This window comes from Nocardia sp. CA-135953, from assembly GCF_050955735.1.
GTDB lineage: Bacteria > Actinomycetota > Actinomycetes > Mycobacteriales > Mycobacteriaceae > Nocardia.
The window spans coordinates 4,809,452-4,867,122 of sequence record NZ_CP192082.1; the positions used below are offsets into that span (position 1 = coordinate 4,809,452).

The following is a 57,671-nucleotide window of genomic DNA, read 5'->3' on the forward strand; positions in this document are numbered from 1 at the left end:
GCACCTGAGCGCACTGAATTCCGCTACCGGACAGACGATTCACCTCGCCACCTACGAATCCGGTGACGCCATCTACATCGACAAGTTCGATGCGATCCAGAGCGTGCGCATGTATTCCCGCATCGGTCGACCCGCCCCGCTGCACTGCACGGCGGTCGGGAAGGTGCTCGTCGCCGCACAGCCGCGCACGGAATGGCGCGCGATCGCCGAGCGCCTCGACTACCGCGAGTTCACCGACCGCACCATCCGTACCCCGGAGCGCTATCTGGAAGAGCTGGAACTCGTTGCGACACAGGGCTATGCGGAAGACCACGAGGAACACGAGAGCTTCGTCAACTGCATCGGCGTCCCGGTGCGCAATGGCACCGGGACCGTGGTCGCCGCGGTCTCGATGTCGGTGCCGGACATGCTGCTCGACCACGACCAGGTGTTGGCCGAACTGCCGCGGGTTGGCGCAGCGGCCGATGCCATTTCCGCCGAACTCGGCTGGACTCCCGCCGCACCCCACTGAAAGGCCACTCATGAGTGAGAAGATCGCCGTCCGCACCACCGACGCCCCCGCTCCCGCGCACACCTTCTCCCAGGGCGTGCGCAAGGGCCCGTTCGTGCAGGTCTCGGGCCAGGGTCCGGTCGACCCGGCGACAAATGAATACCTCTTCCCCGGCGACGTTGCCGCCCAGACGATTCGGACGCTGCAGAATGTCAAGGCGATCGTCGAAGCGAGCGGCGCCACCTTCGACGATGTGGTGATGCTGCGCGTCTACCTGACCAAACGCGAAGACTTCGCCGTCATGAACAAGGCCTACGGCGAATTCGTCACCACCCACACCGCCGGCGACGTATTGCCGAGCCGCACAACGGTATTCACCGGCCTGCCGCGGGAGGAAATGCTGGTCGAGATCGATGCGGTCGCCATCGTGTCGGCGTAACTAGCCGGAGTTGCGCAGCGCGGTGGCGAGTCCGTTCATGGTCAGCAGGATGCCGCGTTTGACGAGTTCGGAATCGTCACCCGCCCGCAGCCGGCGCAGCAACTCGACCTGCATCTGGTTCAGCGGCTCCAGGTACGGGAAGCGGTTGTGGATCGATTCCGCCAGCGACGGGTTGTCGGCGAGTAGGTGATCGTTGCCGGTGATCGCGGCGTGCATGCGGATGGTGCGGGCGTGCTCGTCGCGGATCATCCCGAAGATGTACTCGCGCAAGGCCACATCATCGACGAGATCGGCGTACCTGGCCGCGATATCCAGGTCGCTCTTGGCCATGACCTGGGCCAGATTCGACAGCACCGTCCGGAAGAACGGCCAGCGGCGATAGAGATCCGACAGAATCGCCAAGCGGTCGGGGTCGCCGCCGACCCACTCCTCCAGCGCCGCACCTGTCCCGTACCAGCCCGGCAGCATGACGCGGGCCTGACTCCACGACATCACCCACGGAATGGCCCGCAGATCGTTCACCGAATTCGTCGGCTTGCGGGAGGCAGGACGACTGCCGATATTCAGATCGCCGACCTCGGCGACCGGCGTGGACTGCCGGAAATACTCGACGAATCCCGGTGTTTCGTGCACGAGCCGCGCATAGGCCGCACGGGCGCGCGCCGCCAGATCGTCCATGAGGTCATAGGACGGCTCGGCATCGGGGCCGAGCCCCTCCACATCGAGCAACGTCGACTCCAGGGTGCCCGCGATCAACGACTCCAGATTGCGATGCGCCGCACCGGATTCCGCGTATTTTGCCGCGATCACCTCACCCTGCTCGGTCAACCGCAGCGAACCCCGCACGGCGCCGACGGGCTGGGCGAGAATGGCGTCATAGCTGCGCCCGCCACCACGACCGACCGTACCGCCGCGACCGTGGAAGAGCCGCAGGCGAATTCCGGTCTTGCGCGCGACCTCGACCAGATCCAGCTCCGCCCGGTAGAGCGCCCAATTGGCGGCCAGGTACCCACCGTCCTTGTTGGAATCGGAGTATCCGAGCATGACCTCCTGCCGCATTCCCTTGGCAGCCACCAACTCTCGATACACCGGGACATCCAGTACCGCGGACAGGGTCGCCGCGCCGGCGCCCAGATCCTCGATGGTCTCGAACAGCGGCACGATATTCACCGGGCAGCTCGGCGGCCCATCGGGCTCACCGGGATCGAGCAGCCCGCCCTCCTTCAACAGCAGCGCCGCCTCCAGCATGTCGCTGACCGACGTGCACATGCTGATGATGTAGTTCGGCACCGCCTCGACGCCGAAGGTGACGACGACATCCCGTGCGGCACGGACGATATCGAGCTCCTTGGCAGCGAGTTCACTGAGCCGCGCATGCGGGCCGAGCAGCGGGCGACGGGTACGCAACTCGGCGGCGAGCAGTTCCACCCGCTCCGGCTCGGCGAGACTCGCGTAGTCCTGATGTACACCCGCCCAGGCCAGCAGCTCGGTGACGACCTGTTCGTGCACCTCCGAGTTCTGGCGCATATCCAAGCCCTGCAGGTGAAATCCGAAGGTCTCGACGGCATATCGCAGTGCGGCCAGCCGGTCGTCGGCGAGCAGACCGTCACCGCTTGCCCGCATCGAGGCGTCCACGGCGTCCAGATCGTCGAGTACCGCTTGCGGGGTCGGGTAGGCCGGTGCACCCATATCCAGTCCGTCCGCGGGTAATTCGCCCAGCGCGGCAAGCGCCGTTGCCGACAGGCGCGCCCGAATCCGATGCAGCGCACGGCGATACGGCTCATCGGAATGTGATGAGAGATCGGGATAACCGGCCTCGGCCAGTGCGGCGACCTCCGGTGTCACCAGCACCAGCCGCGCCGATTGCGACAGTGACTTCTCCAGCTCCACCAGCTCGTGCAGGTACCGTCCGAACGCCACCGCCGACGCTTGCGACGCTGCCTGACGCACGACATCCGCTGTCACGTAAGGATTTCCGTCACGATCGCCGCCGATCCACGATCCGGGGCGCAGGATCGGCCGCGGCAGCAATTCCGCGCCCGGCCACCGGGACCGCAGCGCCGCCCGAACTTCGGCGTTGATCGCCGGAATAAGGTCGAACAGCGTGATGTCGTAGTAGCGCAGTCCGACCGCGATCTCGTCCTGAATCCGCAAGCGCTGCAATCGAATCAGCGCGGTGCGCCAGAGCGAGAGCACCTGGCGGCGGATCCGCAGCTCCAGATCAGCACGTGCCCGCTCGGTTTCGGTATAGCGCTGCCGCAATCGCATCAACTCGGTAATGCGGGTCTGCACATCGAAGACGGTGCGGCGCCGGGTCTCGGTCGGATGTGCGGTGATCACCGGCGATACCAGGGCGTCGGCGAGCAGATCGGCGACCTCGGCACCGTCCAGGGCCGCAGCGTCGAGCTTGCGGTAGGTCGCCGCGAGCGAGGAATCCTGCGGCGGCTCCCCCGCCGCCTCATGCGCCGCGCGCCGCCTATCGCGCTGGATATCCTCGGCCAGATTGGCCAGCAGCACGAAATAGGTGAACGCGCGGATCAGCGGCAGCGCGACCGCGATCTCGACGCCGTCCAGCATTTCCGCCACCGCGCTGCGCTCTACCTCCTCGCGCCGCACCCGGAACGCCTCGATCCGCACCCGCTCGATCAGGTCGAAGACCTCGGGGCCCTCGTGATCGCGGATGGTGTCGCCGAGGATGCCGCCGAGGAAGCGGATGTCATCGCGCAGTGGCCGGGTCGCATCCTGTTCCGTCTCGATCCGCGCTTGGGTCATTATTCGACCCTAGCGCCAGGTGCGACCCGGTTGGCGGTGACATTCGCCTCGACGGTTCGCGGCGAATCAGCCGAGCAGCTGGGAGAACCGCAGGTGGTTTCCCCACGGATCGCGGAAGCCGCAATCGCGCACGCCGTACGGCTGGGTGATCGGCTCCTGATCGACATCGACGCCGGCGTCGCGCAGCCGGGCGTAGGTGTCGTCGACGGCTTCGGTGGTGAAGATCAGGGTGCCTTGCGCACCGCTGGCCAGCCTGGCCTCGGCGGCCGAACGAGCGGCCTCGTTCGGGTTCATCCCCGGGTTCTCCAGGATGAATTCGATACCCGGCTGCGACGCCGGCCCGACGGTCAGCCAGCGACCGCCCGGAAACGGCATATCCTGGCGGACCTCGAAGCCGATGACATCGCGGTAGAACTCCAGCGCCTTGTCCTGGTCGCCGACCAGCACCGCGACGTGGGTGAGAGCGAAATCCTTGCCATTGCTCATTTGATATCTCCTGGTGTCGAGCGGGATCACCAGCAAAGACGGCGAGTGCGTCCGGAATTCATCGGTGATCGCGCAAAAATGTTCGATCTCGGTGAATCGCTCACGGCTCCCGCGCGGCACCGCATCGCGCCGCTCGGCTTCCTCCGGACCGGTGCGATTGAACTCGCCGCACAACCGCTGTGCCCGGATGCGCTCGGTCACCAGCTCCGGATCGCTGTCCCGGTACAACTCGCCGCTCCTTTACTCGCCCACGGCGCCAGGCTACGGGGTCAGCCGACCTCGCTGGGTTGCTTACGCGGTGCGGACAGGCGATGCACGAGCACCTGTTCGAGGAGCGCGACGAGCACCTCCTTTACCGATCCCCGGTCTCGCGCATCACATTCCAGGATGGGGATCCACTCGTCGAGCTCTAGTGCCTCACGGACCTCGTCGAGTTCGAAGTGCTCGCCCCGTTCGAATCGGTTGACCACCACCACGAATGGCGTGTTGTGCTCTTCGAAGTAGTCGAGCACCGGATAGCAGTCCTCGACCCGGCCCGTGTCCACCACGATCACCGCGCCGAGCGCGCCGTCGACCAGGTCGTCCCACAGGAAGACGAAACGGTCCTGGCCGGGGGTGCCGAACAGGTACAGGATCAGCGAGCTGTCGAGGGTGATGCGGCCGAAGTCGAGGGCGACGGTGGTCTCGGTCTTATCCGCACGCCGCCCCGGATCGTCCACGCCGATGGCGACCTCGGTCATCGCCGCCTCGGTCACCAGCGGTTCGATTTCGGAGATCGCGCTTATGAATGTTGTTTTGCCGACACCGAATCCGCCGCTGATCACGATCTTGACCGACGAGGGCGTCGACCGCTCGGCCGGTGGCGTCCGATATTCAGAGTGCCCGTACAAGGTCCCTGATCCTCTCGATGGCTGCGGTGGAAAGTTCCGGGGCGTCCTGGACCGAAACATGCCCGGCGGCCGCGAGATCGCTGACGATCACCTTCGCGACGCCGACCGGAACGTGCAACGCCGTCCCGATTTCGGCGATGGAATGCGGCTGCTGGCACAGCCGAACGATGGTGCGCTGTTCGAAGTGCAGCGGCGCGGACAGCGCGGCGGGCAGCGCCCGCACCAGTGTTTCGATGCGCAGCCCGTCGATCAATGGCGTGGTGCGTCCCGCCGTGACGACGAATGGGCGCACGAATCGGTCATCGAGGCCCCGCTCGTCCGGACTGTCTTTCGGCGACCGGCCGGCCCCCAGCCAGTCGAAAGTTTGGTTGACCGGGATCATCCGCGGGTCCGGTAACCGCGGCCGGTATGGATCTCTCATCGGCGCAACGACTCTCGCAATTCCGAAATGAGCGCCGGGGCCAGCAGCGCACCGGCCCGTTCGGCCAGCACCGCCATCTCGTAGCCCACGAGACCGACATCGCAACCGCCGTCGGCGATGACCCCGAGGCAGCTGCCGTCACCGAGGGCGGAGACCAGCAGGAAGCCGCGCTTCATCTCGATCATGATCAGCTTCAGGCCGTCGAACGCGTAACTGCGCGAGGCACTTCGAGCCAGGCTGGACAGACCCGACACCATCGCCGCCAGTCGATCCGCACCGGTACGGTCCAAGCCCTCCGACATGGCGATGAGCAGGCCGTCGGAGGAAACGGCGACCGTATCGCGGACGCCATCGGTATTGCGGACGAAGTTGGCCAGCATCCAGTTGAAGGTGTGCGGGTCCGCAGCCTGTATGTGGGTGGTCATCGAAACTCCTCTGCGGTGGTGGGTGAAGCCGAGGTCTGCGCCAAATCCGTGGCGCGCGGAATGTTTTCGGGCTTCCCCGTTCGTGGCGGGGTGAGAGCGCCGCGCTCATGTCCGGCACGGAAGGACGAGAGCATGCCGCGAATTTCGGCCGGCGAGCGATCCGCGACCGGAGCACTCGGCGGCGCGGGAGTGAGAACCTTCGGTGCGCTGTCACTTCCGATGTCCGCTGGACGCGCTCGCTTGTTGCGCTTGACCAATCCGTTCCTGGTGCGCTGCACCACGTTCGGCGCACCAGCGGATTCGGCTGCCGCTGTTGCGGTTTCGGGAACCTGCCATACCGAAGACTGCGAAGCGTGCTGTGCACCTTGGGATGCGGTTACGCCGTCGCTGGGGCGATCGGCTCCGTTGTCTGCGGGCATCCAGCCCAGGGATCGGCTGGCACCATCAGTTCCGGTAGCGCCGGGCAGACCGGTCAGCGCTCCATTGCTCCCGTCGCGTGTGGATACAAATCCACCGATCCCGGTACCGATGGATTCGGCACTGTCATCGGAATCGACCGGCGTGGAAAGGAATTGGGCGAACGGCGCGGATGCGGCGAATCCCGATCGGGAATGCGCGGGTCCACCGGACCGTGGTGGCAGCGACGCGGTGCCGTCGAGGTCTGATGCGCCGGTCGTCCGCGCATCACTGGTCGGCGCACCCGATAGCGGAGCGCCAGGCACCGAAGCGTCGGGCACCGGAGCACTGGCCAGCGGGGCGCCAGGCGCCGAAACGCCGGGCACCGGAGCACCGGCCAGCGGGGCACCAGGCATGGAGCTGCCACCCACCACCGCGTCATCGATAGGGGCACCGTTGACCTGAGCTCCCAGCACCGGGGCACCGTTGACCTGAGCTCCCAGCACCGGGGCACCGTTGACCAGAGCACCCAGCACCGGGGCACCGTTGACCAGAGCACCCAGCACCGGGGCACCATTGACCAGAGCACCCAGCACCGGGGCACCATTGACCAGAGCACCCAGCACCGGGGCACCATTGACCAGAGCACCCAGCACCGGGGCACCATTGACCAGGGCACCCAGCACCGGGGCACCATTGACCTGAGCACCTGGCATCGGGGCACCGTTGACCGAGGCATCAGCTAGCCGAGCACCGTCAACCGGAGCGCCCGGCACCCGAGCCCGATCAGCCGGAGCACTGTGCCGCGGCCCCCCGAGCATCGGTCTCGGCGAAACAGCTTCGCTCGCGGGAGATCCACCCAAGGCCGGGAGGACACCGGTCGCCGCCGACTCGACCTGCCCTTGCGCACCGGCCACCGCAGCCGAATCGCCTCGCTCTCGCGCCGCAGGTTCGCGCCGATCTTTCTCTCCCGCGACGATTCCCGCGGGCAACAGCAGCCGCGCGACGATCCCGCTCACCGGCGACACATTCAACTCGACATCGATCCCGAGCCGCCGCGCCAACCGGCCGACCACGTAATGCCCCAGATACCGCGACGGCGCGACAACGAAATCGGTCTCGCCGCGCAGCCGGGCATTCGCCTCGTCCAACTGCTCCACCGGCATCCCGACACCGTGATCCACCACCGCGAGCAGATATCCGGCAGGCAGCATGCGTCCGTAGATCTCCACCTCCATATCCGGTGGAGAGAAGGCCAATCCGTTCTCGATGAGCTCGGCGAGTATATGCGCGAGATCAGTGACCACCGCGCCGGTGATCGCGATATCGTCCACCCGCCGCAGCAACACCCGGCGATAGTCGTCGACCTCCGACAACCCGGCGCGAATCACATCGGTGAGCGAAATCGGCTCGGCCCAGCGTCGCGGGCTTCCCGCACCCACCAGCACCAGCAGACTTTCGGCATTGCGCCGCATGCGGGTAGCGAGGTGATCGAGCTCGAACAGATTGGACAGCGCCTTGGGATCGAGTTCCTCGCGTTCGAATTCGCTGATCAGCCCGAGCTGACGGCGAACCAGATTCTGGTTGCGCCGCGCCAGATTCGCCATCGATTCGGTGGTATTGCGGCGGACCAGCGCCTGCTCCGACGCCAATTCGAAGGCCGTGGTCTGCACACCGTCCAATGCCGCTGCCACCGCGGCGATTTCGACACTCGCGCCGCGCGGCGTGCGCACCGGCGCGGGCGGATCCGGTTGGGTGTCATCGGATTCCCGCCAGGCCGCGATCACCCCGGGCAGCCGGTGATTGGCGACATCGTCCGCCTCCGCCGCCAACTCGGCGAGTGGACGCACGATGGCGCGCACACTGGTGAGGACCAGCGCTACCTCGGCGGCAACGGCGATCAGCGCAGCGAGCAGGATGCCGCCGAGGGCCAACAACGCGTCCCGGCGCAGCGCCGCCGCCCGCCGCTGCACATCGACACCGACCGCCTGCTGGACCGTGCGCTGCTCATCGATGACCGCCGTCATCTGCGCCCACCAGGTGCTCGGATCCACCGAACGCACCAGCGGACCGGCGCTCGACGCGATCGCGATCCGCTCCGATTCACCTGCCTTGACGGCATTCTCGCTGCGCAGCGCCGCATCGAGCTCAGCCTGCTGTGCCGCGGTCGCGTCGCGCGCGAAGGCGGTCAGACCGGCCATCTTGGCGGCGCGAATATCGAGGAATTCGACATACTCGCTGTTGCGGAATTCATCGGCGGCGAAGACGCCATTGAGGAATCCGCGTTCCTTGGCGGTCTGCTCCTTGGCCTCGCCGAGGGCATACAGCGCCTCGAGGCCGTGACGAACCTCGGCGTCGCGCGCCTGATCGAGCCCGAGCGTCAGACGATTCAGTGCGGAAATGCCGTCGGTATAGAACTGAAAGGCGGCCTGCCTGCTGGTGCGGCGGGCATCGATCTGAGTACGGGTCGCATCCAGCGCGTCGAATTGGCCGATCGCCGAACGCACTTGGGCGGCGCCCGCCGCGTTCCCGGCCGCGGCCTCTTCGAGTGCGGCCAGCGCGCGATTCGTTTCGACCCGCTGGTCGGCCACGGCCTGCACCAGTCGGACATCGCCGCCCAGCAGACCATTGCTGAGCCCGCGTTCGCGCTGTGCCTCCTGCACCAGATCCTGGACGGCCAGCGCGAGCGAGACCGCGCGCACGGTGTCACCACTGTCTCGGAAGGCCTTGACCTCCCGGGCGACCGTCACGCCGAGCAGCGCCAATACCAAAACCAATGAGACGACGAGGATACGGGCCAATTGCCCCCGAATCGTGCGCGGTCGCACTATTCCGCTTCCGGCAACCTGGCGTTCACTTCTGGAGTCGGCGGTCATATCCGTTGTGCCACCGGGTTTTTCCGACCGTTGACGTAAACGCACCACCCTGCTCCTCCGATTGCCAAGCCGCGACAGCTCCACGGAAAGTCACGCAGCAGCCTGCTGCAGAGGTAGGTCGCTGTCAACGCGAAAACCGGACAAAACGGTCACAGAGCGCATTTGTATACATGCTGGTAATGCACCGTTTCCGCGGTGTCGATCCGCTCACACCGCATCGCCGGACGGTGTGACGTGACGTCCGTCGCAGACAGCGGCGCCGAGGATTCACTGTGCACGATTCCGTCCGAATTCTTCGGTACCACTTCCCGTCGCGACCAGCAATACCTCGCACGTCGTGGAAAGCCTCACCGACTGGATCGCCGGCGACGAACGCAAACCCGGCGTCGACCCCGCCGCAGTGCAGACCGAATTCGATCAGCAGCGCGCGACGGCGTCCGCAGCACCGCCAATGGCATCGACTTCCAGGGCGAGTTCCGACCGCGTTCGGTCAAATCTCGCGACGACTTCGACACCCCGTCTCGCCAACTGCGCGAAAAGGTCGACACGATCGCGACGCTGCGCGAAACGCTCGACCGCACAGTCGAAGAGGTCCGCAACGGCGATCATCGCGCACGCCGAGGACTCAGCTCTTGACCTCGCCGAGGATTCCGAGCACTACATCCGAGGTGTAGAACGGCTCCAGTCGCTCGCGAATCAGCTTGCCCAGCACGCCATTGCGCTTCGCACCGTCGATGACGGCGGGGCCATACCGCAGGATCTCCTTGGCGATATCGTCGCCGGACAGACCGAGTTCCGGCAGCATCGCGGCCAGCGTGTAATCCCCGTACTTGGTGAAGAAGACATCCACGCACTCGTCCACGAGCAGCCCGAAATACTCCTTCTCCCTGGTGGTCACCGCGATCTCGTAGCAGAGCAGCACCAGTTCGTTGAGATCCTTCTGGGTCAGATAGTCCCGCAGACCGCTCACCGGCTCGTCGGCGTGCAGATCCCAGAACTCCATCGCGGCATCGTGCACCGGAGCGTCGCGCAACATCTCCCGGATGGCATTGTTGGTGCGCTTGAGCGCGAATACCGCACCCTTGCCCGCCATATCGCCGATGAAGGTGCTCTCGGTGGCCTTCTTGGCGGTCTTGGCCGCCGACTGTCCCATGGAGATCAGCGAAGAGACACCGGGAATCTTGCCCGCGAACTGCTTATTCGCCTCCATGAAATCGGAGATGAGCTTATCCACGAACTTGGAGGCGACTGTGGCGACCAGCGGGCTCTCGGTCAGCCGCTCCAGGATGCGCTCCTGCGCCTGGTGCATGCCGAAGATCTTCTCCAGCAGCGCCTCGACCGGTTCGCGGTCGACCACCTGGCCCAATGTGTATTCGTTGTTCGCGGCGATATGGTCGTAGATCGAGTCGGCGAAGACCCCGACCATATCCGCGATCACCGGACTACCGCCGATCAGGTCGATGACAGTGCGGACCGTCTCCTTGGCATCAGCGATGCCGACGACGTCGCGGAAGATCAGGGTGTCGGCCACCCCGAGCACCGATTCCACGTCACGTACGACGACCTCGGTGAAGCGTTCGCCGCTCACCTCGGCCAGCAGGAACTCCACTTGGGCATCGAGTAGCCGTTCGGCGATCTCACGCGGCTCGCTCATCGAATACCACCATCACATTCGTAGTCCGTCGCGCTCGGTCAGCTTACGGATCGTTCGCGTCGACGTCGTTGCCGTGCAACGATTTCCGTATCTGTGCCAGACGCTCGCGCGCCGCCTTCTCGCGCGCCTCCCATTGTTCGTCGGCGCTGCGGCCCGCAGGAGTCTGCCGGTCGAGTTCGCCCATCCCCTGCGCGGTGCCGAAGCGCTGCTCGACCTTATCGCGAACTGACTCAAAGGTAGGTACGCCGCCGGACGAATATCCGCCCACCTCGGAGCCGGACGGGATACCGGTCGGTGGTACCGGTACCGCGGGTACCGGAGAAATGCCTCCGACCTGCCCGGATGCTCCGGCGCCCGACTGTTCGTCAGGCGGTTGCGGCGTCACAGTGGCGGGACTCACAGTGGCTGCGGAGCCGGTATTACCGAGTCCGGCTGCCTCCACGACCGCGGTGTGCGCCCACGAGAGCCGAGGTCGCCCCGCGGTGGCAGTGCCGAGTACCGCCAATAGTTCGTCATCGGACAGTGCTGCGAGGCGCGCGGTGATCTCACCCAAATCGCTCATATCGCCAGGCTACGCATCACCGCAATCACGGGGTCAGCAGTCCACCCGCCCAGGAACGGATCAAATCCTGCCAGTCGACGCCGGTCGACATGATCAGATCGTTGTGATGCCCGCCGGGAAAGACCACAAAGCGCTTCGGCTCGGGTGCCGCCGCATACAACCGCTCGGCATGCCGCAGTGGCAGGAGTTCGTCCTGGTCGCCGTGCATGATCAACACGGGTGCGCGCAGCTTGCTGATGCGGCGCAGGCTCGGATAGGCGTCCGGGACGAACGGGCTGGGCAGGAAGGGATACACCGAGCGGGCCGCGTCACGCAGCCCGGTAAAGGTGGACATCAGAATGAGCCCCGTGGGTGGATGCTCGATCGCGAGTTCGAGCAGCACGCCGCCGCCGAGCGATTTTCCCAGGTAGACCACACGATCCGGGTCGACGCCCGGCTGTTCCAATAGGACCCCGCGGGCCGCGTGGGCGTCGAGATAGGTGCCGTACTCGGTGGGTCGCCCGGTGCTGCGGCCGTAGCCGCGGTAGTCGAAAGTCAGTACGTCCAAACCGATTTGGGTGAGCAGCGAGTAGATAGGCACCCGGTCGCCGATATTGCCCGCATTGCCGTGTGCGAACAGGACGTGCCCGATCGAGCGTGTGGCGGGTAGCCACCAACCCTGCAGCGTCTCGCCATCGGTGGTGCGGATGGACAACTCGGTGTAGTCCATCTCGAGGATCGACGGCGTCTGCACGACCTGGCGATCGGGCATGAAGGTCAGCGCATTGAGGATCGGACTGGCCGGATGTCGCATGCCATCGTTCTTACCCGGAACCCGCCGCCGCCGCGCGCGGACTCCCCGAATGCACTACACCTCGACGACGTCGACGCCCTTCCAGAACGCGACCCGGTCACGCACCTGCTCGGCCTGCGGCTTCGGATCCGGGTAGTACCAGGCGGCATCCGGATTCTTCGCGCCCTCGACGTCGACCGTGTAATACGACGCGAGCCCCTTCCACCCGCACACGGTATGGGTATCGCTGTCCCGGAAGTACTCCGTCTTCAACGCTCCCGCCGGAAAGTAGTGATTACCCTCGACCACCACGGTGTCGTCGCTCTCGGCCAACACCGTGCCATTCCAAATGGCTCGCATACTCATCGAATCTCCCGCCGTCGCACTGGATTCCGCCGCGCACAAAACACGGCTGACGTGTGTAACCCAACCCACACCCGCCCTATTCCCGCTCATGCTCAGCAACACCGCGCTCCGCCGGTCCGGCTCGCTCGCCGAGCGCAGTCGAAACGCGGCACGACACGCCCTGCGGCACCGCCATATGACTGCGCTCGACGGATCTCGATTACCTCAGAAGCTAGCTGGACGCGGCACTTGTGTGGCGATTATCGAACGGGGCATTGTCGGGGCCGGGCACACCGGTGCCGACGTACAGGTGGACCGGTTTGCCGCGCGGCGCGTCGAGGTGTTTGCTCGGATCGTGCGCTGCCCACTCCGGGTTGCCCACCGTGGCCCCACATGCTGTCCGGGTCCCCCGACCTTGGATTCGACCACAGGGCGCACCGAGAATCGCCCGACACCGTCGGTGGAGTAGCAACCGCTGAAGGCCGCCAGCGCACGGAACATGTCGGGGGTGCCGAACGGCCACAATGACTGGCCGCTCCCGCTCCCATCGAAAGTCCGTCCACGGCGTAGACCCCGTTGCCCTTCAGCTCACGGTCGATCAACGGCGGCAGCTCCGAGGTCAGGAAGGTCTCCCACTTCTGGTGCAGCCCATCAGCCGCGCAGTACCGCCCCGACCGCGCCGGCGGCGGCCGCGACCGCCGAATCACGCGCGGCACTCGCTTCGTCCTCGGTCAGTGTCCGGTCACCGGCACGGAAACGTAGTGCGTAGGTCAGCGACTTGCGACCTTCACCCGCCTGCGCGCCCTCGTACACGTCGAACAGGGCGATATCCTCCAGCAACGCACCGCCGCCGGTGCGCAGCGCCGATTCGACCGAGGCCGCGGGCACGGACTTCGCGACACTCACCGAAACGTCCTGCAGTACCGCCGGGAACGGGGAAACCACTGGGACAGGCCGGGATTCGCGCAGCGGCAGGGCGTCGAGATCGAGTTCGACGGCGCAGGTGCGCGGCGGCAGGCCCGCCCGCTCCAGAACTGCCGGATGCAATTCACCCGCATGCCCGATGACCTGACCATCGACCACCAACTCGGCGCACCGCCCCGGATGCCACGGCAGGTGGACCGCCGGCCGACGCTCGATGCTCACGCCCGCCGCATCGCCGACGACATCGGCGAGCGCGAAGGCATCAGCGGCCTCCGCTGGACGCCCGGCACCCCACGGCCCACGCGGTTCCCGCCGACCCGTCAGTACCGCGCCGATGTGCACCGGCTGGGCGGGCAGCGAATCGAGCAGTTCCTCGATCTGCGCATCGGTCGGACGTCGATCCACCGGCAGCGCCGCCACCGCGCGCACATTCGGACCGGGCAGCACCACCTGCGCGATCCCGAAGATCGCGAGATCGCGCGCACCACGAGAGATATTGCGCGCGGCCACTTCCAACAGCCCCGGCAGCAGCGTGGTCGCCAATTCCGCGCGCTCCATATCGAGCGGGTTCAGCACCCGCGTGGTGTTGCGGCGCGGATCGTCGGCGTCCAGACCCCAGATGTCGAAAACCCCGGCGGCAAGGAACAGCGGCGGCGGCACCTCGACGCAGCCGGAAAAGGCCAGCGCCCGGCTCACCGCGCGACGGCGGCGCTGCGCGGTGGTCAGCCCACGCCCGGCCGGCGCGGTCGGAATGATGGACGGAATCTGCTCCAGCCCCTCCAGCCGCAGCACCTCTTCGACGAGGTCGGCGGGCTGGGCCAGGTCGGGCCGCCAGCTCGGCGGCGTGACGACGAGCTGTCCGTGGCCGGTGGCCTCGTCGACGCCCACCTCGACCGTGCAGCCGATCTGCGCGAGCCGACGCGCCGAAGTGCCGGTCGGATACACCACGCCGGCCACCCGGTCGGCGAGATCGATATCGATCCGGATCGGCGGCGTGGCAGGCACCGGCACCCGTACATCGGTGAGCGCGGATTGCACAGTGCCACCGGCGATTTCGGCCAGCAGCCGGGCGGCGCGATCGAGCGCGACGACATTGATCTCCGGATCCACGACCCGCTCGTAGCGCTTACCGGCCTCGGAGACCAGCTTGTGCCTGCGCGCGGTCCGGTAGACCAGCAGCGGATTCCAGGTGGCGGCCTCGAGCACGATATCGGTCGACTCCGCGCCGACTTCCGTTGTCGCACCGCCCATTACGCCCGCGAGGGAGACCACGCCGGAATCGTCGGCGATCACCACATCCTCGGTATCGAGCACCCGCTCGACCTCGTCCAGGGTGCGCAGCGTCTCGCCCCTGTTGGCCGTGCGCACGACGAGCCCGCCGTTGAGCTTGGCCGCATCGAAGGCGTGCAGCGGCTGGCCGAGCTCGAGCATCACGTAGTTGGTGACATCGACCGCGGGGGAGATCGGGCGTACGCCGGAAAGCAGCAGCCGACGCTGTAACCACCAGGGGCTCACCGCATTCGGGTCGATGCCGATGACCCGGCGCACCGCGAAGCGGGTGCACTTGGACTCCGGCTCCAGCCGGACCGGCCACGCGTCCTGCTCGTCATCGGCCAGCGTCCGCACCGCCGGATCCGCGTATTCGAGATCGAACCCGCACGCCAGCTCGCGCGCCAGCCCGCGGGTCGAGAAACAGTACCCGCGATCGGGCGTGATATTCAGCTCGATGACCGTATCGTCGAGTCCGAGTAGCTCATTGGCGTCGGTGCCCGGTTCGGCGGTACCCGGCTCGAGCACCAGAATCCCCGAATGATCCTTGCCGATACCGAGTTCGGCGACCGAGCAGATCATGCCGTTGGACACATGCCCGTAGGTCTTGCGCGAGGAGATCTGGAATCCGCCGGGCAGCACCCCGCCCGGCAGCACCACTACCACCAGGTCGCCGACGGCGAAGTTCGTTGCGCCGCAGACGATCTCCTGCAGCTCCGGGTTGCCCACGTCCACCTTGCAGAACCGGATCGGCTTCTTGAACTCGGTCAGCTCGGTGATCTCGGCGACGCGACCGACCACCAGCGGCTTATCGATATCACCGCTCACCCGCTGGAGCTTGTCGACCTCTTCGACCTCCAGCCCGACGCGGACGAATCCGGCATCGAGCTCCTCCGGCGTCACCGACCAGTGGGGGGTGGTCCGCTGCAGGATTTCGGTCAGCCAGGACTGCGCTACTCGCACTTGACGTTTCGCTCTCTCGATCGAAGGGACGTTGAAATCGACAAGGTCAGGACCGGATACCGAAGGGCAGCGTGAAACGCACGTCGCCCTCGACGATGTCCCGCATGTCCGGGATGCCGTTGCGGAACTGCAGTGTCCGCTCCAGCCCCATGCCGAACGCGAACCCGCTGTACACCTCGGGATCGATCCCGCTGGCGATCAGCACCTTCGGGTTCACCATGCCGCAGCCGCCCCATTCGACCCAGCCCGCGCCACCCTTCTTGTCCGGGAACCACACGTCGACCTCGGCCGATGGCTCGGTGAACGGAAAGTAGTTGGGACGCATGCGCGTCCGGGTTTCCGGGCCGAACAGGGCGCGCGCGAACGCGTCCAGGGTGCCGCGCAGATGCGCCATGGTCAGGCCCTTGTCCACCGCCAGTCCCTCCACCTGGGAGAAGACCGGGGTGTGGGTGGCGTCGAGCTCATCGGTGCGGAAGGTCCGACCTGGGCACACCACATAGATCGGCAGTTCGCGCTCGAGCAGCGAACGCACCTGCACCGGCGAGGTGTGCGTGCGCAATACCTGTCGCGAGCCCTCGGGCGCGATATGGAAGGTGTCCTGCATCGTGCGTGCCGGATGGTCGGGCAGGAAATTCAGCGCGTCGAAGTTGAAGTGCTCGGTCTCGACCTCGGGACCCTCGGCGACCTCCCACCCCATCGCGACGAAGACATCGGCGATCTGCTCGGAGATAACCGTGATCGGATGCAGTGCACCGATGGCGTCCCGGCGCGCGGGCAGCGTCACATCGATCGTCTCGGCAACCAGCACGGCGGCGTCGCGCTCCGCGAGCAGCACCGTGCGGCGCGATTCGAAAGCCTCCGATACCCGCGCCCGCGCGACGTTCACGCGCTTGCCCGCATCCGCCTTCTCCGACTTCGGCAGGCTGCCGAGCGCGCGCTGCGCCAACGCCAGCGGCCCCTTACCGCCGAGATGCTCGGTCTTGGCGACCGCGAGCGCATCCAGATCGGCGGCCGCCGCAAACGCCTTCTCGGCCTCTGCCGCGGCGGCGGCCAATGCCTCCTCGCTCAGCGCTGCGTTCTCGACTCCATCGTTGTCGTCGGCCACGATCGTTCGTCTCTCCCCTGGGGATCGGTTCGCGGGTCCACGGTATTGCCGACCCACATTGCTCCTGGTCGAATCGTATTAGATGCGCGCGGGCCGATTCATCCGGATTACCGCTGACACGCTTGCCGAGTGTGTGCCGGTCTCGAACTTGCGCAGTTCACCCAGGCCAGCGCGACTCGGCGCACAACGCGGTCGATAACGAGCGTCCCAGCTATCTGCACGCGGACGGGACACACAGCGGACCGAGGCCGTACATCGGCACGCATATCCGCCCACCACGTCGACCCGGCCCAGCAGCAACGCACACCCTGCCACAGCGGCCCTCCCACAACACAGCCGTGCGCCCGGCCCACGCGAGTGAACGTGGGAGCGGGCGCATGCCTACCCGATCAGTGCCGGGCGATCACTCCACAGCGGTGACGCGGCTGGGCAGGAGCCTGGAAGCCACTGCGCCCACCGCGACGATCGCGGCGCCGACCCACACGGCGGGAATCAGACCGTCGACGAAACTCTGCGGGTCCGCATAGGAACCGTATGAGCTGAAGACCGAGGCCAGTACCGCGACACCCATCGCGACACCCACCTCACGGATGGTGCTGTTGGTGCCCGAGGCCATAGCCCGATCCTCCGGACTCGCACTGGCCATCACCACCGTCGCACCGGGTGCGAAGGTCAGGCCCATCCCGATGCCACCGAGCAGGAACGGCCCGACGAATGCGAGGTAGCTCGCGTCGACCGAGGTCACCGCAGCCATCCAGGCCAAGGCCACCGCCAGCAACGTCTGTCCGGCCGTCAGCAGATTCCGCGCACCGACCCGATCCACGATCATCCCGGCGAGTGGCGCGACCACCATCGGCGCCATCGTCCACGGCATGGTCCGGATGCCGGATTGCAGCGGCCCGAAGCCCTGTACCACTTGGAAGTACTGCGCCAGCAGAAAGATCGAGCCGAAGACGCCGACCGAGAAGGTGAAGACGGTCGTATTGCTCACCCCGAATGCTCGCGAGCGGAACAATCGCAGCGGCAGCATCGGATCCGGCGTCCGCAACTCCCAGACGATCAGCAGGCCGAGCAGCACCGCACCGCCGATCAGCGCGGTCAGCACGCCGGTCGAGGTCCAACCGTCATCGGCGCCGTGGATCACGCCCCACACCACCGCGAGTACGCCGCCCGCGGACAGCACCAGCCCGAGCGGATCCAGCCGCTTGGCCCGGCCGTGCGATTCGGTCAGCACCCGCGCTGCGAAGGGCAGCACCAGTACGCCGATCGGCACATTCACCCAGAAGATCCACTGCCAGCTCAGTCCTTCGACCACCGCGCCGCCGATCAGCGGGCCGAGTGCGACGCCGAGTCCGGAGATGCCGCCCCAGATGCCGATGGCTGCACTGCGCATCTTCTCCGGGACCGCCGATGACAGCAGGGTCAGCGAAAGCGGCATCACCGCCGCCGCACCGAAACCCTGAATCGCCCTGGCCGCGATCAGCATCCAGGGCTCTGTGGCCAGCGCGCAGACCGCCGATGCCGCTGTGAAGATCGCGATACCGGCCAGGAAGACCCGGCGGCGGCCGAGCCGGTCACCGATGGATGTCGCGGTGAGCAGTAGCGATGCGAAGGCCAGCGTGTAGGCGTTGACGAACCATTGCAGATCGGCGAGGGAGGCCCCGAGTTCGGTGCGGATCACCGGTAGCGCATTGGTCACCACCAGGTTGTCCAGCGTGACCATGAACATCGGGATGCCGACCGCGGCCAGCACGGCGGCCAGCGCCCGCCCGCCCGTGTGCGGTTCGACGGCCGCCTGCGAGGCGGCGGTTACGAGTGTCTCGGACATATCCAGCCTTTGTTGTAATCGACTGATAACTAACTTTTCGAAGAGTATGCATCGGCTGATAACATGTCAATGGCGAGCGGCCGACGACGAAGTGGAGCACGATGGCGAATTCAGCCCGAACCCGGATGACCGCGACCGAGCGCAGCGAGGAAGTACTGCGCGCGGCCGTCATCGCCTTCGCCGAATCCGGTTATGCCGCAACGAAAACCGATGAGATCGCGCGACTGGCCGGGGTTTCGCAGCCGTATGTGATCCGCCTGTTCGGCACCAAACAGCAACTGTTCCTGGCCGCGACGCATCAGGTGTACGACCGTATCGAGGAAGTCTTCCGCGCGGCCGCTGCCGAGGGCATCACGCCGGACTCCACCGGGGAGGAGAAGATGCGCGCGCTCGGCGTGGGCTACCAAACCTTTCTCAATGAACGCGAACTACTCCGAGTCCTGTTGCAGTCCTTCGCCGCCGCCTCCGATCCGGCCATCGGTCCGGATGTCCGCGCCCGCTTCGGCGGCATCTACGACGTGGTCAAGGAACTCACCGGCGCATCCGTCCCGGAGATGTGCGACTTCCTCGGCACCGGCATGCTGCTGACCGTGATGGCCACGATGGGCGTCGCCGGGCCAGATTCGGTCGACGTCTGCTGGGCCGCCGACATGCTCGAAAGCCTCCGCGAAGAGAGCGATTAGCGCCTCTGTCCAGGCGATCGTCGGACAGCTGACCGCGCGTCTGCTGCCCTGCGCGGATGTGACCCACAGGCGTGGTCGAGAGCACGGACCGGGTGGTGGCTCATCAGATGCATTCCCGTCCACAGGCGCGATTACGGCGGCACCCCACACCGCTTCGACCAGTCGGGTGCGCCACGCCGCACCGATGATGGGGTGGGCGGGTTTTGCTCATGGTGATCGAGACCGATGGCAACGGCGTCGTGGTGCCGGACAATCGCGAGACCGCTTAGTCGCGGTTTGGCAGCAGTCGATTGTCCCCACGATCTTGTCAGGAGTATCTCGCTTGACCACATCACTGCCGGTGAATCTCGAGCACACCAACGATATTCATCCCGCTGTTGATCTACCGCTGATGCGCGATGCGGTGTGTCCGGAGCGGACGCTGTGGTCACCCACCGAATTGCGGGAGTTGACCCGGTCGGTCGCCGATGCCATGGCCACACCACTATTGGACATCGTGCGGTTCGATACACAGCAACGTTGGTGGACCCGGCTGGCGCTGACCATGGGCGTCGAGGTGTGGCTGCTGTCGTGGGCACCAGGGCAGGGCACCGAACCGCATGATCACGGCGGTGCCTCCGGCTCGTTCACGGTGTCCATCGGCGAACTCGGCGAGGAATACCGTCATCCGAACGGCCCGGTCCGCACGACGCAATGGCGGGCGGGCGAAACGGTCGCATTCGGACCGGATCGCGCGCATCGACTGCGCAATCACAGCACCCGCCCGGCCGCCTCGGTGCACGCGTATTCACCACCGCTGCGACCGGTCCGCGAATACCGCGCACTCACAGATTTCGTCGGCGTATGAGACGCCGTCTCATTTCAGTCCTCGAAGGACAAGCACCGAAAGCATTCCCCGAAGGTTCCAGCTATGAAAGAAGGTAGTGGTATCAGCGCCGAGGACAGGCTCGACCGTGCGCGGGCCAAACTGAATCGCGTCGCCCCAGAGCAAGCGGCGGCATTATTGGCCGACGGCGCGTTGGTGGTCGATATCCGCCCGCACGCCAACCGACTCGCCGAGGGCGAAATCCCCGGCTCGGTCGTGGTGGAACGAATAGTGCTGGAATGGCGGCTCGACCCGACCGGCACGCACCGGCTGCCCGGTCTCACCGAGAACACTCCGGTCGTGCTGGTCTGCAATGAGGGCTACGCGTCCAGCCTCGCCGCCGCCGACGTCCTCGAACTCGGCCTGCACCGAGCCACCGACCTCATCGGCGGCTTCCGGGCCTGGCAAGCGGCCGGCCTACCCGTCGTCCCCGGCGGCACACCCGCCGTCCCCTAGCCCTCCGACTCAACCTTGCGGCGCCCAAGCGCGCCAGCCCAAGCTGTCGCATATCCGGTGCGCGCGGCACAGAAGGTGGAACCTATGTGCGAGCTTCACTGGATATGTGCCAAAACCGTTCCGTACCCGGCCATCGCATGGCCCATGCGCATCTGACACTGTTGGGGTCGTCTCCGAGTCTGCGTCGATGCGCCGGAAAGTGATCACGATGGAGCAGAAGTTCGCTCCGACCTGCACCGAACCCTGTGGCAGGCCAGGTACTTTCACTCATACCGATGCGACAGGTCCTCCAGTGTCACAGGTTTTCGGATCCGGTGCGCCGACCGCCGTGGTCTCTGCGGAGAGCAGAGCCGGGCGTTTCGATAACGATGTCGTCACCCCAGCGGGAATCCGCAGCCCTCAACCGGTCTCGACACTGCTGATCTGTGCCGCCAGTTCGATGACGCGCCGATCCCGTTCACCTTCCTCGACGCCGCTATCCAGGCGTAGTGCCCGCAATACCTGCTCTGACAATCCACGCAGAGCCGACGGCGATCATGACCCGGCGGATCGCCATCAGTGCTTCGGGCAAGCATTCCGGCGGCTACTGTTGTCTTCGCGGCGGCGGGGCCGGCAGGGACGACGAGAACAGGACGCGCGAGTATGGACGAGGGTCGGTGGACAACGGTCACCGAGTCGAGTTTCGAGCACGAGCGCCGGGGGCTGGAAGCTATCCGGACACAGTTGCCGAATGTCGATCCGTGGTTTGCCTGGTCGAACTTCACCTTCACGGCCGACACCGGGCACGTGCGTGAGGTCGATCTGCTGGTGATCGCCCCCAACGGGGTGCACATGATCGAGCTCAAGGATTGGAGTGGCCGCCTGTCCTCGGAGGGCGGCGACTGGGTTCAGACGAACAAGCGTGGCGGCCGCAGATTGTTCCGCAGTCCGCTGCACCTGGTGAACCAGAAAAGCAAGGAACTAGCGAGCCTGCTGGGTAACAACGGGACCCGCGTGTTCGTGAGTTCGGCGGTCTGCCTTACCAATCAGGGGCTGCGGTTCGAGTTGCCCGCGGGTGACCGCGCCAACACGCACACGGTCAAGGAACTGCTGGATCGGCTCGATGCGCCGGTCACCGAGGCCAGGCGCCGGATCGATGCCGGCCTGGCCAGGAAGATCAAGAAGGCGTTCGAAGATGCGGGCGTCCGCCGCAGCGACGCAGAATTCACCGTCGGCCCGTACCTGTTGCAGCGCAAGCCGATCGATGCGGGTCCGACATGGCAGGACTATCTCGCCGTCCACGCCGAACTGCGCGAGCAGGTTCGCGTGCGCGTCTACTTGCGTGAACGCGGCGCCGATGAAGACACCCGCAAATCGGTGGATGCCGCGGCACGTCGTGAGGCAGCGGTGCTGCGCCGGTTCCGGCACCCGGGTGCGGTGCAGCTGGAGCATTTCGATTCCTCCGGCCACTCCGCAGGCCCCGCGCTCATCTTCCGGTACCACCCCGACACCGTGCACTTGGACGAATACCTCGCCCGCTACGGAGACTCGCTGGACATCGGCGATCGCATCAGCTTGGTGCGTCAACTGGCGGAGACACTGTGCTCGGCGCATTCCTCACGCTTGTACCACCGCGCACTCGCCGCGCGCTCGATTCACGTTGTTCCCCACCGTGGTTCGACTGAAACCCAACGGTGGCGCGCGCCACTGCTGCAAATTTCCGACTGGCAGGTGGCGACGCAACGCTCGGCAGGCACAGCGCTGTCCATGACGCGCCACGCCCCGACGCTGTTGTCGGCGCAGCACCTGTCGACCGGTTCGGACGCCTACCTCGCCCCAGAGGTTGCCGCGACCTCGCCCGATCCCATCGCCATGGACGTCTACGGCCTGGGCATGCTCACCTACCTGCTGGTGACCGGCAAGGCGCCTGCCAGTACCCAGGCCGAGCTCTTGGCCCGTTTCGAAGCGGGCGAGGAGCTGCGTCCCAGTGCTCTGGTCGACGATCTGCCGCAGGATGTCGACCTCCTGGTCGCGGCGGCGACGGACTACCGTCCCGCACGCCGGCTCACCTCGATCGCCGAGTTCATCGAGGTGCTCGAGGATGTCGAAGACGCACTGACCACACCCGCCGAGGAGGAAGTCGACGAACCCGACCTCGACCCACTCGAGGCAGTCCGCGACGATGTGTTGGCAGGCCGCTGGGAAGTGCGGCGCCGCCTGGGCACCGGGTCCACGAGCCGCGCCCTGCTCGTGCGTGATCTGCAGGCCGATCCCGAGAAGCGCAAGCCGTATGCCGTGCTCAAGGTTGCACTCTCGGACGACCGCGGCGAGGTACTGATCCGCGAAGCAGGCGTGTTGCGTGGCCTGCGCCGTCACTCGGGCATCATCGATCTGGTCGATCCGGGCGTACTGACGCTCGCCGACCGCACCGCATTGGTCCTCGAATACGTCGGCGACGAACAGGGACTGGGACAGGAATCCAAGCACCGCACCGAGGAAACAGTCGCCCGCGAACTGCGCGACAACGGCCGCCTGCAGGTCGGCCGTCTGGAAACGTACAGCGACTACTTGTTCGGCGCCCTCGATTTCCTCGAGGGCGAGGGCGTCTGGCATCGCGACCTCAAACCTGACAATATCGCGATTCGCGTGCGCCCCAACCGAACTCGCGAGCTCGTCCTCATCGACTTCTCGCTGGCCGGCTACCCGGTGCAGAACACCGAAGCCGGCACCGAGGGCTACCTCGACCCGTTCATCACCACGGTGACCCGCGGCGTCTACGACGCCCACGCCGAGCGCTATGCGCTGGCGGTAACCCTGCACGAGATGGCCTCGGGCGAGCTGCCCCGCTGGGGCGACGGCAGTGTACTGCCGCGCCAGCTGGACGCCGCCGAATTCCCGTATCCCCGGATCGCCGTGGATGCATTCGACCCGTCGGTGCGCGACGGCCTGGTGGAGTTCTTCCGCAAGGCCCTGCATCGTGATGTGGCCCAACGCTTTTCGGATCTGAAGCCGATGCGTGACGCGTGGCGCAAGATCTTCCTGGACATGAGCCGATCGGTGCCGTCGCGGCCGTTGAGCGCACATCCGGCACCGCCGGTCGACGTGGACGAGGTGTCGCCGGAGGATCAGCGGCGCCAGATCGCGGAGCAGGCGACCGTCGACACCCACCTATCGCAGGCGGGGATGACCGCGGCGACCGAGCAGTTCCTCTACGGCCTCGGTGTCAATACCGTCGGCGAATTGCTCGACTACGGCCGCGGCAAGCTGATCAACGCACCGGGTCTGGGCGTTCGCGCGCGCCGCGAGATCCAGGACCGGCTCAAGGAGTGGGGTCGGCGCCTGGGCAAGGAGGAGCCCGCACCGCTCACACCGGAAGCCAGGAAGGAAGCGAAGGCCGAACTCACCGCCGCCGGAACCGACCTCAGCACAGGTCTGCTGCGCGCCCTCAGCCTGGATACCCTCGCCGCCGGTTTCGTTCCCGAACGCAACAACAACGGCGCCAATGCCAGCAAGGTGGATGCGGTAGCCCGACTGCTGCGCATCCCCGGCGCGGGCGACCTGCCCGACCTCGATGCATGGCCGACCCAATCAGCTGTGGCCGACACTCTCGGCCTGACCTCCGGACGCGTCGCTCAGCTGCTGAAAACCCAACGCCAGCAATGGAAGAAAGATCCGGCGGTGCAGGCCCTGCGCGAGCAGGTGCTGGAACTGCTGGAGAGCTTCGGCCGCGTCGCGGCGGCGACCGAACTCGCCGACGCGCTGATCGCCCGGCGCGGCACCCGGCTGCACGAGCGCGCGCAACGGCGCGCCTTGGGGCTTGCCGCGGTTCGGGTTGTCGTGGAAGTCGAACAGCTCGCCCCGGACGAGGCCGCGATCTACGTTGCCCAGAAACGCGATTCGGGCGCGAACCCGGTGGTCGTGCTGGCGCTCGAGGCCGACGAGGATGCCGCGTTCGACACACCGGCGGCGCCCGCGCTGGCTCAGTACGCGCTGCGACTGGGCAAAACCGCCGACGCGTTGGCCGACCAGGAAACCCTGCCGACCGCCGCGACGGTGCTCGATCGACTTGGCGCGATCGAGCCGCCCGAGGGTGCGTTCACCTTGGACGAGCGTCGTCTGGTTCAAGTGGCTGTCAGCGCGTCCCGCAATGCCGCGGTCACCCCGCGGCTGGAAATCTATCCGCGCGACCTGCCATTGGTGCGAGCTGTCCGGTTGACTCAGGCGGGCCTGGTCACCCTCACGCCCGGTGTGCCGCTACCACAGCAGGCCGGCCTGTTGGCACGGACGGTGTTCGACCGCATCCTGGCACGGTTCCCGGAGCTGTTCATCGCGGGCAGCGACAATGAACTGCCAACTCCTGAGCTCACAAAAGCACTGCGGGAGGCGGGTTTCGGCCTGGTAGTCAAGACGCACCCGGTGTCGCGGGTCCAGCGTTATCTTCCCGAGCACGCCGAGGAGAACTCCAGCTTCACCGAGCATGCTCCCCGCTGGACGACCGCCGTCAATTCGCACGCGCTGGGCCGCTACTCCGACGACCCGAACTTGGCCAGGGCCGCCCGCGCCGAGGATCTGCTCGCCGGCGCGACGCTGCGCGACGGATTTCGGGTGCTCACCGCGCCGATCATGCGCAATGACGACAGGAAACGCCCCAACGCCGCGGCGGAATTGCGGGACCGTTTCTCCGCCCGCCCGATGTCGGCGACGGCGCTGTTCCTGGCCACTATGCACGACCTCGTGCCGCCTGATACGAAGCCGACCTGGGAGACCATCCTGCGCGCCGACGTCGCGCCGCCCGGTTCCCGCGCCGCCATGAAGTTCTCCGAATACGCGCGCACCGCCTGGAGCCGCATCGAAGCCGAGATCGCCGACAACATCGCCGGTAACGGCCCACTGCTCCTCACCGACACTCTGGTGTTCGCCCGCTATGACGCGATGGGTGTGCTCGGCCGCCTGGCCGAGCAGGCCCGGCGTGGTAAGGGCGGTCTGTGGTTGTTGTGCCCGCAGTCCGACCCGATGCGTTCCCCGCACCTCGGTGCCGTTGCCGTGCCCTACCAATCGGCTCTCAACGAGTGGATTCCCTTGCCCGCCTCGTGGATCAACAACATCCACCGTGCCAGCCCATCGACCGACACAGGAGCCACCGCATGATCGACCGCGCCGCATTGCTCTCCGACCTGAAAAAACAGGTCACCGCGGCAGAGGCCGACCTGAACAAACAGCTGCGCGCCCTGCCCGAGGTGAAAGCACGCCTGCACGACGAGTGGGCCCACGCCCGCAAACTCAACCGCACCGCAGCGACCGAAACCTCGTGGCTCGACGAACGCATCACCCAAGTCGCCGTAGCCTGGGTCCTCGGCACCGTCTTCGTCCGCTTCTGCGAAGACAACCGCCTCATCGCCGAGCCCTACCTCACCGGCCCCACCGACGACCGCCGCGAACTGGCCCACGCCCGCTACGACGCCTACGTCGAATCCGACCCCGACCCCACCTACCGAGGCTGGCTCACCCGCGCCTTCGCCGAACTCGGCGCGGGCCAAGCAGGCAAACTCCTCTTCGACCCCAACCACAACGCCCTCTACCAAATCCCCCTCTCTCACGACGGCGCCCGCGACCTCATCGAATTCTGGCGCACCCGTGACGAACACGGCGTACTCGTCCACAACTTCACCGACCCCCTCGACGAAGACGGCATCAACGGCTGGGACACCCGTTTCCTCGGCGACCTCTACCAAGACCTCTCCGAAGACATCCGCAAGAATTACGCCCTCCTCCAAACCCCTGAATTCGTAGAGGAATTCATCCTCGACCGCACCCTCGAACCCGCCATTCGTGAATTCGGTTATGCCGATATCAAACTCATCGACCCGACGTGTGGGTCGGGGCACTTCGTGCTCGGTGCGTTCAAACGGTTGAACGAGCGGTGGGCTGATGAGCAGCCGACCAAGGACCGACATGAGCGAGTGCAAGCCGCGCTGAACTCCGTTCATGGCGTGGACCTCAACCCGTTCGCGATCGCCATCGCCCGCTTCCGACTCTTGGTAGCTGCGATGGCCGCCGCCAACGTGCGTACCCTCGCCGAAGCGGCACGCTACGAGTGGCCGATCAAGCTCGCTGTTGGCGATTCGCTGATCAAGGCACGGCAGTTGGAACTCAGCCTCGACGGGGACAGCGGCGACCCGCTTGCCGAGTTCTCCTACGCAACTGAGGACGTGCACGACTACCCGGGGATTCTTGATTCAGGGCGGTATCACGTGGTTGTGGGCAACCCGCCTTACATCACCGTCAAGGACAAGGACCTAAACGAGCTCTACCGTGGGCTCTACAAGGCCTGTTCAGGCAAGTACGCACTGTCTGTTCCCTTCGCCCAGAGGTTCTTTGAACTCGCAAAGCTCGGCGACACTGGCGGGAACGGCTATGGTCGAGTCGGGCAGATCACCGCGAACTCCTTCATGAAACGCGAGTTCGGGACGAAGCTCATCGAGGAGTTCTTTGGTCACGCGGTCGAGCTCACCGAGGTTATCGACACGTCGGGCGCCTACATTCCTGGACACGGCACACCGACCGTTATCCTCGTCGGAACACGACGCTCCGGCAGAAGCCGCAACAACAGAATTCGTGCTGTCCGAAGCGTTCAGGGCGAGCCAAAAGCGCCAACAAACCCCGAGGATGGATTCGTATGGCAATCAATTGTCGACCAGATCGACAAGGTACCTAGCATCAGCCAATGGGTCTCTGTTGATGATCTCGACCGGCAACGATACTTCAGCAAGCAGCCTTGGATACTTCTCGACGGGGGCCTTGAACTTACCGAAGTACTGAACGAATCGTGTGCGTCGACCTTGTCTACGATAACCAGCCGCCTCGGCGTTTTCGGAATGACCAATGCAGACGACATCATGCTTTCCAGTCAGCGCGCCTGGCACCGCCGGGGTTGTAGCGACGCTTTTGGAAAAGATCTCGTGCTCGGCGATGAAGTCCGCGACTGGCTACGCGAAGGCGATACCTACAGCTTCTTCCCTTATTCCGACGACCTGAAACTCCTTCCATTGCAGCAGGACTCGGCCGAGTTCAAATGGTTCTGGCCAGGTCGCACGACTATGGGGAATCGCGCCACATTCTCGAAAGGAACATACTTTTCCGACGGCCGTTCATGGTATGGATGGCATCAAACAACACCCAGTCCAGGCGCTCACCCATGGACGATCACCTTTGCGTTCGTGGCAACGCACAACCATTTCGTGCTGGACCGGGGCGGGAAGGTGTTCAAGCAGTCCGCGCCGGTGATCAAGTTGCCGGAGGGGGCGAGCGAGGAGGAGCATCTGCGGCTGCTCGGGCTGCTCAACAGCTCCACCGCCTGCTTCTGGCTCAAGATGGTCAGCCAGAGCAAGGGCGGCGGCGGTATTGGACGCGGGATCTCAGATGAGCCATGGGAGAACCGATTCGAGTTCACCGGCACCAAGCTGGAGGAATTCCCGCTGCCCGCTAGGTTTCCTACCGCCCTCACTACAAGGCTCGACGAACTAGCGCGCGATCTGGCAACGGTTAGCCCGAACGCCTTGTGCGACAACAAAGTCCCGACTGCCACCACCTTGCGCGACGGGATGACCCGTTGGCGATCAATCCGTTCAGAAATGCTCGCACTGCAGGAAGAACTTGATTGGCAGGTCTATTCGATCTACGGCCTGCAGGCAGCAGACCTGACAGCCCAGGACAGCGAAGTTCCCGAACTCAACTTCGGCGAACGCGCGTTCGAGATCGTGGTCGCCCGCCGACTGTCCGACGGGGAAGCATCAGACCAGTGGTTCGTCCGGCACGGAGGCACACCGACCACCGAGATTCCCACCAGCTGGCCTTCGTCATACCGGGAACTCGTGCAACGCCGAATCGACGCGATCGAAACCAACCGCGCGATCGGCATGATCGAACGACCCGAGTACAAGCGCAGGTGGCGAACCGACGGGTGGAAGGCATTGCAGGAGACGGCACTTCGCCTGTGGTTACTGGACCGCATCGAGTCTCGTGACCTGTGGTTTGACGCCAGCGACCAACCACAGCTTCTCACTCCGACCAAACTCACCGACCGCCTGACCAACGACCACGACTTCGTCTCAGTTGCCGCCCTCTACGCACCCCGCACCGACCTGGCAAAAGTGGTCGCCGATCTGATCACCGACCAGCACGTCCCGTTCATATCCGCCTTGCGCTACAAGCCGTCCGGCCTGAAGAAGCGCAAGGATTGGGAACACGTTTGGGACATGCAGCGTCAAGAAGACGCCATGCCCGACGGCGCCGACAAGAACGATTTCCGCAAGACGATCCCGGTCCCACCCAAGTACACCTCTGCTGACTTCCTGCGCACTCCCTTCTGGCAGGCGCGCGGCAAGCTCGACGTGCCCAAGGAACGGTTCATCTCCTACGGATCGACCAACGCGGCAACCCCGGACCTCTATGGCTGGGCAGGCTGGGACCACCGCGAACAAGCCATGGCCATCGCCATCTACCTCGCCGAGCACAACCTCTCCACCGAGGAGATCACCCCGTTCCTAGCGGGCCTGCTGGAACTGCAGCCCTGGCTTGACCAGTGGCACAACGAGATCGACCCGAACTTCGGCATCGCCCCGTCGACATTCCTCGCGGGCGACCGGCACGACAGGCAGGGCGAACACGGCCTGACCGACGACGACCTGCGCAACTGGCGCCCGCAGCCCACCACCCGCGGGCGCCGCACACCAGCCGAACGCACAACGAAGAAAACCGAAGCACCACAGGGGGATAACTGATGGACCAGCGCCCACTTCTGCGCGACCTCATCGAAATCAAAGAGCACATCGCGGGGTCGGACTATGTGCTCACCCTTGCCGACGCGGTCACCGAAGCAGGATCGACCAAGGCCGTCGAGGACTATGTGCTCACCGAACGCCTGCTCGGCAACTTCGATGAAGCCCTCGCACTGATCAAGTCGGCGCTCGACGGGAACACCTCCAAGCCGGCCTTCCTGCACGGTTCGTTCGGTGCCGGCAAGTCGCACTTCATGGCCGTGCTCTACGCCCTGCTCTCCGGCAATCCGGTCGCTCGCTCTCGCAGCGAATTCGATCCGCTGCTCACCAAGCACGAATGGCTGCTGTCGGATGGCAAGAAGTTCCTGATGGTGCCGTATCACATGATCGATGCCAAGGCGATGGAGCAGCGGGTGCTCGGCGGCTACGTCGACTTCGTCCGCAAGCGGCACCCGGAGGCGATAATCCCGCCGGTGTATCGCACCGATGCGCTGTTCATCAACCTGCGCTCGCTGCGGACAACGATGGGTGAGCAGCCCTTCCTCGCCGCGCTCAATGGCGACAACGCTGGGGACGGCGACGACGAATGGGGCGAGTCGACAGCATTCTGGACTACCGAAAAACTCGGTACCGCGCTGGCAGCGGCCGAGGCCCACGACGGTAGCCCCCTCAACCTGGTGAATCCGACCACCGGCCCGGAGCTCCGCGCCAAGCTGGTCCACGATGCGGGCACTACTCTGCTGCCCGGTTTCACGCAGCAGGCCGCCGAGGACGAGACGGGCTTCATCTCCCTCGACGCCGGCCTCAGTGTCATTGCCTCGCACGCGAAGTCGCTCGGCTACGACGGAATCATCCTGTTCCTGGACGAGTTGATCCTGTGGCTGGCCAGCCTCATCCACGACGAGAAGCGGGTGGCACGGGAAGCCAGCAAGATCACCAACTTTCGCGAGGGCGGCGACGCCCGTCGCGATATCCCGATCATCTCGTTCATCGCCCGCCAGCGCGACCTGCGTGAGCTGGTCGGTGAAAAGCTCGCGGGCGCAGCGGAATCCGCGATTCAGGATGCGCTCAACCATGCGTCGGGCCGCTTCGATCTGATCAGTCTCGAAGACCGCAACCTGCCGCAAATCGCGCACGCGCGCCTGCTCAAACCGCGCGACGACGCCGCGGCAGCCCAATTCGACGCGGCATTCGACCGGACCAGGAAGCTCGGTCCGAAGGTGTGGGATGTTCTGCTCGGCTCCGACGAGTCCACCACCGGTGCCGACGAAGCGTCGTTCCGGTTGAGCTACCCGTTCTCCCCCGCCTTCCTCGACACCCTCGTCCACATCTCGGCCGCGCTACAGCGCTCCCGCACCGGCCTGAAGCTGATGGGCCAGCTCCTCGCCGATCACCGCAACGAGCTGCGACTCGGTGACCTGGTCCCGCTGGGTGACCTCTACGAGCAGCTCACCCGCGGTGGCGACCGCCCGTTCGTCGCCGACAAGAAGGTGCTCTTCGACGCCGCCGACAAGCTGTACAAGACGCGCCTGCGTCCGTATCTGCTCAGCACGTGCGAGGTCACCGAGGACGATATCGACGCCTACGTCAACCGGCGCGACACCATCACCGACGCCAAACTCCTCGGCAACTGCAAGAAGTTCGTCGGCCAGAACCGGCTCGCCTGCACAGTGCTGCTGGCGGCGCTCGCGCCCAGTGTTCCCGCTTTGCGGGACTTGACGATTCGCCGTCTCGGCGCGCTCAATTACGGCTCGATCACCACCATGATCCCCGGCCGGGAAGAGGGCGTGATCAAGGACATGATCGGCGAATGGGCCGGTCGGTTCCCCGAGATCAAGCCCACGGGCACCGACGCCAATCCCGGTGTGCGCCTGGAACTCTCCGGTGTCGATGTCGAGTCGGTGATCGCCAACGCACAGGTCAACGACAATCCGGCCAACCGGCTCGCCCTCGCTCGCGACCTGCTCGCCGAGGAGTTCGGGCTCGATCGTGCCAACGGCCGCTTCGATGCCGACGAACTGCGTTTCGTCTGGCGTGGGTCCAATCGCATCGCGGAAGTGGTGTTCGGCAACGTCAGCGACGACGACGCGCTACCGAATCACGACCTGCAGCCCGCCTACGAGGGACGCTGGCGCATCGTCATCGACCTGCCCTACGACGAAGGCGCCCACACGCCGATCGAAGACGCCGACCGGATTCGACGGCTCAAGGAAGAGCAGGGCAATAACCACCCCAACACGGTCGCGTGGTTGCCCACCCACCTGACCAAACCCCGCTGGGAAGACTTCCGGCGACTGCTGGTCGTCACCAAGGCGCTCGCCGACCCGTACCGCTTCGACACCCAGTACGCCCAGCACCTCAACCCCGACAACCGGGCCAGCGCCAAACAGCTGCTCGAATCGCAGCGCGAAGTGCTGCGTCAACGTGTGCTCGCCACCTTCAAACAGGCCTACGGCCTGGCCGAACGCAAACCCGAGGATGTCACCGACGACCTGGGCGAGCTGTTCCACCCGCTACCCGATATCGACAGCCTGACCGTGTCGATCGGTCAGTCGCTGCACGACGCCATCCGCAACCTCGCGGGCAAGCTCCTCGCCCACCAGTTCCCCGAGCACCCGAATCTAGATCCGGAAGGCACCGGAGTAGCCGTCAAGCCGGTCGAAGCGAAAACCGTTCTCGCGCAGGTGAAGGGCGCTGCCGAAGCCCGCGACGGACGTTTCGAAGTGCCCGCCAAGGAACGCGCGCTGATGCGCCGGATTGCCGAACCGCTCGGCTTGGGCCAGCAGAAAGAGGCCTACTTCGAGTTGTCCAGACGATGGGCCGACCACTTCCGCCGCGCCGCCCAGAACAATGGCAGCACCGGCGATTTGTCGGTCATCTCCCTCGGCGACTGGATCGACCTGCCGCAGCCGCGTGGCCTGGAACCCCACATCGCCAACCTGGTGATCGCCTCGTTCGCCGAGATGGACGACCGGATCTGGGTGCGTGGCGGAGTCCACATCGACACTCCCGAACTTACCAAGATCCAAGCCGGTTATGCGTTGCGCACCCAGCCGCTGCCGACCGAATCGGACTTCGATGCCGCGCGCAACCGGTTCGAGGTCATCTTCGGCGACAAGGCTCCGACGCTGCTGCGCGGTGGTCCGGTGCAGCAGTTCGCCCGTCAGATCAACAGTGCCGCAACCAAATACCAGGATTCGGCGGCTCGCCTCGTCGAACAACTGCAGAAGCGCGCCGACTTCCTCGAACTCGACGGCAGCGACGCCGGAGAGCGGCTCGCGTTGGCTCGACGCTCGCTCGAGCTGCTATCCACGCTTGCTACGGTCGGCACCGGCGGGTCGGCCGGCGCGAAGAAGGCCGTCGAGGCGCTCGCTCGGTTCGATCTGGCCGAGGTCAACGCCGACCGGTATGGAACCTCCATCAAGTCGGCCGATCAGGTGACCACTGCGCTGGCGAATGCCGCCTGGCACAGCCTCGAAGATGCCACCCTGCTCGGCGCTGAGGGCGCAGCCCTGCTCGACTCCCTGCGCACTGCCGCTCAGGCCGACCAGCGTTCCGCCGATTTGATCGAGGCGTTGCGCAGCGCGGGCGCGAAGGTCACCGTGCTGAACCGGCGAATCCTCGAACAGCGGCGGAAGGAACAGGCCGCGGCCGCAACACCGGCGGCCGAGCCCGCGCCGCCCCCACCGAGCGCCGGCGACGTCAACCTGAACACGGACACCAGCACTCCCCCGCTGCCCGACATCCCCGTCAGCGTGCGCACTGGGCGTCGGGCCAACAAATACACAACAACCGCCGGTGCCGCCGTCGCGGAGTTCTCCGCCGACCTGGCCGAATTGGCGGCGCTGGAACCCGACGCTTCCATCGAGATCCTGTGGCGGGTTGTCGAATGACCAGCGCTACCGACACCACCGCTCTGCGGCTGTCGAGAGCGACAGTCGCTCAGTATCTTTCGGCGCACAAGCGGCTCCAGACCGAACTCGCGGCACCGGGCGGACCGGTTATCGTGCTCCTGCGCGGCGAACCGGAGTGGGACAGTGCCCCCGTCCTTCCCCTCAGCGAGGGTAATGCCGCCCAGGTGTCGGTCGCCGCATCCCCACTGGCGGTGCACGAAATCGTGCTGGCGCACGCCCGTGAACTCGCACCGGATCCGCGAGTCCTGGTGGTACTCACCGATATCGAGGAACACGATCTGGACCCGGCCATTCTCGCGCGCGCACACCGAGGCCGCGTACACACCGTCGACCGGTGGGACATCGTCCGGGAGTCGTTCGGCGCCATAGCCATCGACCCTCGGCTCAAACGCGATGGCTGGGCCTGCGAAGCCCTGCTCGACGCCGCAGGCGCCCAAGGGTGGCCCACCGCGATGGCCGGCCGAGTCCTCTCCCGTGTCGCGGCGCTCACCGCCCTGACCGGTCGTCGATTGCGTATCCCGTCGGATACCGACCGCATCGACCCCGTCACCCTGCTCGAGTGGACGCAACGTCCGGGCGCGTCCCAACAGCTGCTCGACCTGCGAGCCCCCGAGCGCGACGGCATCATCGAATTCCTCAGTGAGCCGGAACAATCCGGTGCGACCGGCACCGCGCTCACCGCGCTGACCCTGGCCGGACACGGGGCCGAAGCACTTGCCTACGGGCTGGTGTGCGCGGCCCTGTGGCAGCACGCGACCCCCGGCAATGCCGTCTACCAGGCACGCGGCCGCGTCGAACGCTGGCTCGGTGACCGGCCTCCGGTGCAGGGCGACGCCCTCGACCGCCTGCTCGCGACATTCGGCCGCACCTGCGAGGACTATGTGCGCGATGTGCTGGTCAAAGCGCGCGTCGCCGCCGACCTTCACGACGACGCCGACGACGACGCCCTGACCGCACACAAAGCGGCGAAAACCGTCCTCGCGCAAGCCGATCTCTTGGTTCGCCAGTTCGGCGCGGGCGAAGCAGCAGCACAGAGTCCGCTGCTCGCGGCCGGACTCGAAGCCAGGTTCACTGCTGCCGGGCAGGCACTCGGTCGCGGCAATCCCGCGGAGATCGACCGGGCCGTCGCCGCACTGCGCGACCATGACCTCGCAGCGGATCACCGTGTGCGCATCACCCGAGTGCGGATGGCCCAGCGCCTCACCCGGTGGCTGCACACCGACCCCGACCCCACCGTCGACGGCAGTGTCGCCGCGGCACTGAACCGTCAGATGCACAGCACCGCCTGGGCCGACCGCGCCCTCGACTACCTCGACGCGGGCGGTGACGACGACCCGGCCCTGCGCGTCGCCTACGACACCATTGCCACCCGAGCCCGTGCCCTGCGCCGGGAATTCGACCGCGAGTTCGCGAAGAACCTTGCGATATGGACCGAGTCGGGTACTTCACCGGGGGCAATGCTGACCGTCGAGACCTTCCTGCATCGCGTGGTCCGTCCCGTGGCATCTGCGCACCGCGTTCTGTTGATCGTCATCGACGGTATGAGCGCGTCCATCGCCACCGAGCTGGCCGGTGAACTGCGCACTACCTTCGCCGAACACGATCCGCTGCCCGTCGGTGCAGAGTGCCGCCGTTGCATGGCCGCGGCATTGCCGAGCCTGACCGCGGTCTCCCGCACGTCGCTGTTCGCCGGACAGCTCATGAAGGGCGACCAGAAAACCGAGCAGCGCCTCTTCCCCGCGCACTCGTTCTGGGGTGCGAAACGCGCGGCCGTCTTTTTCAAGAAAGACCTGCGCAGCAAGCCCGGCGAACGCTTCGGCGCCGACCTCAACGCCGCGCTCGACGATCCGGAGTGTCACGTCGCGGTCGTCCTCAACACCATCGACGACCGCCTCGCCAAAGAAGCCAAACTCGACGACTCCGGGTGGGAAGCCCGCGAGATCGGCGACCTACGGGCACTCGCTTCGGCAGCGACGGCTCAGGGCATGGTCGTGCTGATCACCAGCGACCACGGCCACGTCATCGACCGCCACGGCAAGCCCGTCGACGCCACCGATATCGAGTCGGCGCGACACCGTCTGCCCGCCACCGAATTCGACCGCCGCGCCGAAACCGAAATCCTGCTGCACGGCCCGCGAGTCGTCTGGCCCGAGCCTGGAGCATCAATCGTTGCCTTGTGGGACAACGACTCCCGATACACCGCTCAAAAAGCCGGCTACCACGGCGGCGCTGCATTAGCAGAGGTCACCATCCCGGTCCTGGCCTTCCTCCCCTACGGCGCCGAGCGACCGCCCGGCTGGCGCGAACTGGGCGACCAGCGCCCGTCCTGGTGGCGCGATGATGCTGACGCGCTGTCCGAGCCCCGGACTCCGGCGGCCGTCAAGAAGGCAACCAAACGCCTGACCAACCAGATCGCGGAACAGGTCGACGCTCAGATAACCCTGGACATCCCGTTGCCCGCCCCCGAACCGGTATCGCGGCCGTCGAATCCGACAGAGGACCTGGTAGCCGGTCTGCTCGCATCGGATATGTTCGCGGCACAGTTGGAACAACTGGCACGCAAACCAGGTAACTCGAAGCTGGAGAAGGCCATTCGAGCGCTACTCGACGGTCCACAATCCACCACGGCTCTCGCCCAACGGGTCGGCGACCCACCGACCCGCGCCAATGGCTTTGCCGCCGTCCTCGGTCAGCTGCTCAATGTGGACGGCGCGCAGGTGCTCGAAACTCTGCCGGACGGGCGAACACTGCGACTGAACGTGGGGCTGTTGCGAACCCAGTTCGGTCTGCGGTAACGGATCGGGGCGCGCAGCAGGGCTCCGGCAAAGTCGTGATGTGGGGTTTGACCTGCGGGTTCGATCGTGGCGTCGACGCTGCGACGACTGAAGAATGAGGGGATGCCTTCGCACCGCCGACCAAGAGATTCAGAATATCTGAGTAGATCTGATATTCATGAACTCATGAAGCTTGTGTCCGCGTCGGAGGCTTCCCGCAACTTCGCCGAACTCCTCAGTCGTGCCGAGCGAGGCGAAACTGTGGTGATTACTCGGGGCGGGCGACGACTCGCGGTAATAGGCCCGGCGCCGGTGGCGAACGGGGCGAGATCCGTGAGGCGCTGAGCAGCTGGCGTGAGCGGTACCCGGACGATGATGCCTCGTTCGAGACAGATGTCTTGGGTGTCCGTGATCTGCTGCGGGCGGACGATCCGTGGCACGAGTAATTCTCGACACCCGCCTCTTGATCGCGGTCGAACGTGGGCAAGCCGCGCTCGACGAGCTGATCCGGCCCGATGACGACGCGGTGATCGCGGCAGTCACTGCGGCGGAGTTGTTGACCGGGTCGAGCGGGCCGGCACCGAGCCGATACGACAGCGCCGGCAGGACTTCGTCGACGCGATACTCGCGACCGTCCCGGTCGAGGATTACACGCTGGAGGCGGCTAGAGCGCATGCGCGCCTGCTGGCCTACGTCCAGCGTGAGGGTAGGCCACGGGGCGCGCACGATCTACTCATAGCGGCCACCTCGGTGGTCACGGCGCGCATGCTCCGATCCACCGACGGAAAGGCCAAGTTCGGCGATCTCCCCGGCGTCCACATCGCATAGGTTCCAGTGTCGACGTCGCAGGCAGGCGGGTGAGGTGCCGAGGGCCCGCGCGCACAGTATTTCGACCGGCAGAGCGGCTGTGGCCCGGCGCAGCCCGGATGCCTCGGAGCGTTCGGCCGCCGGAAGATCTCTACGAGGGCGGCCGGAATGCTCGCTCGAAGCATCGACGGCGATCTGTCGGGTCGCGATCGTCGGCGGCTCCGAATGGATTGTCAGAGAATGTGTTGCGGACAGTACGCCTCGATTGCGGCGCGCGGCCAACAGATCGAGTTCGCCGAGAGCGCCCGCGACAGACTCGAGTACCGGACCGCAGTCGACCACCGCGCCGGCCCAACGATTCGGCGATCCACCGACCCGCAAACTCCTTGGATCGGCATGGTCTCCGCCCGTGCGAAACTGTCGGGGTGAGTAGCCAGCCAACCCAGGTCAGCGCGGCACGACGCCGCGCGGTCATCGATGCGCTGCGACGCGGCGCCGTGCCGGAGAGCGGACTGGACCTGCTCGCTACTGGGCTCGACCGATTCGAGGCCGCCCTCGACGCGGAGCTGGACGCGGTCGAGTCCGGCGGGTCGGTGTTCAAAGCGGTTCGCGGCGAATACGGATCCGGTAAGACGTTCTTCGCGCGATGGCTGGGCGAGCGGGCGAAGCGGCGCAACTTCGCGGTGTCCGAAGTGCAGATCTCCGAAACCGAGACACCGCTGCACAAGCTGGAGACTGTGTATCGGCGGCTCACCGAACGACTGACGACGTCGAGCTTCCCGCCGAGTGCCCTTCGCTCGGTTGTCGATGCCTGGTTCTACGCGCTCGAGGAAGACGCTCTGGTGGCCGGCGCCGACGATGACTCGCTGATCGGGGCTGTCGATGAACTCATGACAGCTCGGTTGACCGAGGTTTCGCGGCACGCCCCCTCCTTCGCCACTGCGCTGCGGGGGTACCGCACGGCACTGGTCGACGGTGACGAAGCGACTGCCGCCGCCATCCTCGCCTGGCTGGGCGGACAGCCGAACGTGGCCGCCGCGGCCAGGCGGGCAGCGGGAGTGCGAGGCGAACTCGACCACTTCGGCGCCTTCGGATTTCTGCAAGGTCTGCTCACCGCTCTGCGCGACAGTGGTCATCGTGGTCTGCTGCTGATACTCGACGAGGTAGAAACTCTGCAGCGAGTGCGATCCGATGCCAGGGACAAAGCTCTCAATGCTTTGCGTCAGCTCATCGACGAGGTGTACTCCGGCCGTTTTCCCGGGTTGTATCTGCTCATCACCGGCACGCCGGCGTTCTACGACGGTCAGCAGGGTGTGCAGCGTCTTGCGCCGTTGGCGCAGCGCCTTGCCACGGATTTCACCACCGACCCCCGTTTCGACAATCCTCGCGCCGTGCAGCTCCGATTGTCCGGGTTCACCATGGATTCGCTTATCGCGCTGGGTATTACGATTCGCGACCTGTATGCCGACGGCAGTGAGCACCCCGAACGGATCCGTGACATCGCCGACGACGCCTACATCGCCGACCTCGCCAAGGCGGTCGGCGGCACCCTCGGCGGCAAGGTCGGCGTCGCGCCCCGACTCTTTCTCAAGAAACTCGTCGGCGACGTCCTCGACCGCATCGATCAGTTCCCGGACTTCGATCCGCGCCAGCACTACAAGCTCACCGTCAACAGCTCTGAACTCACCGACGCCGAACGCAACCTTGTGCGGGCCGACGACATCGACCTGGAACTGTGACCGACGAGTCCTGGGACCGCCTCGACCCGGTCGTGGTGCACCACATCGTCAATACCCTTGGATGGCCGGGTCTGCGACCTCTGCAGGAACAAGCGATCGCGCCCCTCCTCGACGGCGAGGACGCCGTCCTCCTGGCACCGACGGCCGGCGGGAAAACGGAGGCAGCGTGCTTTCCATTGCTCAGCGCGATGTCCCAGCAGCAGTGGACCGGCACCTCGATCCTCTATCTGTGTCCGCTCAAAGCGCTGCTGAACAATCTTGCCGCCCGGGTCGACGGATACGCCCAGTGGCTGGGTCGCACGGCCGCACTGTGGCACGGCGACATCACCAATTCCGTCCGCGACCGCATTCGCCGCGAACGCCCCGACATCCTGCTCACCACGCCGGAATCCTTGGAAGCCATGCTGATCGGCACCAAGACCGATCACCACCAGTTCCTCGGAAGCATTCGGGCAGTCGTAATCGACGAGGTCCATGCCTTCGCCGGCGACGACCGCGGCTGGCACCTGCTCGCCGTGTTGGAACGACTTCAGCGGGTCACCGGGCAGCAGATCCAGCGGATCGGTCTATCGGCCACCGTCGGCAACCCCGACGACCTGCTCACCTGGCTACAGGGCTCCGGCGCGGGCATCCGACCCGGTCGAGTGGTCGCCCCCGGAGTGACGCTGCCACAGCCCGGGTCCGCTTCCGCGCCGCCACCCGGACACGTCGAACTCGACTATGTCGGCTCGCTGGAGAACGCCGCCAAAGTCATTGCGACCCTGCATCGTGGCGAGAAGCGCCTCGTGTTCTGTGACTCACGCCGACAGGTCGAGGAGCTGGGTGCGGCCCTTCGAACACGACAGGTCACGGTCTTCCTCTCCCACGCATCACTGTCGGTCGACGAACGGACCAGGGCCGAACAAGCTTTCGCCGAGGCACGCGACTGCGTCATCGTGTCCACGTCCACCCTCGAACTCGGCATCGACGTCGGCGATCTGGATAGAGTCATCCAAATTGATTCCCCCGCAACAGTTGCGTCGTTTCTACAGCGCATCGGACGCACCGGACGCCGAGCAAACAGCACCCGCAATTGCTTGTTCCTGGCCACCACCGACGATGCACTGCTGCAAGCCGCGGGGCTGTCGCTGCTCTGGGGGTGCGGATGGGTCGAACCGGTCACTCCCCCACCAGAACCGCGCCATCTGGTCGCACAGCAACTGCTCGCGCTCACCCTGCAACAGCACAGCATCGGCGATCGCCGCTGGCAGGAGGAATGGAACAGCCTGGCACCGTTCGACATCTCCGCAGCACCCATCCTGCGTCACCTGATCCACGAAGGTCACCTCGAGGACGACGGTGGACTGCTACATATCGGTCCGGCCGCCGAGAAACGTTTCGGCAGAAGGCATTTCCTCGACCTGACCGCCGCTTTCACCGCGCCCCCGCAATTCACAGTGCTCGCCGGACGCCAGGAGATCGGGCACACTGATCCCTCCGTGCTCACCGCCGAAACGGCCGGTCCCCGTATCTTGCTACTCGCCGGACGCAGCTGGCGGGTCAACTACATCGACTGGTCACGTCGACGCGCATTCGTCGAACCCGCCGACGCCGGCGGTGTGGCGAAGTGGTCCAACACCGGTTTGCGCGGATTGTCGTTCGAGCTGACGCGGGCGATTCGGGACGTGTTACTCGGGACGGATCCCCCGGTCGATCTCACTCGGCGGGCGCGCCATCAACTCGACGATCTGCGTGCGACCAAAGGAATCGGAACCTCGGACCGCCACGCCACCATCATCGAACGCGCGGGCAGTGCAGCACGCTGGTGGACCTGGGCAGGCTTCCGCGCCAACGCCACCCTGGCCGCGTCCCTCCCTACCGTGGTGGATCCGACGCAACGACCCAATGACTTCAGCATCCGACTGCGCCCGGACCTTACCGCCGAGATGTGGCACGACGCACTGGCCGAGCGGCGCGCCCAGCATCCGATGGTGATTCTGCCCCGAGCCGACGAACGCGCGGCCCGCGGACTGAAATTCTCGGATGTGCTACCCGACAACCTGGCCGCCGCCACGATCTCCGCGCGACTGGCCGACGTGGACGGTGCGCTGCGAGTCCTCGAGGAGCCAACCCTGTTTCATATCAGCTAATAGTGACGTCTTTCCGGTCAAGGAACCACCCGACATCAGCGTCGAAAGCATCAATGAGGGTCCGCACCCACGACACCGAGATGCGATCTGATCGTGGTGGACCGAGGATGTTCCCGAGGCTTGCGACAGGATTGTCCGTCACAATTCCGCCACCGCTCAGTCCCCACTGAACCAAAGATACCCGTGCCTGCGGATAGCAATCTCAGCAGCGTCGCGCAAGGCGGAGAGCAGCTCCCGCTCTTCGTCATTGTTCGGCGACAGATCCGCGAGTTCATCCAGAAATAGAGAGAGCTGGGACATATTGTACATCGTGTCAGCGTGCTCGTGAATTTGCCACAGCATCGAGCCGACCGGCGCACGATCGATAAGCTTGGCGAACGTGCCCCAGGCGTCCCCATAAATCAGCTCGGTCCGTTCATGGATTTGATTTTGAAGAATTATGTCGATTCCCAATTCAACTCCTGGCAACTACTAGATCGGATACATGGCAATAAGGTATGGGTGCGGTTCCAGCAGTTGAGGTCTGGGTACACAACAAGGCGCTGGCGCGAACTCGTCGAGTCAGTTTGCCAGAATATCGATCCAACACTGCGATGATTCTCTCGAAATCACGTACCGAACGCTGGCAGAATTCTCGATCCGTCTTCACTAAGAGGTCCACAGCCTGCGCTTCGGTTGCCAGTTCGTGAAGGTCTTTCTCAGCCATTACTCGTGAAGGTACGAGCACCCAGTTTCGTCGCGTAGTATCGAACACCCAGTCGATCTCTCGATCGTCGGCAAAAGCGGCCTCTTGCAAAAGTTCAGCAACACAAGCCGGTCGCGGTTCCGGAAACGCCAGACAACAAGCGGCGGAGCGGGAGTGCCGTCATCACCGATGCCGCCCGAATGACGATACCACTCCAGGTCTCCGTACCGCTTTAGTCGAGTAATAAAGTCGCAAGAATTAATTGCCTTACTTCCTTGATCGTTGCGCCAGGATTATCTCCCCTATTAGTCTTTCTCCATTGCTCGATAGGGATGGATTTAGCCGATGCCTCAGACCGTAGACATATTTGTCGTCAACATATACCGTAGCGACGCAGAAGATCTATCGGTCGGCGACTGAGCCGAGGTCAATCATTGATATCGTCTGAGTCGTAGTTTATTTCGAGGTCGGCTGGCCGAGATGGCCACGGTGGTGCCTGAATTCTGGCTCCTGACCATTTGTCTACGGTCACAACCGGATATCTGACTGATTTGCGATACCTGATCGGCTCCAGATGAGATTGTCGCCCCAGAAAACCTCAGCTGGTATCTCGGGTGTTGGTCGGACACAAACATGTTCCACCCATTTTGGAAGCCGATTCGCAAGCTGCCGGACTTGAAGAATACTGGCGATACAATTGGCTCGGTAAGCGTTCTTTCGATTTCGGATTCGGACCAGTATGTAATCGGATGGCGATCCAGATCTGTCTTAGCTAGAGATCGAGGCGACAGTTCGGCGGTATAGTCGACGACGAGCCTGAACGGTGCGTCGAGTGAGAATTCGATATCATTCGACCGCCATTCAGTGTGGACAATGCGGCTTCCGCGCAACGGTTGGAGTATCCACCTGTCTTCATACTCTTTGATCTCGCGCCGCATTATCACCCGCAATGGCGTAAAATGTTGCGACTTCAGTCCCCACTGAACCAAAGATACCCATTCCTACGGATAGCGGTTTCTGCGGCATCACGCAATACGACGAGCATATTTGCTTCTTTGTCGTTGTTCGGCGACAGATTTGCTAGTTCGTCCAAGAGCATGGTCAGCTGGGTCGTGTTGAACATTGTGTCCGCGTGTGCGTGAAGACCCCGAAGCATCGAACCTGCCGGAGCATTCTCTCGATACTTGACCAGCGTATCTTCCACGTCCCCATATACTAGGTCGATCCGTTCGTGGATTTGATTTTGAAGAATTATGTCGATTCCCAATTCAACTCCTAGCATCTACGGGATCGGATACATGGTAATAATGCCGCCGAATCGGTCGGTAATGATCTTGTATCGACTGGTGGCGTGACCGCCCAACTGCTCTGACACGCTGCCGATGACTTTACCGGCGTCAACCTCGCGTTCAAAATTGCCGTCGAGGTTCGGTCCTCGTGCCGGCGAGTTTTCAGCTGCCTCGGCCAGCTCGTCGAGCGCCTCGCCGGTAATCGTGTCAGGCCAGGTGCCCTTTGAAGGATTATAGTTGGGAGCGCCTTTGACATGCTTCCCAAGAATGTACTTTTCAACCTCATCAGTCATACCCGGAGCCGGGTTGCCCGGAGCCAGCGGCAAGTTATCGAATTTGTCTTCATCATCGATATAAACCTTCATGGCGATGATGGCACCGAGTTTGAGCGCGATATCGGTGAGGCTGGGGACTTTGTCGAACGCGGTGACCGTGAAGGCTGCGGCACCTGCGACCGCTGCCCCCGCGCCGATTATTTTGATGAGTTTGCTGGCGTCGTAGGTGCTTTTGAGCACTCGGGCGGTGTTACCGGCGATCGCGACGACGCCGACGCCGGCGGCGACGTCGCTGAGGGCGGCGGTGATCCAGGAGGCGGCGACGCCGATGACGACGGTGGTTCCGGCTGCGATCAAGGCATTGGTGACCGCGTCCCGGAATTTGTCACGAGTTTCGGAGGTGGCGGTGCTGTATTCGGCGACGGGTGTGGCGAGGCTGAGGGACGCCGAGGCGAGTTGGGTGGCCCCGCTGTTGAGGGTGCTGAGATGGCCGAGGAGGGGTTCGAGGCCCTTCTTGTCCTGGATGTCGCTGAACAGGTTGGTGATCTCGGTGATCCGGGATGCCGCATCGGTGATGGTCTTGTGCTCGGCGAACGTCTTCCAGGTCGATGCGGCCTTGGCGAGCTTGTCTTTGTTGCCGTTGGGCAGCTTGTGGCCGAACTCTTCCTGGATCTTGCCGACCAGGGCGTCGTAGAAGCCGGGGATACTGCCGTGTCCCTCGCTGACACCGTCACCGTTGTTGCCGACCGACGTCGGGATAGTCACCTTGTACTCCGACATCGCCGTCACGGTGGGCCGGTCGGGCATCGGGTTGGAGTTATTGGACTGTGCCCAGTTGTATCCGGCGGCGTAGAGCATGGTGCCGAAGTTGGTGAGAGCGTCGGCCAGGTTCGTGCAGGTCTGCATCGTTTCCTGGGCGAGGCGGTCGTAGGTCTTGCCCCACGCTTCGCAGCCTGCGGTGTTCCCGGCCATGCCTGCGCAGTCACCTTTGACCGCGTCATGGACCGGTTTGTCGGCGGCACGCAGGTCGGTGGCCAGGGCGTGGCATTTCTTACCGGCCTCGTAGTAGGTCTGCCAGTCGATAACCAGTACACCCATGCGTCTTATCCCTGGGAGAACATTGTGTAATTGGTGTCGCAGGCGGTGCTGTAGCGCGCGTGGGCCGCCTTGGCCGCATCGCTGACATCCTTCACCCCTTCGACGAACTCCCGTGCTCCAGTGACCCATTGAGCGTGGGCATCAGCATAGGCCTGGGCGGCAACGCCTTCCCACCCACTACCGGTCAAGGTGGCGACCCGGTCATCGATCTCATCGAGATGCTCGCCGATGAACCCTGCCAGACTTGAAAGGCGGATCACGACCTCATCGAGATGGTCCAGGTCGACCGAGAACCGAGAGTTCATGGCAGATCCAAACTCGAAGTGCTCAATACAGCGGCGTTGCTTCCATCTTGGGCCTGATAGGTGTCGGCGGTGACGCCCAGTTTCTCCGCCATACCGCTCAGAGCGGACATGATCTGAACTCCGCCGTCACGCACTTCGGTCCAGCCCTCGGAGAATTCGTTGGCCGCGTCCCCGGTCCAGCTGCCATCGGTCAGCGAAGCGACGTCCTTCGCGGCGGAATCCAACGCCGTGCGCAGTGCTTCGGCCAACTCGTAGACGTACCTGCCGACCTCGCGCACCTTCTCGGGCACCACCGACAGGTTCTGGCCAGAGGCTGGTGTCCCCCCATCACTCATGCCGCGAATCCTAACCGATACACCTCGAGGGCAGCGCATAAAAGCGAGGTAGGAACATTTGGGGCGCCGGGTATTCAGGTCAGCGTGCCGCCTTCGCTAGCCGCCTTGTTGGGGTCGTCCGCTTCGAGTTCCACTGTGTGGCTGTGGATCTCGACCTCCAGTGGCGCATAGACAGTCGTGGACAGATCGCTCTCGCCCGTGCGGCGCTGTGAACTCATGTGCCGCTCGTACATGGTCGGCCGCTGCGCGGTAGTTCAGCGTCGGGTCATTGATCGTGCTGACCAGCGGACCCGTCGCCGCGCGGGAGGTCATCCGGCGATGCACGCGTGATCTTCCCGAGAAGCGGTAGTTGCTACGTGAAGATTGCCCCGATTGCGAGGCCGACGAGAAATCCGATGATGCACAACAGGAATCCAGCGAATGCGGCCAGCAGTCCGACGCCTACTCGGCGGACGCTGTCACTGAGCGGAAGGCTAGCGGCGCTGATGGCGATGAGTACACCACCCGCGATCGGTGGTCCTGTTATGAACCAGATCGCGTCGCGGGGGACTAGCCCAGTGTAAGGCAACGAGATAGAGACCATGCCGATGATGACGGCGACGAACGACTCGGGGCCGAACCAGTCTTGCCGTGCATATTTCGACGACAGGTCGCTCATAAGTTCACCAACCAGACGAGCATGAGGAGCAGACCAGGTATCACAATGCCGGTGGCCGCCCCGAGGGTCCGCGGTGTTCTCCGCCAGACAAGCAGTCCCACCGCCACAACCATTACGGACATAACGATTGCGAACACTAGATGCTTGGACACCTCGAACGTGGGATACGCCGCGTCCGCCAGGCCGATCACCAATCCGAACAGCATCACGGCCGTCGCCGACGCGACGGGCACTGCCACCGTTGCCGCCTGCCAGAAGGCAGAGTTCGATATCAGGCCAGCGAAGGCGCCGTCACGATGTTTCACTAGCGCATTATCACGACTGACGGCGGATTGCTCGAACTACCCAGCACCGTCGGCTTATTCCGCTCCCAGTTCGGATCGTTGAAGTCGGCGCTGAACGGCTTGAACCACTCTTTCCCTCCTCCTAGTTGGCCATCTCGTCCTCTCGCACCGGTGCCATCCCAGACCTGGTGCCGGACCGGCTTTCCCGCCCCCGCAAAGCTCGTCTTGACCGTTCCGGCGAGGTCACCACCACGCAAAGGCGTTGGTGATCGTGCGGACTGGGTTCTATAGAGCCGCGTACGTCGACAACGATGACGCTGAGGTTGCTTCGGATGTCGCCAGCGGCAACCGAATAGATGCACGTCCACTTGCCGTCGTCGACGTGCGGGCGTGGAGCCCTGAGAAAGGGCTGAGCCCAGGCGACGAAAAGCGCCTGGGCTCATTCGGTTTCGTGTGTCGACCGCCGATCAGGCGCGATCGAACTCGCCTTCCTTGACTCCAGCCGCAAAGGCATCCCACTCCGCAGGACTGAAAACCAGCGCCGCACCGGTGCGGTCCTTGGAGTCGCGCACGCCAACCATGCCGCCGTCGAGGTGTGCAACTTCCACGCATGCCTGGGCGTCCTTGCTGCGGCTGGACTTGAACCACTTCGCCCCGGATAGGTCGATGCTCACCCTTCGTACTCCCTTGCTATCTGGGCCACCAGTTCCCTGGATTTCCTACGAATACACATGCATGCCGCTCAGGACAGCACGAACTCCCCACCCTGCAAACCCGCTGTGAACGCATCCCACTCGGCGGGACTGAATACAAGAGCTGGGCCCGTCGGGTTCTTCGAGTCCCGCACCCCGACCATGCCGCCGTCGAGGTGTGCGATTTCCACGCATGTGTCCTGGCTGGCTGACCTGCTGCTCTTGAACCATGCTGCGCCGGACAGGTCGATGCTCACGCTAGGTACTCCCTTGCAACTTTCAGTAGCAGTTCCCTGCTCATGTCTTCGTTCAACGCTACCTGCTGGATCTGCGCGATTGCAGTGCGGTACTGCGTGATTTCCGCTTCTTGGTCCAAGTAAAGAGCCCCCGTGTACCCCTGCACATACACAACGGGAGGCTCGGTCAGCCGAGATGTGGGATGCAAGGGAAATTCCATCAACACAAACGATCCCGTGATCAACCCCCGGTGGCTTCCCACCTGCTGTGGGAGCACTCGGATCGACACGTTGGGCCACCGGCCGATGTCCGCAAGATGCCGGAGTTGTTCGGCCATCACGGCTGGACCGCCCACCTGATGGTGTAGCACCGACTCACTGAGGAGCACCCGAAACTCGAAGTCGCCTGCACTGTCCCGCAACCTCGACTGCCGTCGACTGTGCACTTCGATCAGCGTCTCCAGAGCCGCCGCAGCATGGCTGGGGAACTCGATCCAGGCAAGCGCCCGCCGATAATCCGGTGTCTGCAGGAGACCGGGGACAAGGGTCAGTTGGAACGTCGTCAACCGCTTCGCAGCCTCCTCCAATCCGATGAACAGGTCGAAGTGAGCCGGAACCGCGTCGCCGTAGCTGTGCCACCAGCCCGGCTTCTTCGTCTCTGCGACGAGACCGGCCAGCGCCGCGCTCTCTTCCTCAGTGGCGCCGTACATCTTGCACAGGACGCCGATGTATAGCTCCTTCAGTTTCGGCCCGCGTTGACCCGACTCCATCCGCCACAGCGTCTGGGGCGACACCTCGATGGCCCTGGCCGCTGCTGTTGGCGAGACACCGGACTCCTCTCGGAGCCTCTTCAACTGACGGCCCAACATCCGACGCGGTACAGCCGAACCGGTCATTACATAGCCTCACTAGTCGTTGGCGTGCATTTTGGAATGGTCATGACAGGCACTCTGGAAGTGCGGGAATAAGTTCCGCGAATCGCAGACAGACATCTTCCAAAGTGTTCACTGCGAGCGTACTACTGAAATCACCCCGGTAGCCGGGATGTACCTACTGCCTTCAGCGAATCACCGTGACGCACAGGCAGTTTCGGCCTCGGCCACCGGGCATTCCAGACACTCACACCCACGTTCGGAGTCTCCGTATGCATGGTCTGCCCGTAACGAACCACAGCGAATTGCCCGTGATGACAATCGAATCCGCCCACGCGACCATGCAGGCGCACTTGGACTGCGCGGCGTCGATGTGCCCGGTCAAGGCGCAGGCGAAGAAACGGCTGATCGATGCCGGGCGTCTGGTCCCGGCTGATGTTCCGCACCAAGGTTTCTGATACGGCCGCCGACCCCGTCGAGCACCGGTATCCGAGCCAGGCGATGGCACCGGCGCAGATGCATCGGGAGATCTCCCGCGAGCTACACACCGACTGCACGGTAGGGACGTGCAAGATGTTGCGCGGCTGTTGGACACGGCTGATCGAGACGGGACATCCGCATCCCACCGATTCGCCCGCCGACTGCCCGGCCTGCACCAGACCCCCTGCCTGACAACAGATCTTCGAAACCGCACAACCAAAGCCAGCAGCCCGGTCGGTGACGACTGCTCCTCGACGGCCGGTGCCTACCGATAACGATAAGGGGGAACAGCAGGCAATGAGCCCGGACACGGATACCTGCCAGCAGTACACGCCGCAGCGATCCACACCCGCCGATCCTGACGACCGAAGGCCGAAAGCCATCCGCCTCGAACGAACCAATGGGCCCGAGCGCGTGATCGAGACTCGTTGTCACACCGAGCGACTGGACTGTCGCCATCTCGTTGATCCCCAGCCACCGGCAGCATCCGGCCCCGACACGCAGACCTTGCTGGATGTGCTGACCGACCCCAGCGCGGATGCCGCGGCACTCGCCGCGCGGCTCACACCGACAGCCGCACCCCGCGAGGCAAGGCAGCGATGAGGCCGCGTCCGACCGCGCTGGGTTGGATAGACCTGACGGTCACCGGAAATCCGGAATGGGATGCCGCGCAGGTGCGGCGGCTGGCGCGGCGGCTCGGCTACGCGTTGGTGTGGCCACCGGCAATCACGCTGGTGCCGCTGGTCGACCAGGTTCGAGTTGCGGATGTGGATGCGGTGATCATGCCGTCGCCGTTGCATTTGGATGTGCTGATGCTGCATGCGGTGATGTGTGTCGCGGACGTCGAAACTGTCACTCCGCGAATGTCTTTCGCTCGCTGGGCCGCGTTCTCGTCGGGGCGGCGGGGATGAATTGGAGCACAGCTGGGCTGGTAGTGGCGGCTGCAGTGCCGTCGGCGGTGTTGGTCTGGGCGGTGTGCTGGCCGGTTCGGGTGTGCCAGCGTAAGGCCGATCGCAAATGGCGCGGAAGGGAATAGCGATGACCCGCAAGGGTTTTGGATACCGTCGAATCCGTCATCATGCCCTTCCTTCCTTACATTCGCTGTGCTGGCAAATACACCGACTCTTCGCCGCCAGTCGATGATCCGACGGCCCGATAGCCGACTTCCGGACGAAGATCGTCGAGCAGCAGCGCCAGGATCGCCTCCTCGTGCACATCCGTCCCGTACTGCGCATGCGCGTCGGCCAGCGCGACGCCCTCGGCCACCTCGATACCGAGATGTGTTGCGTAAGTGGGGGTATCGAAGCGCCACAATCGCGTATTCGGTGCGGCAGACCGGACCGTCGCGACGATGACGAACCCGGCCGGGTCGATATCGGCCCGTGCGTGGATCGCGATCCCGGTTTCGGAGGCACCCGCGAGGAGGTCCAACGCGGCCAGTGCGGGTACGCCATCTGTGCATATCAGCGGTGGGCAGTGTTCGCCCAGTTCGTCCGCGGCTGCCTCAACGATGGTCGGGTTCTCACAGACGAAAAGTCGTGCGGGCACCGGGTCGAAATGCCACGGGCCCAGCAGATCCCGCAAGGTCAGCCAGGTGGGCATGCCGCGACGGTGACCAGCGGTGATATCGAGCGGCACATTCAGCGTCAGCACTCGGGACGACACCGTATCGCAGCGCACGCCCGCCGAAGCCCAGGCCGCCCGCCACTGCCTGCCGGGTCGGCGAGGCGGCGGGCTACCGGTGGTAGCGGCGATCAGGCGGGCAACCGTGCGTCCCAGTTCGGTGGCATAGTCCAGCGCGTGCGCATTGCCGGTTGCCTCGGCCGCGAGCTGACCGAGCCGTTTACCCGGCCCGGTCCAAGGCAGCAGCGGCCACACGACGGCGATCTGACCGGCCAGCTCGACGGCTCGGCCCGAACCCAAGCGGGGCGCGCGGACTCCGGTCAGCCATCCCTCGATGATCTCGTCGACCAGCCCTACCGCGTGCAACGTTCGAAACACCGCCCGGTGTTCGTCCTGCGCGGCGAGGTGTTGTGCGGCAACAAGTTCGGCCCGAACCGGGAGTGGACCACCGTGAACCAGCTCGACGAATTGGCGCACGGTGAGCTGGTGCGACGACAGCGCACCAGCGAGCGCGCGGAAAGTCACCGCCTTATCGGAGACCTCCCACGCGCCACCCAACAGCCGACCCACTTGACGCCGTTGCTCCGCGGTCAGCACCACTGTCAGCGAACCACGCTCCAACCCGCCGCCCCGGTGGACGCGACGCCGGATCGCGTCCAGCACCAGCGCCGGTCCGGGAAGCGCCGCCCAAGCGCGCAGACCCTCCGGCAGCTCAGTCATCAGCGAGTCCGAACAGGCCCTCGGCCAGCGCGGCCTCGGCGTCCGCACCGGCGCCGAGCCGCTCGACGTCCATTGCGTGCAATGTGCCACCACACCACAGATACGGAAGCACATCGACGCCCGGCAGATGCCGTTCCCTGGCCAGCTCGTAGACCGCGACGGCGGGCACCGTGTCGTAGGTGCACCATTCGTCGTGCGCGGTGAGCATGATGTCGAGCTCGAAATCGACGGTCAGCCCCATGAAGGACGCCTTCACCTGCGCGTCCACACCGGTCATCGCCTCGTCGAGCCACACCCAGCGCGGCGCGTGGGCGGCGGCCGCGTCGTAGGCGACCACCGCAGCCGCGAACAGTGGCTGCGACAGCAGCACCACCTTCTCACCGCCGGATTTCGCGCCGTGCTTCGCGGCATCGAAGGGCGCCCACTTATTGGTGCTGCCCGGGCGATAGTGCAGACCGATCTTGAGCCAACCCCGGTAGTCGAGTGCGCGACCGAGCTGATGCTTCCAGTCCACGCTGCCTTCGGCATTGGCTTCGGAGCGGGCTTCATCGATCTTGCGGGCAAGGAATTGACGCACCAATTCCTGACGGTCGGCCGACAGCTCGGCATAGCCTTGTCCCAGGGCATCCACCACCGACGCGGCGTCGGAATCGCTGGGGTCGGCCTCCCACACCACCTTGACCGTATGTCCCTGCCGCGTCGGATGTTCGGCGAGGTGTTTGTTGATGTGGGCGAACGTGCGACGGGTGTAGTCGAGGCGATCTTTGAGGTGTTCGATGAAGGTCGAGCCGAGCAGCGTGGCGAGAACTCGCTGCTGTTCGGCGTCGTAGCCATCGCGCTGCACGGCGACACGTTCGGCGAGCGTGTCCGCCGCGGCCGGCGGCAGCTGGAAGCCAGCTGTCGCATCGGTATGGATCTCCACCCGTGGCAGGGTGTCCTCGTCGTCGATCACACGGGCGTCCTGCTGTGGTAGCAGGGACTGCCGCAGCTCCTCGAGTTTCTGCAAGCAAATGCGCCACGCCCGGCCCTCATCGGCTGGTTCTACTTTGAGTTCGACCTCGCGGCGCACCGCGGTCGCGAGTTCACGGGCGGCCTGCACGTTGCGCCGGTCTGGAACCTCCACGGTGAGCGGCTGGCTGAGTCCGTTATCGACGGCCTCCCACAGCGCTGCCATCGCGATGTCGCGACGCTCCTCGGCGACTGCTCGTTCTTTCTCATGATTGTGCAGCACTTGCTCGGCGACGGCCTGGGCGGTGCGCGCCGTGGTGAGTTGTTCGGTGTAACTCTCGCGGTCGGATTCCAGTCGCTCGATCCTGGCTTCGATTTCGGCTTTGCGATCGAGTTGCTTCTGCTGGTCGGCACCCAACGCCGTTTCAGCGGTTCGCAGTTTCACTTCGAGCCGTCGCTGTTCGTCGGCTGCGTCGTCGCGCTCGAGCTCCACTTCCGCTTGTCGTTGTGCGCGCTCTCGATGCTCGAACTCAGCGTCGGATAAGGCGGCCTGGGCGGTGTCGAGGTACGGAATCAGCAGGGCGTAGCGGTCGAGATCGGTACGCAGGGTGGTCAACGCCTCGCCTTGTTCGGCAAGGCCGATGAGTTTGAACCGATGCGCGGCAGCGTATTCGGCGAACGCGGCACGCGCGGCGTCGAGCAGGCGCAGGTCCTCGGCGTGCAGTTCTTCGAGATCGGCCAGTTTCCCCGCTCGGTCGAGCTGGGCGCGGGTGCGTTCACCCCATACCACCACGGCGGAGGCGAGTCCGCGTTCACCGTCCGTCGGCAGCGCCGCCTCTTCGCCATGCAGGCGCCGCAGTGTTTGCTCGGCCGCGGCGATCTGCGCGTCGACGGTGGCCAGTCGGTGCTCGAGGTCGATCAGTTCCGCTTCCAGAGCTGCGATACTGCGGGCCCGGGCGGCGGCCCGTGCCGCGGCGCCGACATGGGTCGCTGGTCCTGCGGCTTCGGCCCGACCCGCGAGGCCGCCGAGTCGCCAGCTGCCATCGGCGGCCAGCCAGTCCCCGGCCGGTTCGGGCGCGCCGGTCTCGCGCCAGCCGAACTGCGCGAGCAGCCGCCGGACCATCGGGACCGCGACACCACCGGCTTCGACCGGATCCAGCACCGAAAGCAAATTCGGTCCATGCCCGGCGGCGGGTGAGTCGCACGGGAACACGCCGACGTCGGCGACCCCGAAATCGACTGTGCCATCCGGTGACACCCAGGCATCGAGCAAGCCCGACCCCGCCAGCGCCGCTTCGAGCACCGCAAGCGCATCGTCGTCGATACCTGGCGTCGGATTGACGACTCGCCACAGCGGCGCGCCCAGTCCCGAGGACACATCCGGCCGATCTCGACGCCGCCACATGTCCGGACCAGGCGGGGCGACATCGGTCTGCGCCCGTACTTTCGCCAATTGCCCAGTGACTTCCCGCACCCGATCGGCAAGCGGCGCACGTTCGAGCAGCGCCTGCTCCTTGTGTGCCTGCCAGAGCGTGCGGCGGGTCGCGACGTGGGCACGCATCTCCGCGATCACCGATACGTGCACCCTCGCCGATCCGGTGTCATCGATGACGGTCAGCTCGGCGATCAGATCACACCAGCGCGCAACGAGAGCGTCCTCGCAGGCAGCCACCTCGGCCTCGGCGGCCCAGTCACGCACCTGCGTTTCCAGCGTTCCCGCCGCTCTCCGGACCGCGGCCACTGCGTCGCTTTCCTCGCTTCGCGCCTGAGCCAGGGCCGCAGTGGCAAGCTCGACCTTATGTCCGCAGCGCTCCACTGCGCGGTCGGCGGCCGCCTGCTGCTGATCGAGCTGTTGCAGGTGCGCGAAACGCTCCGCGCGTGCCCGTTGTTCCCCCATCAGCGCATCGATGTCGCGGCCGGGCAGATAGCGAACAACCGCGTCAGCCAAGCCCGCAATCGCCGCCGCTTCGGTCACGGCGCCTTCTGCGGCACGCACGGCGGCGTCGGCCCGCAGCACCGCATCCCGGGTTTCGCCGACTTTCGCTGCCGCCCTGGTTACCGAATTCTGTTCTCGCTCCAGCTGTTTGGCCGCGGTATCAAGCTGGGCGGTGGCCCGCGTCAGTTCCCGACGCAAACTTTCGATCCGACCGGTCGCGGCCACGGCGTCCCGATACGCTCGCGACTCGAGCAGCTCGCGCAGCGTTGTACCGGCATCGCTGTGCTCACGCCTGGTCGCAGTGAGCAGTTCCTCCGAGCGCGCCAGCAGGGTCACCGCTTCTTCCAACGTAGCCGCGGCGGTCTTCTTCCGGCTCGTCGTGTTGTCCAGACTTGTGGTGGCACTGGCCATTTCGTCGGCGCGTAGCCGCATCACCTTGGTAGCCCACGGCTTCCATCCCGTGCGAACGAACATCGCGATCGCCCGGGCCGCCTCCTCGGTGCGCTGCATAGCCGAACGGAGCTGTTCGAGATGTTCCCATCCGTCGGCGAGTTGATCGACTTCGTTCGTCGCCAACGGCGGCAGCGCGTCGCGCAGCGTCGTGGCGAGACTGGCCGGGTTGAGTCGCTCGCCCAGTTTCGGTTTGCGCAACTGCTTGAGCAGTTCGGTCAGGTTGTCGTAGGACTCGGCCGTCAGCCCGTACAGTTCCTCGGCCAAGCGGGCCCGGTAGGCCGCGGCACTGCTGGGCAGGACGATCCCGTCGATCTTCTTGAGATCCTTCTGATCCACGGCACGCCCGGCATTCAGCAGCCGGAAGTCCTGACCCACCCGCCTTCTGGTGACGAAATGCCAAGTGGTGACCGGTGCCGTGCCGCTGCCCGCCCGCGCCGACGCGCCGAGTCCGCAGGTGAAATACACTTCGGCACCATCCTCGGCGACCCGCCCGAATTCGACCCAGGCATAACCGAGTCCCGCATCGGCAGGCTCGCGCGGGTCGTCCCCGTCACCGGTGGGCAGCAGATTGAACCGCATACTGCGATGTTGCGAGCCGAACGGATCGAGCACAGTTGGCGCGATCTCGCCCCGGAGCAGCATCAAGGTGGTCAACTCCAACACCTTGGTCTTGCCCGCGCCGTTACCGCCACGCAGCACCAATCTGCCGTCCGCGAACCAGAATTCGGCATCATCGTATTCCCAGAGGTTGGCGATGCCGACCCGCAGCGGCTGCCACCGCTCCCGGGCAGGAGCAGGCAGTACCCCGGTCAGCGCGGCCCGCAACCACTGCGCGCCCCATGCAGTCGGCTCGGCGAGTTCGACGGTCATCTGTCCTCCTCGATCCGCGCAGTCTCAGCGAGAATCTGCGGGGCGCGGTAGCGGGCGGCAATCGGAGTGAGCTGCCACAAACCCGGCCGCAGACCAGGTCGCAGCAGGTCGAGTGCCCGCAACAGCTCCAATACTCGTTCGCGCCGGGCGAATTCGGTGGCCACCTCGGCGGTGATCGACTTCGGATGCCCGAGCGCGACCTCGGCCACCGCCGCGGTGAGATCGGCTTCGGTCACCACCGCATTCTCATCGCGAACGCGATACAACTCGTCGAGCACGAGCAGCGTGACGAAATCGACCGCCCGCAACCGCGGAAACGCGAGATCGGTCATCGACTCCTCCGCCGCGATCAACGCCAGCCCTTCAGCGCGCTGCTCCACCACCCAACCGGTCATCTCGGTGCACCATCCCACCACGCGGGTGCGCTGCCGGATCAGGTAGGCACGCTCGGCTTCGGTGAGATCACTGTAGAGGCAGACCGGTAGCTCGATGATCCGTCGCATCACGGCAAATCGTTCGGCCGCGTCGTTGAGTACGGGCCCGCGCTCCTCGAGTGCCGCGGACAGCGATGCCGGGTCCATCATCCGCAGCAACATCTCTCGTCGCACCTGGTAAGTGGCGCCGACTTTGTCCACTCGCCGTGTCCAGCTGTCACGCTGGTCGGCCGCGTCACTGCCCGACGGTGCCAATGCACCCGCCGACATCAGCAGCTCCACCGCCGCCGCGAAGACTTTCCGCTCCGAATACCGGTCGGGTTCGTAGACGGCGACCCCGCTGTCCGCACGCGCCGAGAGCACCCGCACCCGGTCGGACAGGTCCTGGGTGGTGGTGACATCCTCGGCGTCTTCTGCCGCCGCGGCCGCCAACAGCGCCAGCACCAGCGTCCGCCGAGGCGGCAGAGCCACCCGCCGTGGTGCGATCACAGTGTCCCCCAACGGAAGACGGAACAAGCGAGCCGCAGAGTCGGTGACCACCAGACGGTAGCCGAGGCGCGAGGAGAACCAGCTCACCAGCTCCGGCCGGTGGCGCGGATGTCGTACAAGTCCGAACAGCTCGCGGTGCCGCCTACGGTCCACCACCGGATTGGCCAGCAATCCGACGAACGCGCGACGCCGCTCCAGCACGTCCCGATCATCCATGCTCAGCTCATCCCTTCAGCGGTTCCAGCGTGAAATGCCAATTCCGCGTGACAAATCGACCGTGCGGGCAGGTAAGAGTGGTGGGGGCGTCATCGATCGGCGCGTTCAGCGTGACCTGCCAGCGCCCGTCTTCGGTCACCCCGGATCGCAGTGTTTCACCGCGGGTACCACGAGCAATCGCGAACAGCTCCAACAGCATCCGCAGTTCTGGCTCCGAGAGTTCCGCCCAGTCGGCCAGCTCCGTCCCCGACCTCGCCGCCAACGTCGCTTCGGCTTCCCGTCGTTGCGCCAGCGCCGCGGTTCTGGCCCGTCGCGCAGTCGCCCTGCCCACTGAGTTGTCGATCGCCTTGATCCGTTTTCCGACCGCCGCACGTTGACCGTGCTCGCGGTAGCGCGCGGTGATCGGCGCGGGAGCGGCATCGGCCCAGGCTGTGGCGTGTTCGTCCGCGCTGTCGGCGGCGATCAGCAGGTGCCGGGCCGGGAACACCCCGATTGCGGTATCCCACATGCGCCAGGCGGTTTCATCGTCGGGCGCGCGTTCGATCGCCCCGGCCAACGCGAGCAGTTCACCGCGTCGGGTCAGGGCACCACCGGTGTCCATCAGAATGTGCATATTGCGGGCCCACGGCGCGACCAAGTCGCGCAACTGTCTACGCAATCGGCGGGCCTGCCCGTCTGCACCGCCGAACCAGCCTTGTAGCGCCGTCCACGTGCGCATCCATCGCTGCACCTGCGGGTCGACGACAGAATCCGGCGCGTCGTCGGCGAGTGCGCCGCGCACGCAAGCCCGCCATGCCGATTCGGTGAGCACCGGGTCGATGTCGGCCATCAGTGCCGCCACCGCGGGCGTGTGGATGTCGACCTGTTCACCCCACATCCCGACATATGACTGCAAGGTCCGCCACAGAACCTCCTGTTTATCCGGATCGGGCCCACCGGAAAGGGCGTGCGCGAGACTGCGCTGCCAAGATCGCGCAGCCACCGCCATCCCGTGATGCAACGTGATGATCTGCTGGTACTCGGCTGCCGCCGCCGGGAATCGCCGCTGCCGGATGGCTGCCGCGAATTCGTGCAGCCGATCGTGAATTGCGCGCGGGGCCAAGGTGAGATCAGCGGCCGCGTCCTCGTCCGCGCCGAGCTCCAGAGTCCAGAAGGTATGTAAGCGGGCGGCGGTCGGGGTGAGCTGAAAACGGTCGCGGCGGCGCAGGAAGTCCTCGCCCGTGCGCGCGGGCTCCTGCCACCGGGTCAGCACTGCCCATCGCACCAGGCTGTCCAGCCGCGCGTCGAGGGAGAACACCTCGTCGTGCACCAGTCGATCCGCGATCTGCGGCCCGGCCCGCTCCCCGACCCAGGCCCGCAACCGGGCCGCGACCTCGTCGAAGGACATCCCGGTCAAGCTGGTGTCCTGGGCTTCCACCATCACATCGACAATCGCCCGGTACTGGGCGGCGAACCGAGAGGTCAAGTAGGCGGGGACCAACTCCTGTCCGGGCAGGTGAGCGGCCCATGGGTCGACTCCTGTCGATTCGATCAACTCATCCCCGTCGCTCACCTAACCCACCTATCCGCAGTAATAGAACCGAATTCCGGCGCTTGGCGGTCCACCACGATATGCAGCCCGGACCGTCACGCGGCGGCGAACCGATCGGCGTGACAGCCACCGATGCTAATGAACCCCGCACCGGTGCCAGCGCTCCGGCAGTCAACCCCGTCCCGATCAACTCCGCTGCCCGCGCGGCCGCATCCGCGGTCTGCGCCGCGGCCACCCGCAACAGATGGAGTTTCCGGTGCGGAGGCTGCACACCTCGAGAGCAGGAAGGTCGGCGTGCGGAATTCCGAATTGGGGATACCAGCCGGTACTGGGCGCAGTGAGCACAGGAATCCGGCCCGGACGTTGCGCTGAGGGCTCGCGCCCGGCCTATTTCGCGTGCTGGACCCGAGCGCTGGCGTAGAGGCAGATCGCGGCCGCCGCGGCGAGATTCAAACTTTCGGCGCGACCGTGAATGGGAATTCGCACGCGATGATTCGCGCGA

At 65.2% G+C, this 57,671-nt stretch carries 45 protein-coding genes and 1 pseudogene (2 of these 46 running past the window's edge); 15 read left to right on the top strand and 31 right to left on the bottom strand.

The annotated features are described in order from the left end of the window. Both ACQPXH_RS22135 and ACQPXH_RS22140 read left to right on the top strand, forming a co-directional pair. Positions 1–511, top strand: partial view of an IclR family transcriptional regulator gene (locus tag ACQPXH_RS22135; protein WP_433598445.1) — the 3' portion only. Its footprint begins 245 nt before the window's first position; 511 of the gene's 756 nt are visible here — the last part of the coding sequence; its start codon lies off the left edge, out of view; its stop codon occupies positions 509–511. Between the two features lie 10 nt (positions 512–521). Continuing rightward, positions 522–929 (top strand): RidA family protein, encoded by a 408-nt coding sequence (locus ACQPXH_RS22140; RefSeq protein WP_433598446.1) that lies wholly within the window; start codon positions 522–524, stop codon positions 927–929. On the opposite strand, the gene ppc is transcribed toward ACQPXH_RS22140, so the two are convergent. The 15 genes and pseudogenes from ppc to ACQPXH_RS22215 form a co-directional block, all read right to left on the bottom strand. Next, a complete protein-coding gene (ppc, locus tag ACQPXH_RS22145; protein ID WP_433598447.1) occupies positions 930–3,701 on the bottom strand; it encodes a phosphoenolpyruvate carboxylase in 2,772 nt (923 codons plus the stop codon). It lies immediately after the preceding gene. A 66-nt stretch (positions 3,702–3,767) separates the two neighbouring features. Next, positions 3,768–4,415, bottom strand: a complete 648-nt coding sequence (locus tag ACQPXH_RS22150; protein WP_433598448.1) for a VOC family protein — start codon at positions 4,413–4,415, stop codon at positions 3,768–3,770. Positions 4,416–4,456: 41 nt separating this feature from the next. Beyond that, positions 4,457–5,077, bottom strand: coding sequence for a GTP-binding protein (locus ACQPXH_RS22155; RefSeq protein ID WP_433598449.1), 621 nt, complete (start codon positions 5,075–5,077; stop codon positions 4,457–4,459). Beyond that, positions 5,061–5,498: a DUF742 domain-containing protein gene (locus tag ACQPXH_RS22160; protein WP_433598450.1), complete on the bottom strand. Its 438-nt coding sequence runs from the start codon at positions 5,496–5,498 to the stop codon at positions 5,061–5,063. Before ACQPXH_RS22160 ends, ACQPXH_RS22155 begins: the two co-directional genes overlap by 17 nt. Beyond that, a complete protein-coding gene (locus tag ACQPXH_RS22165; protein WP_433598451.1) occupies positions 5,495–5,923 on the bottom strand; it encodes a roadblock/LC7 domain-containing protein in 429 nt (142 codons plus the stop codon). The genes ACQPXH_RS22160 and ACQPXH_RS22165 overlap by 4 nt, the downstream gene beginning before the upstream one ends. Beyond that, the gene (locus ACQPXH_RS22170) at positions 5,920–9,147 is read right to left on the bottom strand and encodes a nitrate- and nitrite sensing domain-containing protein (RefSeq protein WP_433598452.1); all 3,228 of its coding nucleotides are present in this window, start codon (positions 9,145–9,147) and stop codon (positions 5,920–5,922) included. Before ACQPXH_RS22170 ends, ACQPXH_RS22165 begins: the two co-directional genes overlap by 4 nt. Before the next feature lie 673 nt (positions 9,148–9,820). After that, positions 9,821–10,849, bottom strand: a complete 1,029-nt coding sequence (locus ACQPXH_RS22175) for a hypothetical protein (protein ID WP_433598453.1) — start codon at positions 10,847–10,849, stop codon at positions 9,821–9,823. A 43-nt stretch (positions 10,850–10,892) separates the two neighbouring features. Beyond that, positions 10,893–11,411: a PspA/IM30 family protein gene (locus ACQPXH_RS22180; RefSeq protein WP_433598454.1), complete on the bottom strand. Its 519-nt coding sequence runs from the start codon at positions 11,409–11,411 to the stop codon at positions 10,893–10,895. Positions 11,412–11,436: 25 nt separating this feature from the next. Beyond that, entirely contained in the window at positions 11,437–12,204 is a 768-nt protein-coding gene (locus tag ACQPXH_RS22185) for an alpha/beta hydrolase (RefSeq protein WP_433598455.1), read from the bottom strand. A gap of 54 nt (positions 12,205–12,258) precedes the next feature. Beyond that, entirely contained in the window at positions 12,259–12,543 is a 285-nt protein-coding gene (locus tag ACQPXH_RS22190) for a DUF427 domain-containing protein (protein WP_433598456.1), read from the bottom strand. A 217-nt stretch (positions 12,544–12,760) separates the two neighbouring features. Further along, on the bottom strand, positions 12,761–12,910 hold the full coding sequence (locus ACQPXH_RS22195) for a hypothetical protein (RefSeq protein ID WP_433603705.1): 150 nt from the start codon (positions 12,908–12,910) through the stop codon (positions 12,761–12,763). A 61-nt stretch (positions 12,911–12,971) separates the two neighbouring features. Beyond that, positions 12,972–13,244 (bottom strand): annotated as a pseudogene (locus ACQPXH_RS22200) (alpha/beta hydrolase-fold protein); the annotation flags it as partial. Then, the gene (pheT, locus tag ACQPXH_RS22205) at positions 13,180–15,684 is read right to left on the bottom strand and encodes a phenylalanine--tRNA ligase subunit beta (RefSeq protein ID WP_433598457.1); all 2,505 of its coding nucleotides are present in this window, start codon (positions 15,682–15,684) and stop codon (positions 13,180–13,182) included. The pseudogene ACQPXH_RS22200 and the gene pheT, both read right to left, overlap by 65 nt. A gap of 46 nt (positions 15,685–15,730) precedes the next feature. Continuing rightward, positions 15,731–16,789, bottom strand: a complete 1,059-nt coding sequence (pheS, locus tag ACQPXH_RS22210; protein WP_433598458.1) for a phenylalanine--tRNA ligase subunit alpha — start codon at positions 16,787–16,789, stop codon at positions 15,731–15,733. A gap of 403 nt (positions 16,790–17,192) precedes the next feature. After that, complete coding sequence (locus ACQPXH_RS22215) at positions 17,193–18,617, bottom strand: MFS transporter (RefSeq protein WP_433598459.1); 1,425 nt, start codon at positions 18,615–18,617, stop codon at positions 17,193–17,195. A 101-nt stretch (positions 18,618–18,718) separates the two neighbouring features. On the opposite strand from ACQPXH_RS22215, the gene ACQPXH_RS22220 reads away from it, so the two are divergent. From ACQPXH_RS22220 to ACQPXH_RS22265, 10 genes are all read left to right on the top strand, one after another. Then, on the top strand, positions 18,719–19,300 hold the full coding sequence (locus ACQPXH_RS22220; protein WP_433598460.1) for a TetR/AcrR family transcriptional regulator: 582 nt from the start codon (positions 18,719–18,721) through the stop codon (positions 19,298–19,300). 322 nt (positions 19,301–19,622) lie between these two features. Continuing rightward, entirely contained in the window at positions 19,623–20,147 is a 525-nt protein-coding gene (locus tag ACQPXH_RS22225) for a cysteine dioxygenase (RefSeq protein WP_433598461.1), read from the top strand. A gap of 81 nt (positions 20,148–20,228) precedes the next feature. After that, positions 20,229–20,621: a rhodanese-like domain-containing protein gene (locus ACQPXH_RS22230; RefSeq protein WP_433603535.1), complete on the top strand. Its 393-nt coding sequence runs from the start codon at positions 20,229–20,231 to the stop codon at positions 20,619–20,621. A gap of 642 nt (positions 20,622–21,263) precedes the next feature. Further along, positions 21,264–25,748, top strand: coding sequence for a BREX system serine/threonine kinase PglW (gene pglW / locus ACQPXH_RS22235; protein WP_433598462.1), 4,485 nt, complete (start codon positions 21,264–21,266; stop codon positions 25,746–25,748). Beyond that, a complete protein-coding gene (gene pglX, locus ACQPXH_RS22240; RefSeq protein ID WP_433598463.1) occupies positions 25,745–29,380 on the top strand; it encodes a BREX-2 system adenine-specific DNA-methyltransferase PglX in 3,636 nt (1,211 codons plus the stop codon). The genes pglW and pglX overlap by 4 nt, the downstream gene beginning before the upstream one ends. Further along, positions 29,380–33,270, top strand: coding sequence for a BREX-2 system ATPase PglY (gene pglY, locus ACQPXH_RS22245; protein ID WP_433598464.1), 3,891 nt, complete (start codon positions 29,380–29,382; stop codon positions 33,268–33,270). The genes pglX and pglY overlap by 1 nt, the downstream gene beginning before the upstream one ends. Next, positions 33,267–36,086, top strand: coding sequence for a BREX-2 system phosphatase PglZ (gene pglZ, locus ACQPXH_RS22250; protein WP_433598465.1), 2,820 nt, complete (start codon positions 33,267–33,269; stop codon positions 36,084–36,086). Before pglY ends, pglZ begins: the two co-directional genes overlap by 4 nt. 165 nt (positions 36,087–36,251) lie before the next feature. Then, a complete protein-coding gene (locus ACQPXH_RS22255) occupies positions 36,252–36,410 on the top strand; it encodes a type II toxin-antitoxin system Phd/YefM family antitoxin (RefSeq protein ID WP_433603536.1) in 159 nt (52 codons plus the stop codon). An 887-nt stretch (positions 36,411–37,297) separates the two neighbouring features. Further along, the gene (gene brxD, locus ACQPXH_RS22260; RefSeq protein WP_433598466.1) at positions 37,298–38,611 is read left to right on the top strand and encodes a BREX system ATP-binding protein BrxD; all 1,314 of its coding nucleotides are present in this window, start codon (positions 37,298–37,300) and stop codon (positions 38,609–38,611) included. After that, positions 38,608–40,740, top strand: coding sequence for a DEAD/DEAH box helicase (locus ACQPXH_RS22265; protein ID WP_433598467.1), 2,133 nt, complete (start codon positions 38,608–38,610; stop codon positions 40,738–40,740). Before brxD ends, ACQPXH_RS22265 begins: the two co-directional genes overlap by 4 nt. Positions 40,741–40,896: 156 nt before the next feature. Here the strand turns inward: ACQPXH_RS22265 and ACQPXH_RS22270 are convergent, their stop codons facing one another. From ACQPXH_RS22270 to ACQPXH_RS22320, 11 genes are all read right to left on the bottom strand, one after another. Further along, the gene (locus tag ACQPXH_RS22270) at positions 40,897–41,193 is read right to left on the bottom strand and encodes a hypothetical protein (RefSeq protein WP_433598468.1); all 297 of its coding nucleotides are present in this window, start codon (positions 41,191–41,193) and stop codon (positions 40,897–40,899) included. Positions 41,194–42,395: 1,202 nt separating this feature from the next. Continuing rightward, positions 42,396–42,629 carry a hypothetical protein gene (locus ACQPXH_RS22275; RefSeq protein WP_433598469.1) on the bottom strand — a complete coding sequence of 78 codons (234 nt, stop codon included), beginning with the start codon at positions 42,627–42,629 and terminating at the stop codon, positions 42,396–42,398. Positions 42,630–42,707: 78 nt separating this feature from the next. Then, positions 42,708–44,087 carry a hypothetical protein gene (locus ACQPXH_RS22280; protein ID WP_433598470.1) on the bottom strand — a complete coding sequence of 460 codons (1,380 nt, stop codon included), beginning with the start codon at positions 44,085–44,087 and terminating at the stop codon, positions 42,708–42,710. 5 nt (positions 44,088–44,092) lie between these two features. Then, entirely contained in the window at positions 44,093–44,392 is a 300-nt protein-coding gene (locus tag ACQPXH_RS22285) for a WXG100 family type VII secretion target (protein WP_433598471.1), read from the bottom strand. After that, positions 44,389–44,727 carry a type VII secretion target gene (locus ACQPXH_RS22290; protein WP_433598472.1) on the bottom strand — a complete coding sequence of 113 codons (339 nt, stop codon included), beginning with the start codon at positions 44,725–44,727 and terminating at the stop codon, positions 44,389–44,391. Before ACQPXH_RS22290 ends, ACQPXH_RS22285 begins: the two co-directional genes overlap by 4 nt. Positions 44,728–44,801: 74 nt before the next feature. Next, positions 44,802–44,945 carry a hypothetical protein gene (locus ACQPXH_RS22295; protein ID WP_433598473.1) on the bottom strand — a complete coding sequence of 48 codons (144 nt, stop codon included), beginning with the start codon at positions 44,943–44,945 and terminating at the stop codon, positions 44,802–44,804. Between the two features lie 134 nt (positions 44,946–45,079). Further along, positions 45,080–45,385 (bottom strand): hypothetical protein, encoded by a 306-nt coding sequence (locus tag ACQPXH_RS22300; RefSeq protein WP_433598474.1) that lies wholly within the window; start codon positions 45,383–45,385, stop codon positions 45,080–45,082. Beyond that, entirely contained in the window at positions 45,382–45,690 is a 309-nt protein-coding gene (locus ACQPXH_RS22305; protein WP_433598475.1) for a hypothetical protein, read from the bottom strand. Before ACQPXH_RS22305 ends, ACQPXH_RS22300 begins: the two co-directional genes overlap by 4 nt. A gap of 446 nt (positions 45,691–46,136) precedes the next feature. Next, positions 46,137–46,343, bottom strand: coding sequence for a DUF397 domain-containing protein (locus ACQPXH_RS22310; RefSeq protein WP_433598476.1), 207 nt, complete (start codon positions 46,341–46,343; stop codon positions 46,137–46,139). Between the two features lie 68 nt (positions 46,344–46,411). Next, positions 46,412–46,618, bottom strand: coding sequence for a DUF397 domain-containing protein (locus tag ACQPXH_RS22315; protein ID WP_433598477.1), 207 nt, complete (start codon positions 46,616–46,618; stop codon positions 46,412–46,414). After that, positions 46,615–47,493 (bottom strand): helix-turn-helix domain-containing protein, encoded by an 879-nt coding sequence (locus ACQPXH_RS22320; protein ID WP_433598478.1) that lies wholly within the window; start codon positions 47,491–47,493, stop codon positions 46,615–46,617. The genes ACQPXH_RS22315 and ACQPXH_RS22320 overlap by 4 nt, the downstream gene beginning before the upstream one ends. A gap of 290 nt (positions 47,494–47,783) precedes the next feature. Between ACQPXH_RS22320 and ACQPXH_RS22325 the strand changes: the two genes are divergently transcribed. The 3 genes from ACQPXH_RS22325 to ACQPXH_RS22335 all read left to right on the top strand — a co-directional run bounded on the left by ACQPXH_RS22325 (position 47,784) and on the right by ACQPXH_RS22335 (position 48,860). Further along, positions 47,784–47,927: a hypothetical protein gene (locus ACQPXH_RS22325; protein ID WP_433598479.1), complete on the top strand. Its 144-nt coding sequence runs from the start codon at positions 47,784–47,786 to the stop codon at positions 47,925–47,927. 319 nt (positions 47,928–48,246) lie between these two features. Next, on the top strand, positions 48,247–48,552 hold the full coding sequence (locus tag ACQPXH_RS22330; protein ID WP_433598480.1) for a hypothetical protein: 306 nt from the start codon (positions 48,247–48,249) through the stop codon (positions 48,550–48,552). Next, positions 48,549–48,860 carry a hypothetical protein gene (locus ACQPXH_RS22335; protein ID WP_433598481.1) on the top strand — a complete coding sequence of 104 codons (312 nt, stop codon included), beginning with the start codon at positions 48,549–48,551 and terminating at the stop codon, positions 48,858–48,860. The genes ACQPXH_RS22330 and ACQPXH_RS22335 overlap by 4 nt, the downstream gene beginning before the upstream one ends. 181 nt (positions 48,861–49,041) lie before the next feature. On the opposite strand, the gene ACQPXH_RS22340 is transcribed toward ACQPXH_RS22335, so the two are convergent. The 5 genes from ACQPXH_RS22340 to ACQPXH_RS22360 all read right to left on the bottom strand — a co-directional run. After that, a complete protein-coding gene (locus ACQPXH_RS22340) occupies positions 49,042–50,292 on the bottom strand; it encodes a TIGR02679 domain-containing protein (protein WP_433598482.1) in 1,251 nt (416 codons plus the stop codon). After that, positions 50,285–54,499, bottom strand: a complete 4,215-nt coding sequence (locus ACQPXH_RS22345) for a TIGR02680 family protein (RefSeq protein ID WP_433598483.1) — start codon at positions 54,497–54,499, stop codon at positions 50,285–50,287. Before ACQPXH_RS22345 ends, ACQPXH_RS22340 begins: the two co-directional genes overlap by 8 nt. Continuing rightward, a complete protein-coding gene (locus tag ACQPXH_RS22350) occupies positions 54,496–55,638 on the bottom strand; it encodes a DUF2398 family protein (protein WP_433598484.1) in 1,143 nt (380 codons plus the stop codon). The genes ACQPXH_RS22345 and ACQPXH_RS22350 overlap by 4 nt, the downstream gene beginning before the upstream one ends. Positions 55,639–55,645: 7 nt before the next feature. Continuing rightward, entirely contained in the window at positions 55,646–57,190 is a 1,545-nt protein-coding gene (locus ACQPXH_RS22355) for a DUF2397 domain-containing protein (protein ID WP_433598485.1), read from the bottom strand. A 366-nt stretch (positions 57,191–57,556) separates the two neighbouring features. Continuing rightward, on the bottom strand, positions 57,557–57,671 hold the 3' portion of the coding sequence (locus tag ACQPXH_RS22360) for a TrmH family RNA methyltransferase (RefSeq protein ID WP_433598486.1). It continues 683 nt past the right edge of the window; only the last 115 of its 798 coding nucleotides appear in the window; its start codon lies off the right edge, out of view; the stop codon is at positions 57,557–57,559.

Coding starts and splice junctions, on each gene's coding strand:
- ACQPXH_RS22175 (WP_433598453.1), bottom strand. CDS start 10,849: ATGAGCGAGCCGCGTGAGATCGCCGAACGGCTACTCGATGCCCAAGTG.
- ACQPXH_RS22165 (WP_433598451.1), bottom strand. CDS start 5,923: ATGACCACCCACATACAGGCTGCGGACCCGCACACCTTCAACTGGATG.
- ppc (WP_433598447.1), bottom strand. CDS start 3,701: ATGACCCAAGCGCGGATCGAGACGGAACAGGATGCGACCCGGCCACTG.
- ACQPXH_RS22295 (WP_433598473.1), bottom strand. CDS start 44,945: ATGAGTTCACAGCGCCGCACGGGCGAGAGCGATCTGTCCACGACTGTC.
- ACQPXH_RS22190 (WP_433598456.1), bottom strand. CDS start 12,543: ATGCGAGCCATTTGGAATGGCACGGTGTTGGCCGAGAGCGACGACACC.
- ACQPXH_RS22325 (WP_433598479.1), top strand. CDS start 47,784: ATGACAATCGAATCCGCCCACGCGACCATGCAGGCGCACTTGGACTGC.
- ACQPXH_RS22340 (WP_433598482.1), bottom strand. CDS start 50,292: ATGACTGAGCTGCCGGAGGGTCTGCGCGCTTGGGCGGCGCTTCCCGGA.
- ACQPXH_RS22180 (WP_433598454.1), bottom strand. CDS start 11,411: ATGAGCGATTTGGGTGAGATCACCGCGCGCCTCGCAGCACTGTCCGAT.
- ACQPXH_RS22280 (WP_433598470.1), bottom strand. CDS start 44,087: ATGGGTGTACTGGTTATCGACTGGCAGACCTACTACGAGGCCGGTAAG.
- pglW (WP_433598462.1), top strand. CDS start 21,264: ATGGACGAGGGTCGGTGGACAACGGTCACCGAGTCGAGTTTCGAGCAC.
- ACQPXH_RS22140 (WP_433598446.1), top strand. CDS start 522: ATGAGTGAGAAGATCGCCGTCCGCACCACCGACGCCCCCGCTCCCGCG.
- pglX (WP_433598463.1), top strand. CDS start 25,745: ATGATCGACCGCGCCGCATTGCTCTCCGACCTGAAAAAACAGGTCACC.
- ACQPXH_RS22285 (WP_433598471.1), bottom strand. CDS start 44,392: ATGAACTCTCGGTTCTCGGTCGACCTGGACCATCTCGATGAGGTCGTG.
- ACQPXH_RS22350 (WP_433598484.1), bottom strand. CDS start 55,638: ATGGATGATCGGGACGTGCTGGAGCGGCGTCGCGCGTTCGTCGGATTG.
- ACQPXH_RS22185 (WP_433598455.1), bottom strand. CDS start 12,204: ATGCGACATCCGGCCAGTCCGATCCTCAATGCGCTGACCTTCATGCCC.
- ACQPXH_RS22335 (WP_433598481.1), top strand. CDS start 48,549: ATGAGGCCGCGTCCGACCGCGCTGGGTTGGATAGACCTGACGGTCACC.
- pglZ (WP_433598465.1), top strand. CDS start 33,267: ATGACCAGCGCTACCGACACCACCGCTCTGCGGCTGTCGAGAGCGACA.
- pglY (WP_433598464.1), top strand. CDS start 29,380: ATGGACCAGCGCCCACTTCTGCGCGACCTCATCGAAATCAAAGAGCAC.
- ACQPXH_RS22300 (WP_433598474.1), bottom strand. CDS start 45,385: ATGAGCGACCTGTCGTCGAAATATGCACGGCAAGACTGGTTCGGCCCC.
- ACQPXH_RS22255 (WP_433603536.1), top strand. CDS start 36,252: ATGAAGCTTGTGTCCGCGTCGGAGGCTTCCCGCAACTTCGCCGAACTC.
- ACQPXH_RS22320 (WP_433598478.1), bottom strand. CDS start 47,493: ATGACCGGTTCGGCTGTACCGCGTCGGATGTTGGGCCGTCAGTTGAAG.
- ACQPXH_RS22160 (WP_433598450.1), bottom strand. CDS start 5,498: ATGAGAGATCCATACCGGCCGCGGTTACCGGACCCGCGGATGATCCCG.
- ACQPXH_RS22290 (WP_433598472.1), bottom strand. CDS start 44,727: ATGAGTGATGGGGGGACACCAGCCTCTGGCCAGAACCTGTCGGTGGTG.
- ACQPXH_RS22220 (WP_433598460.1), top strand. CDS start 18,719: ATGGCGAATTCAGCCCGAACCCGGATGACCGCGACCGAGCGCAGCGAG.
- ACQPXH_RS22215 (WP_433598459.1), bottom strand. CDS start 18,617: ATGTCCGAGACACTCGTAACCGCCGCCTCGCAGGCGGCCGTCGAACCG.
- ACQPXH_RS22345 (WP_433598483.1), bottom strand. CDS start 54,499: ATGACCGTCGAACTCGCCGAGCCGACTGCATGGGGCGCGCAGTGGTTG.
- ACQPXH_RS22330 (WP_433598480.1), top strand. CDS start 48,247: ATGAGCCCGGACACGGATACCTGCCAGCAGTACACGCCGCAGCGATCC.